The organism is Kitasatospora sp. NPDC001540, assembly GCF_042894345.1.
Classification (GTDB): Bacteria; Actinomycetota; Actinomycetes; order Streptomycetales; family Streptomycetaceae; genus Kitasatospora; species Kitasatospora phosalacinea_C.
Genome location: NZ_JBIAVO010000003.1, coordinates 112,539 through 168,353, shown reverse-complemented (window position 1 = coordinate 168,353; position 55,815 = coordinate 112,539). Strand labels below are relative to the sequence as shown.

The window sequence follows — 55,815 nt, the reverse complement described above, 5'->3', positions numbered from 1 at the left end:
AAGGCGGTGGTGTTCTCGCCGTCGGGGAAGGCGGCGGTGGCCTACCGGGTGGTCGGCGGCGTCACGCTGGCCTCGGGCGACCCGATCGGCGACCCGGAGGCCTGGCCGGGGGCGATCGACGCCTGGCTGGCGGAGGCCCGCGAGCACGCCTGGGTGCCGGCCGTGATGGGCGCCTCCGAGGAGGCCGGGGTGATCTACGCCCGGCACGGGCTGGACGCGCTGGAGCTGGGCGACGAGGCGATCGTCGAGCTGGACGAGTTCTCGCTGGACGGCCGGGCGATGCGGGTGGTGCGGCAGGCGTACAACCGGGTCAAGCGGGCCGGGTACACGGTGCGGATCCGCCGCCACGGCGACATCCCCGAGTGCGAGATGGCCGAGCTGGTGGCCAAGGCCGACCACTGGCGGGACGGCGCGACCGAGCGCGGCTTCTCGATGGCGCTGGGCCGGCTCGGGGACGCGGGCGACGGGCGCTGCGTGATGCTGGAGTGCTTCGACGGGGAGGGCGAGCTGCGGGCGCTGCTGAGCTTCGTCCCGTGGGGCGAGCACGGCCTGTCGCTGGACCTGATGCGGCGCGACCGGGACAGCGAGAACGGCCTGATGGAGTTCATGGTGATCGAACTCCTGCAGCGCGCGGAGGAGGTCGAGCTGGAACGGGTCTCGTTGAATTTCGCGATGTTCCGGTCGGTTTTCGAGCGCGGTTCGAAGTTGGGCGCCGGGCCGGTGCTGCGGCTGTGGCGTTCGGTGCTGGGTTTCTTCTCCCGCTGGTGGCAGATCGAGTCGCTCTACCGGGCGAACGCGAAATACCGGCCGATCTGGGAACCGCGTTACCTGCTCTTCGAGAAGAGCAGCGAGATTCCCCGGATCGGCATCGCCTCGGCCCGCGCCGAGGGTTTCATCACGGCGCCGAGCATGCCGGCGCTGTTCCGCCGCCGCCACGGGTGAGGAGCGCTTCCCGGCCGCGCGCGGCACGGGACGGGGCCGGTCCCTCCGCCGGGGGGCGGAGCGGGCCCGGCAGCACCCTCCGAAAGGATGAGGCGAATGGTCATCGAAGCTGATGCCGCCGGTTAACCCGGTGCGTAGCCTCGGGTACGAGGCGGATAAGAAGCGGTGGCTCGGACGGGTACCGCGTCGGACGGGAGAAACGGGCTCGTGAAGCTGATCACCCACGCGGGGGGCGTGCGACCGGAGTGGCGGGCGGTATTCCGCCGCGCCGCGGTCGCGGAGTGGGGGGAGCTCTTCGCTTCCGTGAAGGAAAGGGTGGTGCGGCGGAAATTCGCCGCGGTGCCGCTGGCGACCGCGGCGACCGCGCTGGTGCTGCTGTTCTCGGTGGTGCAGCACCTGCCGGGCGGGGACAGGTTCGTGGCCGACATCGGCGTGGTGAAGGCGGCCCTGCCGCTGGACGTGTCGCTGCTGCGGACGCCGCTGTCGCTGTACGTCCCGGCGCTGGACCTGCCGGTGTGGGGGGCGCTGGCGCAGGTGTTCCTGGTGTTCGGCGTGGCGGAGATCGTGCTGGGCCGTCGGCTGACCCTGGTGGTGGCGTACGTCTGCACCGTGGCGGGCACGCTGTTCGCCCGGGTCGGGGTGGCGCTGGGCCCGCAGCACGCGCTGGGCTTCCCGCGCTGGGTGGCGCACGTGCGGGACACCGGGCCCTCGGCGGCGGTGGTGGCGCTGGCCGTGGTGGTGGCGTTCCGCTGCCGGGCGTGGTGGACGGGCGGGGCGGTGGTGCTGGCGATGACGCTGGAGGCGCTGGTGCTGCCGAACCTGGCGGGCCTGGAGCACCTGGTGGCGATCAGCGCGGCGATGCTGATCGCGGTGTGGGTCGAGGTGTTCGGCGACTACTGGCCGCGGGTGCTGACCGGGGTCGGGGCGGCCGCGGCGGTGGCCGCGCAGCGCCGGACCAGGGCGGTCATCACCCCCTGATCCGGCGGCCGGGCGGACGGGCGGTCAGGTGCTGCGCGGCAGCGGCATCTCGAAGTAGACGACCTTGCCGACGGCCTTGCGGGAGGTGCCCCACTTCTCGGCCAGCTTGCTGACCAGGTTGAGGCCGCGGCCGTGCTCGGACATCGACTCGGCGGGCTCCAGCGAGGGCAGGTTGTGGTTGTCGTCGCTGACCTCGACCAGCAGCTTGTCGACCCGGATCAGCTGCAGTTGCACCTCGGCCCGGGCCACCCGCACCGCGTTGGTGACCAGTTCGGAGACCAGCAGTTCGACGGTCTCGGCGAGCGGGTTCAACTGCCAGGCGGTGAGCTGGTCGCGCACCAGGCGGCGGGCCCGGCCGACCTCCAGTTCGGTGACGCCGAGCTGCCAGGTGGCGACCTCGGTCGGCGGGACGCCGTCGAAGCGGGCCACCAGCAGGGCGATGTCGTCCTGCCGGTCGTCGGAGTGCAGGGTGTTCAGGACGGTGTCGCAGGCCTCGTCGGGGGTCTGCTTGGGGTCGATCAGGTTGCCGCAGAGCGCCGCCAGGCCCTCCCCTATGTCGCCGCCCCGGACCTCGACCAGGCCGTCGGTGCACAGCACCAGCATCGAGCCGTCCGAGACGTCGATCTTCTTGGTCTGGAACGGGACGCCGCCGACGCCGATCGGCGCGCCGGAGGGCAGTTCCAGCAGTTGGCCGCGGCCGTCGGGGTGCACCAGGACCGGCGGGACGTGGCCGGCGGAGGCGAGTTCGCAGGTGCGGTTGATCGGGTCGTAGACGGCGTACAGGCAGGTCGCCAGGTGGTCGTCGCCGAGCTTGTGGGCCAGGTTGTCGAGGTGGCGCAGTAGCTGGCCGGGCGGCAGGTCGAGGGCGGCCAGGGTCTGCATGGCGGTGCGGAAGCGGCCCATCGCGGCGGCCGAGTGCAGGCCGTGGCCCATCACGTCGCCGACCACCAGGGCGACCCGGCTGCCGGGCAGTTGGATGGCGTCGAACCAGTCGCCGCCGACCTCGGCCTTGCGGTCGCCCGGCATGTAGCGGTGGGCGATCTGCACGCCGGGGATCTTCGGCGGGCGGGTCGGGATCATCGAGCGCTGCAGGGTGGTGGCGACCTTGGACTCGGCCCGGTGCAGCCGGGCGTTGTCCAGCGAGAGCGCGGCGCGGGCGGCGATCTCCTTCAGGGTGTCGGCGTCGGAGCGGCCGAACGGGGCCCGGTCGGAGAGCCGCAGCAGCTTGAGGATGCCCAGCACGGCGCCGCGGGCGGACAGCGGCAGCACCAGCATCGAGCGGCCCACCACGGTCGGCTCCAGCTCGGGGCCGCCGAGCGAGGCGGCGTAGTCGACCGCGACGTCCGGCGAGATCAGCGGCACCAGGACCGGCTGGTTCTCCTGCAGGGCCAGGCCGGGCGGGGTGGAGCGCGGCATGGTCAGCAGCGCGCCCTCGTCCAGGACGTGGCTCCAGCGCTGCGAGGACGGGTTGAAGGTGCGGGCCACCCGGCGCAGCACGGCCGTGTCGTCGGGGGAGGCGGCGGGCAGTTCGCCGTCCGAGATCAGGCCGTCGAGCAGGTCGACGCAGGCGAAGTCGGCGACCCGGGGGACCAGCACCTCGCACAGTTCGCGGGCGGTGGTGTCCAGGTCGAGGGTGGTGCCGACCTGGCTGCCGACCGAGGCCAGCAGCGCGAGGTCGCCGTCGTCGGGCAGCCCGCGGACCACCTCCACGCCGGTGCCGGGGACGGCCGTCCGGCTGGGCGGGACGGCGGCGGTGGGGGCGGCGGTCGGTTCGGGGGCGGCGGCTGCGGGGTCGATGGCGGGGCCTCCCGGGTTCGGGCGGTGGGCGGCGGCTTCGCGCTGTCCGGGGACGGCGCGGGCGGGCCGCGGCGCGCCCGGCGGGGCGGCGGCGGACCCGGCAGGCGCTATCCGTACCCCGGCGCCGCCCTGGGCACCCGTCCCCGGCGCGGCGGCGTCCGTGCGGCGGGCGGCGCGCTGCTGCGGGGTCGGGTAGCGGCGGCCGATCCCGGCGGCGACCCGGGCCGTGCCGGTGCCCTCGGGGGAGGACTGGTAGGGCACCACCGGCAGCCGGGTCGCGGCGTCCACCTGCAGGGCGGGCGGTCCGGCCTGGGCGAGGGCGTCCAGCAGGCGGCGGCGGCGTTCCTCGGAGGTCGCCGGGAGGAGCGCGGCGAGCGCCTCGGCGGCGGCCGGGCCGGGCGGGGCGAACGCGGCGGCGACCTGCTGCGGGCGGGCCGCGGCGGGCGCGGCGGCGTACGGGACGAGGCGCTCGCCGAGGGCGATCCGCGGCCCGGCGGTGCGCAGCGGGCGGGCGTCGGCGGCCAGCGCGAGCAGCGAGCGGCCGGACGGTTCGACCAGCGGGTAGGCCCACCACAGCACGTCGCGCAGCCGTTCCTCGCGGTCGTGCACGGTCATCGGTCCGGCCCACGGGCCGTCCAGCACGAGGTCGTCCAGGGTGTCGAGGGCGTCGTGGCGCTGGGCGGGGACGGCGCCGTCCGGGCGGGGCTCGACGGCGGGCAGCAGACCGTGCGCGGTGCGGCCGAGGGCGACTTCGGCGCGGTGGCCGAACAGCTCCTCCGCGGTGCGGTTCCACAGGGCGATCCGGCCGTCCGGGTCGACCAGCACGGCGGCGACCCGGAGCAGGGCGACCACTCCGGAGGGGGGTGGGGAGTCGGGCTGGTCCACCATGGGTATCGGTCTGCCCCTTTTTGTTGTGCTTGCTGCTCCTCCTGGCCGGTGCGTGCGTCCTTGCGCGCGCCCTCCAATGAAGCACGGAGACGCCGGGGGGAGGTAGTTAATCGGGCAGATTCGTCAGTATCAGTTGCGTGTCGCCCGGCGCACTCCCGGACTGCTGCTATGTCACCCGATCGGGTGTGCGGCGGTCCCCGGTAGGGTGGCCAGGGTGAGCGTACCGAGCGTCGAGGTGTGGGCGGATCCGGAGCGGCAGGAGCTGGAGGAGCGGGTCGCGGCGGCCGAGCTGGCCTGGCTGACCCTGGACGTCGACGTGGCCACCCTGCGGGTGGGGATCGACAACTTCGCGCTGGCGCACCACCAGCTGCTGGGCCCGCTGTACGCCGAGCTGGACGAGCTGGACGCGCTGATCGCCGAGTCGGTGGCGGCGCTCAGCGGCGACCCGGAGGACCTGCGGCGGGCCCGGGAGGCCCGGGAGCGGGTCGAGCCGCCGCAGGAGCGCGGCCCGCGCGAGGGCGAGCCGGAGGCCCGCCGGGTGCGCCCGGACAAGGACGCCCAGCGGGTCTACCGCGAGCTGGTCCGCCGCGCGCACCCCGACCTGACCACGGACCCGGCCGAGCAGGAGCGCCGCTCGGCGTTCATCGCCCGGGTCAACGAGGCGTACGCGCTGGCCGACACCGACGGGCTGGAGCGGTTGGCCGAGGAGTGGTCCACCTCCCCGGACTCGGCGCCCGCCGTCGACTCCCCCGACCGGCTGGCCTGGCTGCGCCAGCGCCTGGAGTGGCTGACCGGCCGGATCACCGCGCTGGCGGTGGAGCGCGTCCGGCTGGAGCGCACCCCGATGGGCGAGCTGCTGCTGCTGCGTCCCGACGAGCCGGAGCGGCTGCTGGAGGAGCTGGCCGAGCAGTTGCTGGCCACCGCCGCCGACCGGCAGGCGAGGTTGGCCGCGCTGCTGCCCGACAATGGCGGGAACACACCGTCCGACACCCCTCAGGAGACCCCCACGATGTTCGCTCAGCTGCCCACCGCCGACGCCGCCTCGGTGCCCGCCGACGCCGTCCTGCTCGACGTCCGCGAGCAGGACGAGTGGGACGCCGGGCACGTGGAGGGCGCGCTGCACATCCCGATCGGCGAGGTGGTGGCCCGCCTCGACGAGCTGCCCGAGGGGCGGCTGTACGTGGTGTGCCGGGTCGGCGGGCGCTCCGCGCAGGTCGTGCAGTACCTGGTGGCGGGCGGCCGGGACGCGGTCAACGTGCACGGCGGGATGTTCGCCTGGGAGGCCGCGGGCCGCCCGATGGTGAGCGGCACCGGGCAGGAGCCGTTCGTCCTGTAGCGGCCGCGAGGGCTCCGGCCCCTGTTCGAACGCGTGGGCGGTGCGGCAGGATGTCGGCCGTGCGCGTCTGGTCCAAGCCCGCCCGGGTGGTGCTGGTGGTCGCCGGGGTGGGCCTGGGGGCCTGCGTCCTGGCGTTCCTTGGCGCGCTCTTCCTGCACGTGGCGCCCGCGAACTCGGTGTCGAAGGAGTACCGGTCCCAGGTCGACTGGGTGGTGTACCCGGAGTTCGAGCAGAACTGGAAGCTGTTCGCGCCGGACCCGCTGCAGCGCAACGTCGCGGTGGACGCCCGGGTGCAGAGCGTCGGCGCGGACGGGACGGTCGTCACCGGCGAGTGGCACGGCCTGAGCGCCGAGGACTGGGCGGCGATCCGGCACGACCCGGCGCCCAGCCACCGGGACCAGAACCTGCTGCGCCGGGCCTGGGACTTCTACGAGTCGACCCACGGCGAGGGCGACGCGCGGGCGGTGCCGGGCTCGCGCGGGCAGTTGGCCGAGCGGTACCTGGAGCGGATCGCCCTGCAGCGGATCGGCTCCGCCGGGGGCCGGGTGATCCAGGTCCAACTGCGGGCCACCGTCACCGCCGTCGCCCCGCCCGCCTGGAGCCGGGAGCAGGTCGACACCGCCCCGCAGGTGCGCGAGCTGCCCTGGTGGCCGGTCCAGCCCGAGGACGGGAAGGGCCTGTCGTGACCGCCCCCGCCCCGGCTCCCGCCCCCGCTCCGGCTCCCGCCGCCGCCGTCCGGGCCGCGCTGCCGCGCCTGCTGACCACCCTCGCCCCGTACCAGGCCGCCGTGGTGCGGATCGGCACCGCGGGGACGTGGGGCGCCTACCTGCTGCGCGAGTGGGGCGACCGGCGGGTGCTGTACGGGGACCGCTCGCCCTGGTCGGCGGAGCTGAACGACCGGCTGCTGGCCGACACCCACGCGTTCACCGCGCTGTCCTGGAGCGACGGCCGCTGGTGGTTCGAGGCGGTGTACCTGCTGGCGCTGCTCTCGGCCGGGGCGGTGGCGGTGGGCTGGCGCACCCGGGCCTCCACGGTGCTGTTCGCGCTGACCGTGCTGTCGCTGCAGAACCGGAACGTGTTCCTCGGCGACGGCGGCGACAACCTGGTCCACCTGATGGCGATCTACCTGGTCTTCACCCGCTGCGGCGCGGTCTGGTCGCTGGACGCCCGCCGCCGGGCCCGCCGGCCGGGCAAGGACCCGGCCGAGTGGGGCGAGCCGCGGGCGCTGGCCGACGCGCTGGCCGCGATGCTGCACAACTGCGCGATGCTGGTGATCGCCGTCCAGGTGGTGCTGGTGTACGCCACGGCCGGCTGGTACAAGGTGCAGGGCGGCCGCTGGCAGGACGGCACCGCGGTCTTCTACCCGCTGCAACTGGACTACTTCAGGCCCTGGCCGGAGCTGTCCGGGCTGCTCGGCGGCAGTCTGCTGGTCACCTTCGCGCTGACCTACGGCACCGTGGTGATGCAGGTCGGCTTCCCGTTCTCGCTGGCCGCCCGGCGGCTGAAGAACGTGCTGCTGGCGGTGATGGTGGTCGAGCACCTGGCGATCGCGCTGCTGCTGGGGCTGCCGTTCTTCTCGCTGGCGATGGTCTCGGCGGACGCGGTGTTCCTGCCGACGTCCTTCCTGTTGGCGGTGCGGGGGCGGGCGGCGGGGTGGTGGTCGGCCCGGCGGGCGGCCCGGCGGGCGGGCGGTGCGGCGGAAGGGCCGGTCGGGGCGGCCGAGGCCGAGCCGGTGGGCGGGGCCGACGGCTGACCGGTCGGGCGACCGACGGGCCGGTGGGCGAAAAGTCGTTAAGCTCGCGGTATGTCCTGGTTCACGGCCCTGCGCGACACCGCGAAGGCCGGGCTGACCGTGGACCGTTCGCTGACCAATCCCAGGCGGGCGCTGCGCGGGGCGCTGGCCGCCGCGCTGGTGGTCTTCCCGACCCTGCTGCTGTTCGGGCCCGCGCAGGCCACCTCGGCCGCGATGGGCGCGTTCATCGCGGGCACCGCGACCTTCCAGCGCTCGTTCCGCCCGCGCGCCTCGCTGGCGCTGGTGGCGGCGGCCGGGCTGGGCCTGTCGACCTTCCTGGGCTACGTCGCGGTCGGCATCCCGGGGGCGTACCCGGTGCTGCTGGCGCTGTGGGCGTTCGGGGCCGGGCTGGCCTGGGCGATCGGGCCGACCGCGGGCGTGGTGGCCGCGAACACGCTGGCCGTGATGATGGTGGTGGTGCAGCTACCGGTGTCGGTGCCCACCGCGGTCGAGCACGGGCTGCTCTGCTCGGTCGGCGGCGCCGTCCAGGCCCTGGTGGTCACGCTCTGGCCGATCGACAGCTGGCGGGCCCAGCGCGACGCGCTCGCCGACATCTACGCCGGGCTCGGCGACTACGCCCGCCGCCTGCGGCACGACCCGGTGGCGCAGGTCGACCCGGAGCCGTTCATCGTCGGCCGGCAGGCCGCCAGGCTGACCGCCCGCCAGGCCAGGCGCCGCCCGCCCGAGCTGCGCGGCCTGCGCACCATCGCCGAGCGGATCCGCCCCGCGCTGGCCGCGCTCGCCGACCCGCGGGTCGGGGCCGCCGAGGAGGGCCCGGAGCGGGACCGGGCCCGCGAGGTGCTGGCCGCCGCCGCCGAGGTGCTGGACGCGCTGACCCGGGCGATCCGCAGCGGCGACCCGCTCCGGCTGCCCAAGGACACCCCCGGCCTGGCGCTGGCCCGCCCGGGCAGCGGCAGCGGCGAGGACCTGCTGCGCGGCGCCGCCCGCCGCTCGGCCCGCCGGCTGTCCGGCCTGCTGGGCCGGGCCGCCGACCGGCTCGACCGGCAGGACCGCGGCACCGTCCCGGCCCGCACCGAGCCCACCACCGGCCTGCGCCGCCCGCCGCTGGTCGAGGTCGCGCCCGCCGCGCTGGCCACCGTCGGGCGGCAGTTGCACCGGCACTCGGCGATCTTCCACCACGCGGCGCGGATGGCGGTCGTGGTGACCGCCGCCTACCTGGCGGCCCGGCTGCTGCGGATCGAGCACGGCTACTGGGCGCCGATGACCACGGCGATGGTGATGCGCCCGGACTTCGCGCAGACCTTCAGCCGCGGCGTCGCCCGGGTGGCCGGGACGGCCGCCGGGGTGCTGCTGTCCACCACCGTGGTGCAGCTGTTCGACCCGGGGGACTGGGTGCTGGCGGTGCTGGCGGTGTGCTGCATGGGGCTGGCGTACCTGACCATGCGCACCGGGTACGCGGTGACCACGGTGGCGATCTCCTCGTACGTGGTGTTCCTGCTCGGCCTGCAGCCGGGCGACCCGGTGCGGCTGGCGGTGGACCGGGTGTCGATGACGCTGCTGGGCGGGTTCGTCGCGCTCGCCGCGTACGCGCTGTTCCCGACCTGGCAGACCGCCCGGCTGCCGGAGCGCCTGGCCGAGTGGCTGGCCTCGGCGGGGCGGTACGCGGCGGCGGTGTTCACCGCGTACGGGGACCCGGCGGGCGGGCACGCGGAGAAGGACGTGCGGCCCGCGCTGCTGGACGTGCGGGAGGCGCGCAGCGAGATGCTGGCGGCGCTGGACCGGGCCGAGGTGGAGCCGGTGCGGCACGACGAGCAGGTGCTGCGGGAGCTGACCCGCAAGCAGTTCGACAAGGCCCGCTCGGCGGTCGGCATGCTGGACCGCTCGACCGTCCTGCTGGAGGCCCACCTGCCGGGCGAGGACGCCCCGCCGGTGCCGGGCGCCGCCGCGTTCGGCGAGGAGCTGCGGGACGCCACCGCGCTGGCCGCCGCCGCCGTCCTGCTCGGGCAGGACGTCGACTTCACCGAGCTGCGCGACGCCCACCGCACCTGGGACCACCAGCTGGCCGCCCTGCCCCGGGACGACCGGATCGACGTCACCCGGGCCGGGGCCCGGCTGGTCATGCAGGCCCTCACCGAGCTGGAGCGCTCGGTGCGGACGCGGCAGCGGCCGGCCAGGCCCGAGCCCGTACCGTTGGGGGCGTGAGCGACACCTCGGTGCCCCAGCTGGGCGAGCAGTACGACGACCTTGGCGACGACCGGGAGATCGGCGTCGGCCCGCACCCCGAGCCGTGGCCGGACGACCCCCGGCTGGACCCGGAGCTGCTGGCCGCCGGGGACCGCCGCAACGTGGTCGACGGCTACCGCTACTGGCGGCACGAGGCGATCGTCGCGGACCTGGACACCCGGCGGCACGGCTTCCACGTCGCGGTCGAGAACTGGCAGCACGACTTCAACATCGGCTCGGTGGTGCGCACCGCCAACGCCTTCCTGGCGCGGGAGGTGCACATCGTCGGGCGGCGGCGCTGGAACCGGCGCGGCGCCATGGTCACCGACCGCTACCAGCACGTGCGCCACCACGGCTCGGTGGCCTCGCTGGCGGCCTACGCGGCGGAGCGCGGGCTGCCGGTGATCGGGATCGACAACCTGCCGGGTGCGGTGCCGTTGGAGACCTTCCGGCTGCCGGAGCGCTGCGTGCTGCTGTTCGGGCAGGAGGGGCCGGGGCTGACCGCCGAGGCGTGGGAGCACGCGGCGGCGGTCTGCTCGATCGCCCAGTTCGGCTCCACCCGCTCGATCAACGCGGGCGCGGCCGCCGCGATCGCCATGCACGCCTGGGTGCGGGAGCACGCCGCGCCGTCCTGAGCGCGCTCCCGCCGGCCGGGCTCAGGAGAACAGCAGCCGCCAGGTGTGCGGGCCGGGGTAGCCGTCGGCCTCGGCGCCGCTCCAGCCCTGGGCGCGCTGGAAGGCCGCGACGTTGAGGCGGTCGGCCTCGCCCCAGTCCCGGCTGGGGCCCTCCCGGTAGGCGGCGCCGAAGCCCTTGGCGACCAGTTGCCGTCCGAGCAGCAGCACGTCGTCGTTGACCCGGCCGGGGCCGAAGCGGTCGGCGCCGGGGAAGGCCGGGGCCTGCGCGGGCGGCGGGGGCTGCGGGGTGCCGGGGGCCGGGGTGGTCGGGGCGGGGGCGGTCGCGGGCGGGATGTCCTTGCCCTTGTGGTGCACCAGGTAGTCCCAGGTGTCCCTGCCCGGGTAGCCGTCGGCCTCGGCGCCGCGCCAGCCCTGCGCCAGTTGGAACGCCTCGGTGGCCTTCCGGTCCGCCTCGCCCCAGTCCGGGCTGGGCCCTTCCTCGTAGAACCGCCCGCCGCCCCGCTCGACCAGCATCTTCCCCAGCCTGGTCACGTACGCGTTGACCTTCCCCGGCCCGAACTTGTCCGCCCCGGGGAAGGCGTCCGGGTCGTCCGGCGCGGGCATCGGCTGGCTCAGGCCCTTGTAGCGGTACGGGAGGTAGCCGCTCGCGTTGCTCCAGTACGCGTACGGGGTGCTGCGCTTGGTGGTGCCCGGGCGGGTCTGCTCCAGTGCGGTGTACCTGGTGCGCGCCGCGTCGACCCAGCCGCCGAACAGGACGGTGTGCGAGCCGCCCTCGGGGTCCTTGGGGTTGTTGTAGATCAGCGCGTCGCCGGGCTGGAGGTCGTCCTTGGTGATCCGGTCGGCGAAGTCCGGCAGCGTCCAGGTGGTCTGGCTGCTGCCCAGGCCCCAGGCCATCGAGACGAAGCCCGAGCAGTCCTGGCGGTAGCCGTCGGACCAGTACCTGGCCATGCTGTACGGCACCTTCTGGTCGACCCAGCTCTGCGCCCGGCGCAGGATCTCCGCCCGGGTGGTGGCGGGCCGGGCGGCTATCGAGGCGCGGTCCCGGGCGTCCGCGCCGTACGGGCCCGCGACCTCGCCCTGCGGGGAGTCGGGTATCAGCGGGCTGCTGTCGGTGCGCGGCGCGGCCGCGGCGAGGGAGGCGGCGGGGCCGCCCAGGACGCCGCCGACGGCGGCGAGCAGGACGGCCGCCTGGCGGGCCCGCAGGGGGCGGTGGCGGGGGGAGCGGACGGCGCGCGGCCGGGTCCGGTGGCGGTCGGTGCAGCCGCCGCAGGTGCAGGAGTCGTCCGGCTCGACATCGCTGAACTCCATCAGCACGGGGGTCCCGCCTTTCCTCGGTGAGCTCGCTGAGTGGGACTCACGTTCCTCGCGAGCGGTGGCGCGGACCACCTGATGGGGCGCCGGGCAGGGCGGTTCGGGTGAACGGGCGCACCGCGGGGTCGGGCGTGGCGAGGGGCGAAACGGGGCCAATGGGGTGAAACGGGCGAAAGTGCATGAAACGGAAGGAAAGGTGATAAAGGGGAGCGAATGGGAGGGAAAGGGAAGGATAGGGAAGATTCGGGAGGGAAGTGGAGGGGCGGGCGGCTGCGGCGGGGCTCACTCCCACTGCCAGCGGATGCCGACCTGGCCGGGCTGCTGGTCGGCGGTGAGCACGTGGGCGCTGGCGGAGGCGCCGATCCACAGCGGCTCGCGGTGCCGGTCGACCTCGGTGCCGGGGGTGCGGTCGAACCGCTCGCACTGCACCGGCACGGCGGCCGGGTCGAAGTGCACCTGCAGCACGTACTCGCGCACCGGGGCGGGGAAGAAGCGCCCGTAGTCGGTGGTGGGGCCGGAGTCGGGGATCTGCACCTCGTACTCGAGGACGGTGGAGTCGCCCAGGGCCAGCGGCCGGTCGAGCAGCAGCTCGGCGACCAGCAGTCCGCTGAGCGGGCGGCGGCGGACCCGGCCGAGGCGGGCGTGCCGGACGGAGGTGATCTCCGGGCAGCTCTCCACGCCCTCGTCGGCCTGGTGGACGACCACGTGCCGGGTGACCCCGTCCACGGTGGCGCGCACCACCTGGCGCATCCGCAGCAGGTGGCCGCGGCGGGAGGCGTCGACGTAGTAGGCGTCGTGGATGGACTGGCGTTCCAGTTGGCCGGCCGGCGGGGCGTCCAGTTCGGCGAACACCTCGACCAGTTCGGCCTGGCCGGGCCAGACCTGCTCCAGCCGCAGGCCGTCGGGGGTCGGGCCCTGGGTGACCCAGCGGCCGCGCGGGCGGGGCGGGCCGAGCAGGGCGGACAGCGCGGAGTGGCGCAGGCCGAGGAGCTCCTCCAGCAGGTGGACGGCGCGCAGCGAGGTGGCGCGCTCGGGCTGGCTGCGGCCGCGGCGCCAGTAACTGAGGGTGGTGACGCTGATCCTGACGCCCTGTTTGGCCAGCGCGGCGCGGATCCGGTCCAGGCTCAGGCCGCTGCTCTCGATGGCGGCGTTGAGCGCCTCGGCGAAGCCGCCCGGCGGGGCCGGGGGGCCGGTCGGCGGCGGCGGTGGCGGCTGCTCGCCGCTGTGGTCGCGCTGGCCGACCAGTCGGAGCCGGCCGGCGTGCTGCGGTTGTTGCGAGCCCATGCGACACCTTCCCCACCCGGCGGGTTCGGCGGGATCACCCCCGGCTCCACGGTGCTCGGGCGGTGCGTCGGTGGTGCGCCGCCGAGCGTGTGGGAACCCTATGAGGGTTGAGAGGCTACGTCATTAATCAGGACATATGACAGTGGTCACGACAAGCATTTCGCAAGCGGACCGAACCGGCAACACTGCCGACACACAGGTGCCGGGGGACCCGCGGAGGGGTCCCCCGGCACCCGGGCCGATGCGGGGTCAGGACACGTTGAGCGCGGTGTCGTCGACCACGAACGAGGTCTGCAGCGAGGCGTCCTCGACGCCGTTGAACTTCACCGTGACGCTCTGCCCGGCGTAGGAGCTCAGGTCGACCGTCTTCTGCGCGTAGCCGGTGTTCTTGTCCAGGTTGGAGTACGTCGCGACGGTGGTGCCGTTCACCGAGACGGTGAGCTTGTCGTACGCGGTGGTGGTGCTGGTCTCCGCGGTGTCCACGTGCAGCCAGAAGCTCAGCTTGGCGGTGCACCCGGCCGGGACGGACACCGTCTGGGCGAGGCTGTCGGTGTGGGCGGAGCCGTAGCCGTTCATCCAGGCCTTCCAGGAGCCGCTGTGCGCGGCCTCGGAGGAGGAGTTGTCGACCACGCCGGAGGAGGCGGTCCAGGGGGAGGCGGTGCCGGTCTCGAAGCCCGGGTTGCCGAGCAGTTGGGCGGCGGTGCAGGAGCCGGTGGGCGGCGGGGTGGTGCCGCCGCCCAGCAGGGCGGTGGCCAGGCCGTCGGCGATCGGGCTGCCCCAGCCGGTGACCTGGTCGTAGCCGGTCTTGGTGGTGAAGTCCTGGTTGGCGCCGCTGGTGACGTCGTGGAAGGCGCTGCCGTAGGTGGCGGAGTTGGTGACCGCGTAGATCTTCGGGTTGGCCTCGCCCAGCACCGGCTTGGCGGCGGCCTTGGCCTTCTGGTTGTACAGCGCCGCGAAGCCGGACCACAGCGGGGCCGCCGCCGAGGTGCCGCCGTAGACCTGCCAGCCGGGGGCGGAGGAGCCCTGGGTGTAGATCGCGAAGCCGCTGTTCGGGTCGGCGTTGGAGGAGACGTCCGGGACGGTGCGCATGGTGCCGGTGACGTTGGTGCCGGTCTGCCAGCTCGGCTTGGCGAACTGGGTGGAGACCCCGCCGCCCGCCGTCGACCAGGCGCTCTCCGAGCTGTAGGTGGTGCCGGAGACCTTCAGGTTGGTGCCGCCGACGCCGGTGTTGTACGGGCTGGAGGCGGGGAAGTCCACGGCCTTCACGGTCGAGCCGGAGGTCGAGCGGGTGCAGTCCCGGGAGCCGTCGTCACCGGAGGCCGAGAAGATCGAGATGCCCTGGGCGGCGGCCTGCTTGAAGGAGTTGTTCACCGCGGTCATCGAGGAGGCGGTGGTGTCCGGCTCGCAGGAGCCCCAGGAGATGGAGATCACCGAGACCCGGTTGTCCGCGACGATCTTGGCGGCCATGTCGATCTCGCCCTGGTCGCTGTTGGGCGCCTCGTACACCAGCTGGGTGGCCTTCGGGGCGACGCCGCGGACGATCTCGGAGTCCAGCTCCACCTCGCCCTGCCCCCCGCCGGGCTTGGAGTCGTAGTTGGCGCCGTCCACCGAGACGGTGGTCACCGCCGGGCCGGACAGGCCGAACTGGCTGTCGTAGGTGGTCAGGTTCGAGGACTTGTAGCCGTCGAACTCCCAGAGCGCCACGGTCGAGCCGGTGCCGTCCGCGCCCAGTTGGTTCAGCCGGTAGGCGCCGTCGTACGTCGCCGGGCCGTAGCCGGACGGGGTGGCCTGCGGGATGGCGGCCGAGGGCTTGGCGATCCGGGTGGTGCGCACGGTGTGGTCGTTCAGGCCGCTGACGCCCTCGACCACGCCCGCCAGGGCGGCGGGCACCGAGGCGGCCGCGTCGTTGGCGAAGAAGGTCCGGCCGTTCTGCTGCGGGTCGGTGTACGTCGACTCGTGGGTGCCGAAGGCGGCGGCCAACTGCGCGCTGGTGCCGGTGGCGTCCACCACCTGGCGGTTGGCGCTGACCGCGTCGACGGTCAGGCCCTGGGAGGTGAGGAACGCCCGGACCTGCTCGACGTCGGCCGCGGTCGGGCCGAAGCGCTCGGTGAACTGGGCGGGCGTCAGGTAGTGCCCGTACTCGGCGGTGCCGGGGGTGGCGACCGCGGTCAGGAAACGGTCCAGTGCGGCGGTGTCGCGCAGTTTCAGCGAGACCGCGACGGATATCCGGCGGTCGGCGGGGACGTCGCCCTGCTTGTGGGAGCGGGCGACCGCGGGGGTGACGGTCTGCGGCAGGGCCACCCGGGCCGCGGCGTTGGGGGACGGCGCGGCCTGGGCGGTGGCGGTGCCCAGGGAGAGGGCGGTGAGGGGAAGGACCGCGAGGGCGGCGGCAAGGGCGAGCGAGCGGGGTCGCACGGGCTCCTCCGGAAATCTGGCGGCGTTCCGGGTTTCGAAAACGCTCGCCAGAATCTCTCAGAGAACTCGCAGGAAAAGGCCCATGCCCGAGCAATTGCTTACTAAAAAACAGTCAACTGTGAAACGGAAAGGCAATTCAGTGAATTGATTCAATTCCGGGGCGGTGGAAACTGAATGTCAGGGGCGGCCCAGCCACCGGCTCAGCGCCGCCCGCAGCTCGCCCCGGGTCGGGTCCGCGCAGGCCCAGGCCGCGTACCCGTCCGGACGGACCAGCAGCACGGTGTCGCGCAGCTTGCCGTGCGGGTCCGCCGGGGCGGCGGTGACCACCCGCTCGGCCCAGGAGTCCGCCACCGACAGCTCGTCGTTGCTGACCAGCACGGCCTTCCCCGAGCGCAGCGCCTCGTGCAGCCGGGTCGGGCCGCCCGGCGCGTCCACCGCCAGGCGCAGGTCGGGGACGCGGCGGCCGACCAGCGGGTGGGCGCCCTTCTCCGCCGGGTAGGCGTACCCGATGCCGGAGACCTGCTTGGCGCCCAGTTCGGCCAGCGGGCTCAGGTGCCCGGCGGCCGCGCCGAGCGCCGAGCGCAGCGCCCGGGTCGGGGCGTGCCGCCCCTGGGCCAGGCGGACCAGGGCGCCGGAGGAGCGCAGCACCGCCCGGCCGACCGGGTGGCGCTCGGTCTGGTAGGTGTCCAGCAGGGCGTCGGGGGACCAGCCGCGGAGCACCGAGACCAGCTTCCAGCTCAGGTTCGCGGCGTCCTGCAGGCCGGTGTTCATGCCCTGGCCGCCCGCCGGGGAGTGGCAGTGCGCGGCGTCGCCCGCGAGCAGCACCCGGCCGGAGCGGTAGCTCGGGGCCTGCCGCTCGTCGCTGTGGAAGCGCGACGTCCAGCGGGCCTCGCCCATTCCGTGGTCACGGCCGGTCACCTCGCGCACCAGGTCGGCGAGTTGGTTCAGGTCGACCGGTGCGGAGTCCGGCTCCTGGTGCTCGCGGCTCCAGCCGATCACCCGGTACCAGCCGTCGCCGAACCCGGCGAGGAAGGCGAACCCGGCGTCGCCCGCCCCGGCCGTCAGCGGCTCCTCCGGCGCGTGCTCCAGCCGGACGTCGGCGAGCATCACCGAGCGCACCACCGACTCGCCGGGGAACGGGACGCCCAGCAGGTCGCGCACCGCGGAGCGGACGCCGTCCGCGCCGACCGCGTAGCGGGCCCGGAAGCCCTGCTCGGTGCCGTCGGTGGTGCGGGCGGTCAGCGTGACGCCCTCGGCGTCCTGCCGCAGGCCCGTCACCTCGGTGCCGCGGCGCAGGTCGGCCCCGGCCTTGACGGCCCGCTCGCGCAGCACCCGCTCGGTGTTGTACTGCGGGGTGACCAGCACGAACGGGAAGCGGGTGGGCAGGTGGGCCAGGTCGACCCGGATCCGGCCGAACAGGTGCAGCGAGGACATCGCCGCCCCGGTGGCGATCAGCTCGTCGGCCAGGCCGCGGGCGTCCAGCAGCTCCAGGGTGCGGGCGTGCACGGCGAACGCCCTGGTCAGGCCGGACTCCTCGGTCCGCTTCTCCAGCACCGTCACCCGCAGCCCGGCCGCCGCCAGGTCGCCGGCCAGCAGCAGGCCGGTCGGGCCCGCGCCGACCACCAGCACGTCGGCGGTGAACTCCGTCTCGGACATCCGTCTCTCCCGTCCTCTTGCAGCAAGGCCGGCGGTCACCGGCCGGAGTCACGGCGCCCGGGTTCTCAGCGCGCTCTCAGACTCACATCATCGCGGGCCCACGGGGGGCTGTGAACCTCCTTCCCATGACACATCCAGCGATGCGCCAGAACCCGTGCCCCGCCCCGGCGGTGGACGGCCGGGACCGGGCCGACACCGTGGTGGGGACCAGGCTCGTGGAGGTCGTCGTACCCGTGTACAACGAGCAGCACTCGTTGGAGCGCTGCGTCCGCGAACTGCACGCCTACCTGGCGGAGACCTTCCCGTACGACTACCTGATCACGGTGGCGGACAACGCCTCGGTCGACGGCACCTGGGAGGTCGCCACCGCGCTCGCCGCGGAACTCGCGCCGGTGCGGGCCGTGCGCCTGGACCTCAAGGGCCGGGGCCGGGCGCTGCGCGAGGTGTGGGGCGCCAGCGGGGCCGACGTGGTGGCCTACATGGACGTCGACCTGTCCACCGGCCTGGAGGCCTTCCTGCCGCTGGTCGCACCGCTGCTGTCCGGCCACAGCGACCTGGCCATCGGCAGCCGGCTGCACCGCGGCTCGGCGGTGGTGCGCGGCCCCAAGCGGGAGTTCATCTCGCGCACCTACAACCTGCTGCTGCGCACCACCATGGCGGCCGGGTTCTCCGACGCGCAGTGCGGGTTCAAGGCGGGCCGCACCGAGGTGGTCAAGCGGCTGCTGGACGAGGTCGAGGACAACGCCTGGTTCTTCGACACCGAACTGCTGCTGCTGGCCGAGGCCTCCGGGCTGCGGATCCACGAGGTGCCGGTGGACTGGGTGGACGACCCGGACAGCCGGGTCGACATCGTCCGCACGGTGGTCGACGACCTCAGGGGCATGGCCCGGGTCGCCCGGCGCACCCTGGCCGGGAAGGGGAGCGTCGACCTGCCCGAGCGGGTGCGCGGCGCGCGGGTGCCGCCCGGGCTGGGGTGGCAGACCGCCAGCTTCGCGGTGATCGGCGGCCTGTGCACGCTGGCCTACCTGCTGCTGTTCCTCGGGCTGCGGCAGGTGGTGCCCGCGCTGGCGGCCAACGCGCTGGCGCTGGCCGTCACCGCGGTGTTCAACACCGCCGCGAACCGGCGCTTCACCTTCGGCGTGACGGGGCGCCGGGACGCCCTCCGGCACCAACTGGAGGGCGGGCTGGCCCTCCTGGTCGGCCTGGTGCTGACCAGCGGCGCCGTCGCCGGACTGCACGCGGCCGCGCCGCACGCCGGGCACGGGGTGGAGCTGGCGGTGCTGGTGGCGGCGAACGCGGTGGCGACGCTGGTGCGCTTCGTGCTGCTGCGGGCGTGGGTGTTCCACCCGCGGCGCGCGTAGGGGACCTGCCGGGACTCCCCGTCCCTCTCCCCCCTCCGGGACGGGGCCCGGGCCCGGACGCCGTTGTGGGACGGCGTCCGGGCCCGCTTCCGTTCCCGCTCGCGCTACTTGCGGATCTCGACGGTGCGGAAGCGGTTGGCCACGAACGCGGCGTCGCAGTACGCCGAGTTGGCGGCCGGGTTGGCGCCGGTGCCGTGCAGGTCGGAGAAGGCCGCGGTCTGGTTGACGTAGACGCCGCCGGTCAGGTTGAGCGAGAGCGAGACCCCGGCGTCCAGGCAGGCCTCGACCAGGGCGTCCGCCACCGCCGGGTCGGTGGTGTAGGCGCCCGCGGTCATCGCGCCGTGCTCGACGGTGGTGCGGCGCAGCAGCTCGACGGCGGCGGCGGTGGACTCCACGGCGACCGCGAAGGCCACCGGGCCGAAGCACTCGGCCAGGAAGCGGGAGCGGTCGTCCGGCTTGTCGGCGTCGGCCTTCACCAGGGCGGGGGTGCGGATGGTCGCGCCGGGGAACTCGGGGGAGGCCACCACCCGCGGGGCCAGGGCGAGTTCGCCGTACTCGCCGCCCGCGGCGGCGGCGCTGCGGGCCAGCACGCCCGGGTTGACCACGGCGCCCAGGATCGCGGCGGCCCGGGCGTCGTCGCCGAGCAGGCCCTCGACCGCGGCGGCCAGGTCGGCGACGACCTGCTCGTAGCTGCGCTCGCCGTCCTCGGTGCGGATGCCGGTGCGCGGGATCAGCAGGTTCTGCGGGGTGGTGCACATCTGGCCGCTGTACAGGCTGAGCGCGAACGCCAGGTTGTCCAGCATGCCGCGGTAGTCGTCGGTGGAGTCGATGACGACGGTGTTGACGCCCGCCTTCTCGGTGTAGACCTGCGCCTGCCGGGCGTTGTCCTCCAGCCAGTCGCCGAAGCCGGTGGAGCCGGTGTAGTCGATCAGCTTCACCTCGGGCCGCAGCGCCAGCACCTTGGCGATCGCCGAACCCTCGTGCTCGGCGGCCAGGCAGACCAGGTTCGGGTCGAACCCGGCCTCGGCCAGCACCTCGCGGGCGATCCGCACCGTCAGCGCCAGCGGCAGCACCGCCCGCGGGTGCGGCTTGACCAGCACGCCGTTGCCGGTGGCCAGCGAGGCGAACAGGCCCGGGTAGCCGTTCCAGGTCGGGAAGGTGTTGCAGCCGACCAGCAGCGCGGTGCCGCGCGGCACCGCGGTGAACTCCTTGGTCAGCACCAGGGGTTCGCGCTTGCCCTGCGGCTTCGTCCAGCTCGCCGAACGGGGCAGCCGGGTCTGCTCGGCGTAGGCGTACGCCACCGCCTCCAGGCCGCGGTCCTGCGCGTGCGGGCCGCCCGCCTGGAAGGCCATGCCGTAGGCCTGGCCGGTGGTGTGCATCACCGCCTGCGCGAACTCGTGCGAGCGGGCGTTGATCCGGGCCAGCACCTCCAGGCAGACCGCGGCCCGCTCGGCGGGCGAGGCCTTCGCCCAGGCGGGCCGGGCCGCCTCCAGCGCGGCCAGCAGCGCGTCCGGCTCGGCGTGCGGGTAGCCGACGCCCAGCTCGACGCCGTACGGGGAGGCCTCGCCGGTCACCGGCTCACCGCCGCCGGGGTGGCCGGGCAGCTCGAACTCCCGCCCCAGCAGCGCCTCGAAGGCGGCCTTGCCGTCGGCGGCGGCCCCCTCCCCGTACGCCTTGGGGAACTCCGGGTACGGGGACCAGTAGTCGCGGGCGGCGATCGCGGCCAGCGCGCGGTCCAGGGTCTCCTGGTGGCGGGCGAGCAGTTCGGCGACCGGCAGGGCGGGGGTCGCAGCGGCCATGGTGCGCTCCTCACGGGGGCTGGGCGGGACGCTCCTCAGCGTAACCGAACGATCGGTCGGTGCAAGGGGCCCGCGGCGCTTTCCGGGAGGAGCGCCCGGTTCAGGGGGTGACGACCCGGTCGGCGGCGGGGGCGGGCCCTACGGGATGCCCAGTTCGAACAGGACGTAGCCGGCGTACCAGCCGGAGAGCGCGGCGACGGCGCCCAGGGTGACGGCCAGCGAGGTGCGGGAGAGCCGCTTGAGGGCCTCGGCGATCGGGAGGAAGAGCGGGAAGCAGGGGAGCAGGTAGCGGGAGGTGTTGCCGAAGATCTGCTGGCTGCCGAGGACCAGCACGATGGTGACGCAGGTGTAGACGACCAGGAAGACCGGCGGGCGCATCCGGATCAGCAGGTAGAGCAGGACCGGCAGGCTGAACACCAGGAACAGGGCGATCAGGTCCTCGGTGGGGTAGCCGAAGATGTAGTCGTGCTGCCCGAACAGGATGTTCCGGATCACGTTCTCGGTGTGCTTGCCCCAGTCGAAGTAGTGCAGCCAGGCACCGCGCTGGAGGTCGAAGTAGGCGGTCCAACTGCCCATCCGCCAGTTCGCCCAGGCGATGTAGCCGACGAAGCCGAGCGGGGCGATCACGATGGCGGACAGCGGGCCGAGCACGCCGTCCTTCCGCCGGAACAGGGCGATCAGGGCAGCCACGCCGACCGCCGCGGCCAGGGCGGCCGACGTCGGGCGGTTCAGCCCGGCGACGAAGGAGGTGACGCCGGCGGCCAGCCAGTTGCGGGTCATCACGAAGTAGCAGGCCCAGGCGGCGAGGGCGACGAACAGCGAGTCCGAGTAGACCGCCCACTCGACGCCGGAGCCCGGGAACAGGCCCCAGACGCCCGCCGCGATCACCGCCGCCCGGTGCCCCGAGACCAGCTTGGCCACCGCGTAGATGCCGGCCGCCGCGACGAACGAGGTCAGCACCGAGACCAGGATGCCCGCGCCCAGCGAGTTCAGGCCGGTCACGGTGGAGACCACCTTGATCAGACCGGGGTAGAGCGGGAAGAACGCCACCGAGTTCTGTTCCAGCGTCCACGGGCCGGAGGCGGAAGGCAGCAGCTTCGGGTCGTAGCCGTTCTGCGCGACCTGCTGGTACCACCAGCCGTCCCAGCCGCCGAGCACGTCCCAGACGTTCTTGCCGCCGCCGAACCGCGGGTTCTTCGTCAGGTACTCGCCGGACCAGGACAGCAGCCACATGAAGACGGTGAAGGCGATCAGCCGGACCGCCGCGAAGACCGCCAGGGCCGGCCCGTACTCCTCGACGGTGCGTCGCAGCCAGGCGCGGGCGCCCGTCTCCGGCGTGTCGGCGTCCGCGGGCGGGTCGGGTCGTTCGACCAGTTCGGTGTCGGGGCTCACTGCCATCGCCATCAGGTCCTGTCTGGATTCTCGGGCCGCGCCGGGCCGCCAGGATGCTCGGGCGAGCCTACGGCACGCACACCTGGTCTGTACCTGGTCGAACGGCGTGCGGTGGCGCTCCCCGCCGGGGGCCACCCCCCGGGGCGGGGCGGCGGCGCCCCGGGGATACTCGTCGCATGGCCGACCACTCCACGCGCGCCGCCTACACCGTCGAGTCGCTCCTCGCGGTCACCGTGCGGGTCTTCAACGAACGCGGGTACGACGGGACCTCGATGGAGGACCTGTCCAGGGCGGCCGGGATCTCCAAGTCCTCGATCTACCACCACGTGCGCGGCAAGGAGGAGTTGCTGCGGCTCGCGGTCGGCCGGGCGCTGGACGCGCTGTTCGCGATCCTGGACGAGCCGGACGCCGTCGCGGGCCGCCCGGTGGACCGGCTGGAGCACGTGGTGCGCCGCACCGCCGAGGTGCTGCTCGCCGAGCTGCCGTACGTGACGCTGCTGCTGCGGGTGCGCGGCAACACCGCCACCGAGCAGTGGGCGCTGGAGCGCCGCCGCGACTTCGACCACCGGGTCGCCGAACTCGTCCAGGCCGCCGTCGCCGCCGGTGAGCTGCGCGCCGACGTCGAGCCCCGGCTGGCCACCCGGCTGCTGTTCGGCACCGTCAACTCGCTGGTGGAGTGGTACCGGCCGGGCCAGCGCGGCGCCGAGCACCTGCCCGACGCGGTGGCCCGCTTCGCCTTCGACGGCCTGCGCGCCCGGTGAACCCGCGCCTGCCGGGCGAGCTGGCGGCGCTGCGCGAGCTGCTGGCCGAGACGATCGTCGAGCTGCTCGGCCCGGACGCCCGGTGGCGGGCCAACGGCTACGCCGCGCACCCCGCGCCCGCGGGCCGCAACCGCGGCTGGAGCCCGGTCACCCCGTTCATCTTCGACGCCGCGCTGGTCGGCATCGGGGGCGGCTGGACGGTGGTGGCCGTCGCCACCGGCGAGGACTGAGCGGGAGCGGTCACAGCCCGTCCGCCGGGATCTGGTCGGTCTCCTCGAACACCAGCATGGTGCGGGTGCTCAGCACCTCCGGGATCGACTGGATGCTGCCCAGCACCAGCTCGCGCAGCGCCCGGTTGTCAGCCGTGTGGACCAGCATCAGCACGTCGTAGTCGCCGCCGACCAGCGCGATGTGCGCCACCCCCGGCAGCCGCAGAAGCTGCTCGCGCACCGTCCGCCAGGAGTTCTGCACGATCCGCAGGGTGACGTACGCGGACGCGGTCTGCCCGGCCTTCTCGTGGTCGACCCGGGCGGTGAAGCCGCGGATCACCCCGTCCTCGACCATCCTGGAGATCCGGGCGTACGCGTTCGCCCGGGACACGTGCACCCGCTCGGCCACCGAGCGGATCGAGGCGCGACCGTCCTGCCGCAGCAGCCGCAGGATCGACCGGTCGACACGGTCGAGTCTGGACACCTGTTCAGCCGACATGGCCCCCCACCCCTCGCGATTGGACGTGCTGGCCCCAGCAGACCGCCCTTTCGGCCGACTGTCCACCGTCTTGACGGGGATATGGTCAAGATGAACAGACGACCGAACAATCGGTAGGGAGCCCCCACCACCCCGGAGGTGCCCGAGATGACCGTCCTGGACCACAGGAACGACCCGGTAGCGGCCGTGCCCGGCTGGCGGCCAGGCGCCACCGCGCCCCGCACCGACCCCGCCCCGCTGCTGCCCGACCCCGTACCGCACCGCGCGCTGGGCACCGGCGCCGCCGACGCGGCCGACCCCGAACTGCTGCGCGAGCTGTACCGACGGCTGGTCGCCGGACGCCGCTACAACCAGCAGGCCACCACCCTGACCAAGCAGGGCCGCCTCGCCGTCTACCCGGCCTCCACCGGCCAGGAGGCCTGCCAGGTGGCCGCCGCGCTCGCGCTGCGCCCCCAGGACTGGCTGTTCCCCTCCTACCGGGACACCCTCGCCGTGGTCGCCCGCGGCGTCGACCCGCTGCAGGCGCTCACCCTGCTGCGCGGCGACGCGCACACCGGCTACGACCCGCGCGCCACCCGCACCGCCCCGCTGTGCACCCCGCTGGCCACCCAGGTCCCGCACGCCGTCGGCCTGGCGCACGCCGCCCGGCTGGCCGGGGACGACACCGTCGCGCTCGCCCTGCTCGGCGACGGCGGCACCAGCGAGGGCGACTTCCACGAGGGCCTGAACTTCGCGGCCGTGCTGCACGCGCCCGTGGTGTTCCTGGTGCAGAACAACGGCTACGCGATCTCCGTCCCGCTGACCCGGCAGTCCGCCGCGCCGACCCTCGCCCACAAGGCGGTCGGCTACGGCATGCCCGGACGGCTGGTCGACGGCAACGACGCGCTCGCCGTGCACCAGGTGCTCACCGAGGCCGTCGAGCGGGCCCGCACCGGCGGCGGCCCCACCCTGGTCGAGGCGCTCACCTACCGCCTCGAGGCGCACACCAACGCCGACGACGCCACCCGCTACCGGCAGGCCGAGGAGGTCGACGCCTGGCGGGCGCACGACCCCGTCCGGCTGCTGGAGGACGCGCTGCGCGGCCGCGGCCTGCTCGACGAGCAGCTGGTCGCCGACGCCGCCGAGCGGGCCGAGCAGTTGGCCGCCCGGATGCGCGCCGAGTTCCACGCCGACCCCGAGCTCGACCCGATGTCGCTGTTCGCGCACGTCTACGCCGAACCCACTCAGCAACTGCGCGAGCAGGCCGAGCAGTTGGCCGCCGAACTCGCCGCCGAGGCCGAGGCCGGGAACGGGGGACACGGCCGATGAGCACCGCCGTCCGCGACCAGTCCGGCCTGCGCACCGGCACCATGGCGCAGGCCCTCAACCTCGCGCTGCGCGACGCGATGCGCGCCGACAAGGCCGTCCACGTGCTCGGCGAGGACGTCGGCGCCCTCGGCGGCGTCTTCCGGATCACCGACGGCCTGACCGCCGAGTTCGGCCCCGACCGCTGCCTGGACACCCCGCTGGCCGAGGCCGGCATCCTCGGCACCGCCGTCGGCATGGCCATGTACGGGCTGCGCCCCGTGGTCGAGATGCAGTTCGACGCCTTCGCCTACCCGGCGCTGGAGCAGCTGTTCTCGCACGTCGCCAAGATGCGCAACCGCACCGCCGGGAAGCTCCCGCTGCCGATCACCGTCCGCATCCCGTACGGCGGCGGCATCGGCGGCGTCGAGCACCACAGCGACGCCTCCGAGGCGTACTACGCGCACACCCCCGGCCTGCACGTGGTCACCCCCGCGACCGTCGCCGACGCGTACGGGCTGCTGCGGGAGTCGATCGCCTCCGACGACCCGGTGGTGTTCCTGGAGCCCAAGCGGCTCTACTGGGGCAAGGCGGAGTGGGACCCGGCGGCGGCCGTCGAACCGGTCGGGAGGGCCGTGCTGCGCCGCCCCGGCCGCTCCGCGGTGCTGGTGACCTACGGGCCCTCGCTGCCGGTCTGCCTGGAGGCCGCCGAGGCCGCGAAGGCCGAGGGGTGGGACCTGGCGGTGCTCGACCTGCGCACCCTGGTGCCGTTCGACGAGGCCACCGCCTGCGAGGTGGTCCGCTCGCTCGGCCGGGCCGTGGTGGTGCACGAGTCGGCCGGCTTCGGCGGGGTCGGGGCGGAGATCGCCGCCCGGCTCACCGAGAAGTGCTTCCACCACCTGGCCGCGCCGGTGCTGCGGGTCACCGGCTTCGACGTCCCGTACCCGCCGCCGATGCTGGAGCACCACCACCTGCCCGGGGTGGACCGGATCCTGGACGCCGTCGCCCGGCTCCAATGGGAGGAGTGATGGCGATGCCGGTGGTCCGCGAGTTCACGCTGCCCGACCTCGGTGAGGGACTCACCGGGGCGGAGGTGGTGCGCTGGATGGTCGAGGTCGGCGAGGTGATCGCCGTCGACCAGCCGGTGGTGGAGGTGGAGACCGCCAAGGCGGTGGTCGAGGTGCCCTGCCCGTACGGCGGGGTGGTGACCGCGCGGTACGGCGAGGTCGGGCAGGAGGTGCCGGTGGGCGCCCCGCTGGTGACCGTCGCGGTCGCGCCCGCGCCGGGGGGTGCGGGGGGTGCGGACGAACCCGCGGTGGAGCGGCCGCTGGTCGGGTACGGGGTCGCCGAGACCCGGCGGGCCGGGCGGCGGCGGGTGCGGCCTGCGGCTGCGGCGACGGCTGCGGCTGCGGTCGTGGAGGCGGCTCCGGCGGTTGCGCCCGCGGCGGTGGCTCCGGCGGTGGTGGCGGTGATCTCGCCGCTGGTGCGCCGGATCGCCCGGGAGCACGGCCTCGACCTGGCCGCGGTGCCCGGCAGCGGGCCGGACGGGCTGGTCACCCGGCGGGACGTGGAGCGGGCGATCGCGGCAACCTCCGCGCCCGCGCCCGCGGTTGTTCCACGTGGAACCGACTCGGAGGGCGAGCCGGAGGACGAGCTGGTGCCGCTGCGCGGGCTGCGCCGGGCGGTCGCCGAGAAGCTGACCCGCAGCCACCGGGAGATCCCCGCCGCGACCTGCTGGGTGGACGCCGACGCCACCGCGCTGATGGCGCTGCGCGCGGAGTCGAACCGGGCACCGGGGCCGAAGCTGAGCGTGCTCGCGCTGCTGGCCCGGATCTGCCTGGCCGGGCTGGAGCGCTTCCCCGAGCTGAACGCGAGCGTCGAGGGCGAGGCGGTGCGACGCCACCGCTCCGTGCACCTGGGCTTCGCCGCGCAGGGCCCGCGCGGGCTGCTGGTGCCGGTGGTCCGGGACGCCGGGCGGCTGGGCACCGAGCGGCTGGCGCAGGAGATGGCCCGGCTCACCGAGGGCGCCCGGGCGGGCACGCTGGCCCCGGCGGAGCTGACCGGAGGGACGTTCACCCTGAACAACTACGGGGTGTTCGGGGTGGACGGCTCGACGCCGATCCTGAACCACCCGGAGGCGGCGATGCTCGGCGTGGGGCGGATCGCGCCCAAGCCGTGGGTGCACGAAGGCGAGTTGGCGGTCCGTCAGGTCACCCAGCTGTCCTTCACCTTCGACCACCGGGTGTGCGACGGGGGGACGGCGGGTGGGTTCCTGCGGTTCGTGGCGGACTGCGTGGAGCGGCCGGGGGTGTTGTTGCGGGCGTTGTAGGGGTGGTTCCGGGGCGCTGCGCGGGGTGGGGCGGGGGCTGCGCGGCGCCGCGGGGCGGGTGGGGGGAGCGGGTGTGTGCGACGGGGGGACGTCGGGTGGGTTCCTGCGGTTCGTGGCGGACTGCGTGGAGCGGCCGGGGGTGTTGTCGCGGGCGTTGTAGGGGCCTGCGGGGTGTTGCGCGGGGAGGGTAGCGGGTGGACGGCCCGGGTGTCCGGGGTTCGCCGGATTCTTCTGATGAGCTGTGCGGTCGGTGTCAGTGTGCTGGGGCGTCAGCACACTGGTCGATCGGAAGCGAAACGATTCTCTTGAGCACTCGTCAGCTCGTGATGGAGGACAGGCCGTCGAAGGCAGGGGTCGGCCGGGGCACCGCGGCCGGCTCCGTGCTGCCCGGTGCCGAAGCCGCTCCCGCCACCCCGTCCGCCCCGGCCGAGCCCGCGGACGAACCTCCGACCGCCCTGGAGCGGCGGGAGCCGTCCGGCCCGGCCGAGCGGCCCTCCGCCGGGCCGGAACCGGCGGTGGCTCCGGCTCCGGCGGCGGTGGTCGGGTCCTCGTCGGTCTCCGCGGTGCCGCCGTCGGCGCTCGGGCCGGTGCGGCCGGTGGGGTTGACCCCGGTGCCGACCGCTCCGACCGTTCCGGCGAAGCCGACCTGGGCGCCCGCGGTGCCCGTACCCGCCGTGTCCGTCGTGCCCGCCGTGCCCGCCGTGCCCGCCGTGTCCGTCGTGCCCGCCGTACCCGCCGTGTCCGTCGTGCCCGCTGTGCCCGCCGTGCCTGCCGCGGTGCCGTTCGAGCCGCTGTTCCGGCAGGCCCCGGCGCTGAACTGGGTGGGCCCGGACGACCGGTGGACCAGGGCCTGGGGCGTGCGGACGGCGGTGGAGGCGCCCGCCGCGCTGGAGCCGGTGGGGGCGGCGGAGGCGGCCGTCGAGCCGCCGGGGGCCGAGGACCTGGTGCTGGTGCGGGCCTGCCTGGCCGCGGTGGCGCCGGACGCGGACCGGGCGATGGCGCACTTCCACGCGCTGGTGTTCCTGCGCCACCCGGAGCTGCGGGCGATGTTCCCGGCCGCGATGGACGAGCAGCGCACCCGGCTGTTCCAGGCGCTGCGGCTCTGCGCGTCCCGGGCGGGCGACCCGGAGGCGCTGCGCGCGTACCTGGGCCCGCTGGGGCGTCGGCACCGCAAGTACGGGGCGCTGACCCGGCACTACGCCTCGGCGGCGGACTGCCTGGTGGCGGCGCTGGCCCGGTACGGCGGCAGCGGCTGGGACGGGCGGACCGAGGCGGCCTGGCGGCGGCTGCTGGCGCTGGTGTCCCGGCTGATGGTGGAGGGCGCGGAGGAGGAGGCCCGCTCGGCCCCGCCGTGGTGGCAGGCGGAGGTGGTGGAGCACCGGCAGGCCACCCCGGACGTGGCGGTGCTGACGCTCCGTCCCGACCAGGCGTACCCGTTCCGGGCCGGGCAGTGGGCGGCGGTGGAGACGCCGTGGTGGCCGCGGGTGTGGCGGCCGTACTCGTTCGGTTCGGCGCCGCGGCCGGACGGGCTGCTGACGCTGCACGTGAAGGCGGTGCAGGCGGGTTGGGTGAGCAACGCGCTGGTGCACCGGGCGCGGCCGGGCGACGTGTTGCGGCTGGGGGCGGCGGAGGGGTCGATGACGGTGGACCACGCGGCGGGGGAGGACCTGCTGTGCGTGGGCGGCGGCACCGGGATCGGGCCGGTGACGGCGCTGGTCGAGGAGGTCGCGCAGCGGGGCGCGGCCGGGCGCCGGGTGGAGGTGTTCTACGGGGCGCTGCGGGCCGCGGAGCTGTACCGGCTGGAGGAGCTGCGCGAACTGGCCGCCAGGCACTCCTGGTTGACGGTCCGTCCGGTGGTGTCGGAGACGGCGGGCGCCCCGGCCGGGGCGCTGCTCGGCGACCTGCCGGACGCGGTGGCCCGCTACGCGCCCTGGCACGGCTTCGCGGCGTACCTGAGCGGCCCGGCGGCCATGGTGCGGTCCGGGGCGGCGGTGCTGCGGCGCTGCGGGGTGCCGGAGGGGAGCGTCCGGCACGACCTGGCGGCACGGGAGGACGGGCGGGACTGACGGGGCGCCGGTGGGCGGCGGCCGGTCAGCCCAGGTCCGGGGCGAGCAGGGCGCGGACGCCCTCGATGTTGGCGGCGAGGTAGGCGCGGAGGCTGGGAGGGACCACGTTGACCGAGGTGACGCCCTCGCGGGTGAACGGGACGCGGACGATCGCGTACTCGCCGTTCGGCTGCTCCACCTCGGGGCCGTGCCGACGGGACTCGTCCATCCCGGCGAGGCGGCAGACGAAGAAGTGCTGCACCTTGACGCCGTGCGGGTGCGCCGGGGTGCCGTCCTCGTGGTGGGAGTGCGCCACGGTGTCGACGAAGGCGGGCACCACGTCGGTGACCTTGCCGCCCAACTCCTCGTCCACCTCCCGGTGCAGGGCGGCGACCACCGTCGGGTCGGTCGGCTCGACGCCGCCGCCGGGAGTGATCCAGTACGGGCGCGGGGAGCCGGGGCGGACCCGGCGGATCAGCACCAGCGAGGCGGGCGCGTGCGGGTCGTCCGGGTCGACCTCCAGCAGGATCGCGCGGGCGGTGCGTTTGACGACAGGACGGACCGGGCCCGACATGGCTGCCACCTCCGGGGCGCGAGCGTTGTGCGGGAGTCTGCCGCGCGGCGGGGGGCACGAAACTCGCACACGGGGACGAATCGGCGGCACCTGTTGCGCCGTACGGGTGGACCGGCATGCCCGGGGGTGTCAAGCCGTGGCGATGGACACATCCGCTATGGATCTTCGATTCGCCCTGCCCCGCGAGCTGACGCCTAGTAATCTATTGGCCCACTTGGGGTGCATCCTTCGCATTGAAGGTGAATTGCCCGATGTGTACATCATTGTCATTGCGGGGATGCCCGCCCTGTGCTCAAATGTCCGCCTGCCGGGCGGATTCGGAGCAGCCTCCTCCGAATGCCAGTCGACGTCCGGGGGATGGGGATGAGCATGCACCGGATCGGGGAACCCGCACGCCGGGGAACGGCTTCGACGACCGACGGCGCCATACGGGCGCCGCGGGCGCCCACCCTGATCACCTCGGTGCAGCGCGCCCTGCGCCTGCTGGAGGCGGTCGGCTCGCACGTCCACGGCGCCACCGCCAAGCAGCTGGCCCGCTCCGCCGGGCTCCCCCTCGGCACCACGTACCACCTGCTGCGCACCCTCACCCACGAGGGATACCTGCGGCGCGAGGGCGGCCGGTTCTACTACGGCGCCTCGGTCGACGGGATCAGCCGCGCCGACACCCGGCAGTCCGAGCACGTCGACCTGCGCGTCCGGATGGAGGAGCTGCGCGACGAGCTCGGGGCCGCCGTCTACTACGCGGTCTACCAGGACGGCGAGGTGCGGGTGGTGGACGTGGTCTCCGGCGCCGCGCAGCCGCAGGTCGAGGAGTGGGCCGACTTCCGGTCCACCGCGCACGCGCACGCCATCGGGCTCTGCCTGCTCTCCCAGCTCGGCACCGAGGAGCAGCTCGACCACCTCTCCCGCCACCGCCCCGCCGCCCTCACCCCGTCCACCTCGGGGGACGTCCGGGCGGTGCTGCGCCGACTGGAGCGGGTCCGTCCGACCATGCCGGTGCTGGAGCGCCAGGAGTACGCGCTCGGCACGGTCTGCGCGGCCGTCCCGATCACCGTCGGCTCGGTGGTCGCCACCATGGCCATCTCGCTCCCGATGGAGCAGGCCGAGCGGCTCGGCCCCGCCGCGGCCCGGCTGCGCTCGCTGGTCGGCGCGATGTTCCCGGCGTTCGTGCGGTGAGGGGTCCCGCGCGGCGGAGGAGGTGGTGGTGGAGTGCTCCTGTGCGGTGATTCCGTGTCGTGTTCGTTCACCATTTGAAAAAGCGGACCTTGTCCGCATCGTCGGCAAACGTGGACGATGAGGTTCGAACGGGGAATCAGGGGACAAAGACCCACAACCGCAGCCACCCGTCCGCAGGTACCCGCACGACCTGACGGGCCGGCCCCACCGGGGTGCCGTTCCAGCACAGCGAACGAGATCGAACCGATATGCCCGCCCACCGCTCGACCCTCGGCGCACCGGGCGGGCAGAACGAGAGGTACTGGCGCATGCACAGCACGGTCCAAGCCCAGACGGCGATGCACCTCGTGGTGTCGAGCGAGCTCTCCTTCCGCATCGCGGTCGACCTGGACTACGACGGTGACGACCCGTTCGCCGTCCGCTTCACCTTCCACCTGCCCGGCGACGAGCCGGTGGCCTGGGTGTTCGCCCGCGAGCTCCTGGTCGACGGGATGAGCCGCCCCACCGGCGAGGGCGACGTGCACATCCACCCGGTCGGCGACGACCTGGCCGAGGTCTGCCTGGTGCTGCGCTCCCCCGAGGGCGACGCCCTGATGCGCGCCGCCGCGCCGCCGCTCCTGGCCTTCCTGGCCCGCACCGACCGGCTGGTGCCGATGGGCCAGGAGCTGGCCGGCGGGGAGCTGGACGAGGAACTCGCCTCGATCCTCTCCACCACCGGGCACGAGAACGCGGGCTGACCCCGGGTGCGTTCCAGGGCCGGCCCGCCCGGCCGGCCGGCCCTCCGACGGCGTGCCCGTCGGGGGGCCGGTCGGTCAGCCGCCCCGGTCGTCCAGCCGTCCCGGTCGTCCCAGCCGTTTCGGTCGTCTCAGTCGTCGCCGAAGGCGAGGTTGAGGCCCCAGGACACCAGGCTGATGATCAGTGCGCCGAGCAGCGCCGACCAGAAGCCGTCCACGTGGAAGTCCAGGTTCAGCTTGTCGGAGACCCAGGAGGTCAACCACAGCATCAGGGCGTTGATCACGAAGGTGATCACCCCCAGGGTGAGGACGAACAGCGGTAGCGAGAACAGCTTCACCAGTGGCTTGATCAGGATGTTGATCACGCCGAAGACCAGGGCGACCCCGATCACGGTGAGCGCCTTGTGCTGCCAGTCGTCGTTGTCCCCCGTGAGCGTGATCCCGGTGACGATCCAGGCGGCGACCCAGATCGCCGCCGCGTTGATGAGCGTTTTGATCACGAAATTCTTCATGCTGCGGATGGTGACAGGCCCGGACGGGTGCACGGAAGCTCTCCGGGGCGGTGTTGTTGAATGGGGCCCGACCCGGGAGAGGAGCCGAGCCCCGATGAAGCTGTTCCGGCTGGACGAACTCGACGCCGAGCGCGCCGCGGGCGGCGGCGCGTACCTGCGCTTCCTGAAGCAGCCGACGATGTCCGCCGGGCTGTACGCGCTCTCCCCCGGGGACACCGACCCGCAGACCCCGCACGCCCAGGACGAGATCTACCTGGTGGTCAGCGGCCGGGCCGAGCTGACCGTCGGCCGGGAGACCGCCACGGTCGGGCGCGGCAGCGTGGTGTTCGTCCCCGCCGGGACGGAGCACCGCTTCCACCACATCACCGAGGAACTGCGGGTGCTCGTGGTCTTCTCCCCGCCGGAGGACTGACCGTGCCGAGGCCGCGCCCGCGCAGGAGGACGAACCCGTGAAGCTCACCGACGAACTGTGGGCGGCCGCCGAGCCGACCTACCGCCGGATCCTCGACCACCCCTTCCTGCTCGGCCTCGCCGACGGCACCCTCCCGCGCGCCGCGTTCCGGCACTTCGTCGTCCAGGACTCCCACTACCTGCGCGACTACGCCCGGGCGCTGGCCGTCTGCGCCGCCAAGGCCCCCGGCGAGGACGAGGTGCTGGCCTTCTGCAACGACGCGGTCGGCGCGATCGCCGCCGAGCAGGAGATGCACGGCGAGTTCACGGCCGCGCTCGGCGGCGCCGCCGACGGCGACGAGGTGGTGCTGCCCACCACCCGCGCCTACACCTCCTACCTGCTGGCCACCGCGTACGGCGGCTCCTTCGCCGAGGCGCTCGGCGCCGTCCTGCCCTGCTACTGGATCTACGCCCGGGTCGGCGAGGAGCTGGCCCGCCGCTCCTCCCCCGAGCCGCTCTACGCCAAGTGGATCGCCGCCTACGGGGACGAGGGCTTCCAGACCGTGGTGCGCCGCGTCCTGGAGCTCACCGACCGGGTCGGCGAGGAGCTGTCCGCGGCCGAACGGCGGCGCGTGGTCGAGCACTTCACCACCACCTCGCGCTACGAGTGGATGTTCTGGGACGCCGCCTGGCGCGGCGAGACCTGGCCGGTCTGAGGGTTCTCCCCGAGGCCGGACCGGGCCCCGGCTCAGGGAAGGATCTCCGGGTTCTCTCCGGGCCGTTCCCCCTCGATTTCGGCTCCCGGCCCCGCCTACGATCGAGGTGTCGAGATCGAGGGAGCGGGAACGCAGCCGGAACCACCGGCACCGACCCCGAGAGGAGAAGGCACGGACATGGCCGAGCTCTGGAAGTCGCTGCCCTCGTGGGTGCGCAACATCGTGGTGCCGATCCTGCTGCTGGTGATCGCCTGGAAGATCTTCTGGACCGTCGTCGGCGTGATCGCGGGCATCGTCGGGCTCGCGATCAACGTGCTGGTGCTGGTCGGCATCGCCGCGGTCGTGGTGATCCTGCTCAAGAAGGCCGCCAAGAGCTAGCGTCCGCCGCGGGCCGGGTCGGTGAGGCCCGCCAGGTAGTCGTCGAGGTCCCGGCCCGGGGTGAAGCCCCGGGACCGGGACTTCCGCGTGTCCAGCACCACCCGGTGCGCCAACTGGTCCAGCGCGTACGCGGTGAGGTGCGGCCGGCGGCCCACCGCGAGCGCCGCCAGCCGGGGCGGCACGTGCAGCAGCCGGGCCCGCCTGCGGTGCGCGGCCAGGATGGCGCGCAGCGCGGCGTCCCGGGCGTACGGGGCGCGGTCGGCGAGGTTGTACGCCCCCGGCGGCCAGTCCCGCGCCCGCAGGCAGGCCTCGGCGAGGTTCTCCACCGCCGTCAGACTGAGCGCCACGTCCCCGCCCGGCAGCGGCAGCACCCCGTACCGGACGGACGCCAGCAGCCGCGGCACCAGGTGCGGGTCCCCGGGCCCGTACACCGCGCGCGGGCGCAGCACCACGGCGCCCGCGGCCAGGGCGAGGGCGTCCGCGAGCGACTTCGTCCGGCCGTAGGCGTTCAGGTGGCCGCCGGTGGTGGGGTGCTCCTCCGTCACCGAGGAGCGGTCCGGGCGCGGGTCGTAGACGCTCGCGCTGCTCACGAACACGAAGGGCCGGCCGACGGCGGCCGCCAGCAGGCGTTCGGTCGCCACCACGTTCACCAGGTGCTGGGTCCGCTCCGCGGGCGAACCGGGCGGGTGGTCGCCGACGGCGGCGGCGCAGTGCACCACGAGGTCCGCCGCGCGGACCTCCGGCGGGACGGCGGTGGCGTCGGTGGCGGTGGCGACGGCGTCCCAGGGGACGTGCGTGCCGTGGCGGGGCGGGCGGCGGCCGAGCGCGAGGACGCGGTGGCCGCGGGCGGTGGCGAGGGCGGCGAGGTGGGAGCCGCAGAAGCCGGTGGCGCCGGTCAGCGCGAGGGTGAGGGGCACGGCGGGATCCTTCCGGGGCCTCTGCCGGGGGCTCAGGAGGCCCGGACGAGGCAGGTGCGGTAGGAGGGGAGGGCGCTGGCGGAGTGGGGGACGGTGCGCAGGGCGCGGGGGCGGTGGGGGGCCAGGGTGCTGAGCAGCAGGGCGAGTTGGGCGCGGGCGAGGGCCGCGCCGGGGCAGCTGTGCGGGCCCAGGCCGAAGGGGGCGCGGGTGGCGTGGGAGTGGGTGGGGGCGTCGTGCTGGGCCTGGGCGGCGTGCCGGGCGACCAGCAGGAGGCGGTCGCCGCGGCGGATGCGGTGGCCGAGGACGGTCGCGTCGGCGGCCGCGGCGCGCGGGAGGACGGGGGAGGCGGCGGTGCGGCGCAGCAGTTCCGCGGCGAGGGCCGGGGCGTCGCGGCGGGCCTGCTCCCAGAGGCGGTCGCGGGCGCACCAGGCGGCGGCGCGGGGCAGTGCGGCGAGGGTGGTGTTCACCGCGGCGACGGCGAGCATCGCGTCCCGCGGGTCGGGCAGCAGCTCCTGCAGCCGCAGCACGGCCCGGCGGGCGCGGCGGCCGCTGCCCGGGCGGGGCAGCAGGGCGGGCAGGTGGGTGCGGGCGGTGGCGGTGGCGGCCCGTTCCGCGGCCAGGGCGAGCCGGACGGGGTCGGCGTCGCTGCCGGTGAGCACGGCGGCGGTCGCACCGGCCAGTTCGCGGACGGCCGGGACGAGGTCGACGGGCGCGGTGAGGTCGCCCAGGTGCCGGTCGAGGATCCGCTGCCAGAGCGGTTGCAGCGCGGCCACCCCCGCCGGGCCCAGCAGGTGCGCCAACTCGCGCCGGGCGGTGCGGTGTTCGGCCCCCTGCTGGTCGAAGAGCAGGCTGCCGCCGGTGAGGCGGGCGGCGGTGCCGCCGGTGGTGTGCGCGGCCGTCCGGTCGAGCGGGACGCGGGTGAGGACCTCGCGGTAGGCGTCCGGGTGGTGGACCAGCACGGTGCGGCCGAGTCGGAGCAGCGGCCGCCGCCTGGTCGCGGCGAGCAGGACGAACAGCAGCGGGTGGCTGCGCAGGTAGACGGTGCGGTCGGAGCGGCTGCCTCGGGTCAACGGTGGCTCCGGGTAGGGGAGTTGTCGAGCTGTGGGGTGTGGCGGATCAACGGGCGTTCCGGGAGGGCGAGTCGGCGAGCCGGGCGGCGCAGTAGCGGGCGGCGGCGGGACGGTCGGGTTTGCGGGAGCGGCCGGTCAGGGGGACGGGGCCCAGCAGGAGGGCGTCGGGGCGGGCGGTGCCCATCCGGGCGAGCGGGGTGCGGAGGGCGGCGCGCAGGCGGTGCGGGTCGGCGCCCGGGCGGGGCTGCACCAGGGCGACCAGCCGCTCGTCGCCGTCCGGGGCGGGGACGCCCACCAGGACGGCCAGTTCGACGTCCGGCAGGTGCAGGGAAGGCTCGTACAGGCCCGGGTAGATGTTCTCGGCGCGGCGCAGCACCATGTCCTTGAGGCGTCCGGCCAGCACGATCCGCCCGGCCGGGTCGAGGCGGGCCAGGTCGCCGGTGCGCACCCACCGGTCCGGGGCCTCGCCGAGGTAGCGGTCGCGGGCGGACGGGGCGGTGAGCAGCAGTTCGCCGTCCGCACCGAGCCGGGTGCGGACGCCCGGCAGCGGGTGGCCCAGCAGGTCGCCCGGGCCGTCGTGGGCGCTCTTGTCGCGCTCCTCGACGGCCGCGGCCGGGAACAGCTCGGTCAGCGCGTACACCCCCCACGCCTCGCTCGCGCCCGCCTGCTTCGCCCGGCGCAGCAGGGCGGCGTCGGCGGGGGCGGAACCCGTCCAGACCCGGCCGGTGAGCCTGGTCAGCGGACGGAGCTGCGGCGGCGTCAGGTAGGTCTCGTCCGGGGCGAGCCGGTCGATCTGGCGCTGCAGCACGGCGGGGCGACGGGCCGGCAGGGCGGCGGTCGCCCCCGCGGCCAGCGCCGGGACCAGCACGAACGTCGTCCCGCCCAGCACCGTGCGCCCCGGCCGGGGCCGCACCAGCGCGTCGACCGCCCGCATCCCCGCGGCCAGCGAGGCCCGCGAGTGCACCACCGCGCGCGGCGCGGACGTCGTGCCGGAGGTGAACACCACCACCGCGTCGCCGTCGCCCTCGTACGGGGCCGGGGCGGGCGCGGCGTGTTCGGCCAGCGGGCGGGCGCACCCCGGGTGGCGGGGGCCGACGGTGGCCACCGGACCGAGGGCCCGCAGCGGCGGCAGCTCCAACCGCGCGCGGCGGGCCAGCGGACGGGCCCACCCCGCGACGGCCTGCGCGGCCGCGTCGGCCAGGATCAGCGCCGGCGGGGCCAGCGCCAGCCGCGCCCGCAGCACCTCCGACCCGGCGCCCGGGTCGAGCACGGCGCTGCGCAGGCCCAGCCGGTGCGCCGCCAGCAGCACCGCGAGGGCCCGCGGGCCCGGACGCACCGCCACCCCCAGGGTGTCGCCCGGGCGCAGGCCGTGGGCGTGGTGCAGGGCGGCGGCGTAGCGCTCGGCGAGGGCGGCGAGGTCGCCGCAGCGGGCGAGGACGCGGGGGGCGCCGCGGCGGGTGGTGCCGAGGAGGGCGGGGCGGGAGGCGCCCTCGTGCAGGGTGCGGGCGAGCTGGTCGAGCACGGGGATCACCTTTCGGCAGACGGGGGGTGAAATCAGGGGCCCGGGGAACGGCGGGCTCGGGGCTGCTGGCGGTTCACTGCCGGTGCGTGCGGTGGCTTCGGGTTCTGTTCAGGCGGCCCGAAGCAGCTCGGACCTCCGGTGGGCTCCGGCCGTCAGCAGCTCGGACTCGCCGTTCCCCGAGCCCCTGGCGGGGCTTCCTGACGGTTCTTCCTCAGCGGATGTCGACGTCGCGGTGGCCCGGGCCGCGTTCGAGGTACCAGCGGGCGGTGCCGCGCAGGCCGTAGGCGCGGATGCGGCGGGTGGAGTTCTGCACGACCATGTCGGGGCGGTGGACGATGGCGGTGGTGTGGCGGCGGACGCGGTTGATGAAGGCGCGGTCGGTGGGGGAGGGGCGGCGGGGCATGCCCTCGGTGGCGAGGTAGAGGGCGGCGGTGACGGCCATGTTGTTGCCCGCGTGCATGCGGTAGGGGGTGAGGTAGCCGTGGCGGCGGTGGTGGGCGGGGCGGATGCGGCCGAAGAGGGCGCCGAGGGCGACCAGGGCGCGGAAGACGGCGCGGCCGACGGGGCCGTGCTCGTCGCGGCGGGCGGTGACGCGTCCGCAGACCAGGCCGCCGCAGGCCAGCATGGCGGCGCGGGCGGCGCCGGTCCAGCCGGGTTCGGGGAGGCAGTCGGCGTCGGTGCGGGCGAGCAGGGTCGCGCCGTGGGCGACGGCGTGGCGGAAGCCGGTGTCGACGGCGCAGCCGACGCCCTTCTCGGATTCGGTGATCAGGTGGACGGGGAAGGGCGCGGTGCGGGCGAAGGCGAGGACCTGGTCGGCGGTGGTGTCGGTGGAGCCGTTGTCGACGACCAGCAGGGTGAAGTCGCGGTCGTGCTGGGCGGCGAGGGCGTGCAGGGTGCCGTCGATGCGGGCGGCCTCCTGGTAGGCGGGGACGACCACCCACAGGTCGGTGGTCCGGGGCCGGTCCGTGCGGGGTTCGGTCACGACTTCTCCCAGACCATGGTGATCAGGCTGACGCCGCCGCCGAGGCCGACCATCAGGACGCGGTCGCCGGTGTCCAACTCGTCTATGACGCGGTCGAGTTGGACACCGATGGTGGCGGAGGCCAGGTTGCCGAGTTCGGGAACGGTGACGACCAGCTTGTCGGCGGGGACGCCGGTGAGCTCCACGAAGCGCTCCAGGTAGGGCAGGGTGACCTGGTGGACCAGGACGCGGGCGTAGGCGTCCCAGCCGAGACCGGTGCGGGCGGCGACGCGGGTGAGGATGTCGGCGCCGATCTGCTCGAAGACGCCGCGCAACTCCTTGCCGCCGCCGCGGAAGTAGCTCCACTCGTCACCGCGCGGGTGGCGGGAGCCGCCGCCGGGGATGCCGCCGACCTCCCAGTGCTCGGAGGCGGTCTGGGTCTCGACGTCGAGGATGCCGCCGCGCTCGACGCGTTCCACCAGGACGGCGGCGGCGCCGTCGCCGAAGGTGTACCCGGCGAAGCCCGCGCGGAACTCGGCCAGGCCGGAGGGGTCGCGGCGCATGGCGCGGCTGGGGGTCTCGCCGGTGACGACGAGGGCGCGGGCGGCGCGCCCGGCCAGGATCATCGCGCGGGCGGTGTCGATGCCGTTGAGGAAGCTGTTGCAGGCGTTGGAGACGTCCAACGCATGGGCGCGGGAGCCGAGTTCGGCCTGGACGAGGTGGGCGGTGGCGGGTTCGCAGACGTCCCGGGAGGCGGAGGCGAACAGCAGCAGGTCGAGGTCGGCGGGGTCCAGTCCGCGGCGGGCGAGGGCCGTGCGGGCGGCGCCGAGGGCGAGGGTGGAGGGGTGCTCGTCCGGTCCGGCGAAGCGGCGGGTGCGGATGCCGGTGGCCTTCTCGAACATGCCGTCGGGCAGCGGGAGACGGGCACCGGAGGCCACCTCGTCCTGCAACTGCCGTGAGGTGACGGTCCGTTGCGGGAGGTGGGAGCCGACGGCGGTGATTCCGACGCGGGGCAGCAGGTCCATGTCCCCGATGGTCGTCCGGCGGCGGCGGGCGGGGCGTGAGTACGGGTACTCAGCCGGGGCCGGGGATGCGGAGACGGCGTACGGGACCGCGGGGACGGCGCGGCCCGTACGGCGGTGGTGCTGCCGTACGGGCCGTGGTGCGGCGGGGCGTCAGTGGCCGGTGTCGGCCTGGACCGGGATGACCTGGGTGGCCGGGGCCGGGGCCGGGGCCGGGGTCTCGGCCGGGGCCGGGGCGTTCATCGAGTTGAGCAGTTGGCGGGCCAGGCCGAGGCCGGTGCCGCCCATGGTGAGCGCCTTGGCGAACATCTCGGACATGCCCTCGGCGCCGTTCAGCAGCACCATGTGCTCGACGTTGCCGAAGGCGTCCGCGCCGGCCCGGACGATGGCGGGCCAGTTCTCGGCCAACTGCTGTGCGACGACCGCCTCCTGGTTCTCGGCCAGGGCCGCGGCGCGGGCCTTGATGCCCTCCGCCTCGGCCAGGCCCTGGGCGCGGGTGGCCTCCGCCTCGGCGAGGCCCTTGGCGCGGGCCGCCTCGGCCTCGGCCAGGCCCTTCGCGGCCTCGGCGGCGGCCTGGGCCTCACCGGTGGCGCGGGTGGCCTCGGCGGCGGCCAGGCCGCGGGCCCGGGTGGCCTCGGCCTCGGCGGCCGCGGCGACCTTGACCCGGTTGGCCTCGGCGGCGGTCTTCAGCTCGGTCTCCCGGGAGAGCGCCTCGGCGGCGGAGATCCGGGCGTCGCGGTCGGCCTCGGCCTTGGTGCGGGTCTCGTACGCCCGGGCGTCGGCGGGCTTGCGGACGTCGGCCTGGAGCTGCTGCTCCTTGCGGTGCGCCTCCAGCTCGGCGACCTTGGTCTCCTGGACCACGACCTCCTGCCGGGCGGCGGCCTGGGCCAGCGGTCCGGCCTGCAGCGCGCGGGCCGCGGCGGTGTCCATCTCGGCCTGGTAACCGGCCTGCTGGATACCGGAGTTGCGCGTCGCCTCGGCCTTGCGGGCGAACGCCTCCTGCTCGGCCTCGGTGGCCCGGCGGTCGGCCTCGGCGGCCGCGATCCGGGCGTCGCGCTGGACGGCGGCGGCGTGCGGCGCGGCCAGGTTGGTGATGTAGCCGGTCGGGTCCAGGATCTCCTGGATCTGCAGCGAGTCGATGATCAGGCCGAGCTTCTCCATCTCGATGCCCGAGGCGGAGCGGGTCTCACCGGTGAGCCGCTCCCGGTCGCGGATCATGTCCTCGACGGTCAGCCCGCCGACGATCGAGCGCAGGTGGCCCGCGAACACGTTGTGCACCCGCTGGCCCATCATCTTCTGCTGGTCCAGGAAGCGGCGGGCGGCGTTGGCGATCGACGCCGGGTCGTCGCCGACCTTGAAGATGACGACCCCCTTGACGTGCACCGGAATGCCCTGCGAGGTCACGCACTCGACGTCCAGCGCGGCCTCGTTGAGGTCCAGCGACAGCCGCCGGACTACCTGGACGCCGGGCACCACGAAGGTGCCCCGTCCGGTGACCACGCGGAAGCCGAGGCCCTCGCCGTGCTTGGAACCCGAGATGACCAGGGCCTCGTTGGGCTCGGCGACGCGCCACATCAATTTGAACAGCAGGACGAGCAGGACGAATCCTGCGGCGACTGCTCCGACGATGCCGATCAGCATCGCGATCTCCCCCTTCGTGGCACACCGGTCCGTGGCTGCGCTGGGTGGTGCAGTTGTGGGCGCGGAACCCGGTGGCAGCCGCATTCTGCGCCTGTCGTGATCGCGGGGGAAGGGGGTGCGGCGGTGGTGACCCGCACTGTCCCGAAACTGTTGCAGGGGGTTTGCCCGCGGTTGGTGGGAAGGGGTCAGAAGGGTTCGACGTACACGGTGCGCGGTGGCTGGTAATCGACCACGACCACCATGGTGCCGGGCTGCAGCGGCTCGCCCGGCACGGCCCGGTACGCCAGGAACGCCTCGGTGCCCAGCCGTTCGGGGACGTGCACCATCACCTCGCCGACCAGGCCCGCGCCGATCCGTCCCGTCACCCGCCCCACCAGTCCGATCACATCGGGATTCTCCCCCTCGGGGCGCCGGTGTGAACAGCGGAGGCCCGCCCGGGAACGCTCCCCCCGGGCGGGCCGCCGGTGCCGGACGTCAGCTGTGGTCACCGCTCCGGCGGCGCAGCGCGAACAGGATCCCGGCGCCGACCGCGATCACCGCACCGCCGCCCAGCGCCAGCGGCAGCGCGCTGCCGCCGCCCCCGGTCTCGGCCAGCTCCGGCACCGGGGCGGCCTGCACGGTGGTGCGGGTGGCCGTCGCGGTGGCCGTCGCCGTCGCGGTGACGGTCGGGGTGGCGGTGGTCGTCGCGGTGGCCGTCACGGTGACGGTCGGGGTGGGCGTCGGGGAGGGCTCGACCGGGGTCGGGGTCGGGGAGGGCGCGGTCGAGTACACCGCGACGTGGCCGAGGCCGCCGACGCCGAACTGGGTGCACGTCCCCTCCGGGTGCTGCGGGTCGCCGCTCTTCCAGGGGCTCGGCCGGTCGACCCAGGTGTCGTTGTCGTTGTCCAGGACCTGCTGGGGGCCGGCGCCCCACCAGAAGTGGTACTCGCCGATGTCCGCCACGGCGTTGCCCGGGGCGGAGATCCGCAGGCCGAGCTTGACGGTGCTCCTGCCGGGCACCGTGAACGCGTCCGGGACGGCGAAGCTCATCACGCCGTTGCCGTCGTCCTTCCACGCGGGCACGGCCTTCCACGTGCCGGTGCCCGGAAGCTCGTACTCGACGCCGAGCGGCACCTCGACGTTGAACTCCAGCGACTCCACCCGGAAGTTCACCAGGACGCCCGGCACGTCCCGGGAGTCCCGGTTGGTGAACTCCAGCGCGCTCTCCGCGCCCGGCGTGCCGATGACGACCGGCAGACCCGCCCCGTCCTGGTACTCGGGCCAGCTGACGGTGAGCCCGCCGCTGATCACGCCGTTGGCGCAGGGCGCGGGGACGGCCGCCGGAGCGACCGCGGTGGCGGCGCCCGTGCCCAGGGCGAGGGGTGCCAGGAAACCTGCGGTGAGGACGGCCGAAGCGGCCAGGACTCGGTAGCTGCGCACGGTGCGGGAACCCCCTGGTGAGTGGAGTCCGGTCCCGGGGGCTGAAGTTGACGTCGCGTCAAGGTGCCGCCCGGCCGGTCGGTCGAGGTCGAACGCGTGTTCCGCGCGGCAGCCTACTCAACACCGTGCGCGTCCGTACCGGTTTCGGCGCCCTGGACCGGTGCCCGTCCGGTGCCCTACCGTGGTCGGCGAACGCAGGCGGCGCACGCCCCTGCGCGGAACGGGAGCTCGGAGCACCGGGCTGAGAGGGCGCTGACGGTACGCGGGCCCGCGTACCACCTGCTGCGCCGACCGCAGGAACCTGACCGGGTAATGCCGGCGTAGGGAGTTGAAGGTCGCATGACCGCATTCACCGAGCACACGTCTGCCCACCAGCCGTCGGCCGACCGGCCGTCCGCCCACCAGCCGTCCGCCACCGGGTACCCGACCCCGGCCTGGCGCAAGGCGTACCGCCAGGGCAGCCGCCCCGACCTGCGGGTGCCCTACCGCGAGGTCCACCTCACCGACGGGCGCACCGTCCCGCTGTACGACACCTCGGGGCCGTACACCGACCCGTCGCAGCCCACCGACGTCCGCCGGGGCCTGGCCGCGCTGCGCGACCCCTGGATCCGCCAGCGCGGCGACGTCGAGGAGTACGAGGGCCGCGCGGCCCGGCCCGAGGACGACGGCATCCGGCACACCGCCCCGCGCGGCGGCGACCTGCGCAACCTGGACGCCGTCTTCCCCGGTCGCCCGCGCCGCCCACTGCGCGCCCGCGACGGTGTCGCCGTCACCCAACTCGCGTACGCCAAGCGAGGGTTGATCACCCCCGAGATGGAGTTCGTGGCCCTGCGGGAGGGCCTGGAGCCGGAGTTCGTGCGCGAGCAGGTGGCCCGCGGGCGGGCCGTCATCCCGGTCAACGTGAACCACCCCGAGGTCGAACCCGCGATCATCGGCACCGACTTCCTGGTGAAGATCAACGCCAACATCGGCAACTCCGCGGTCACCTCCTCCATCGAGGAGGAGGTCGAGAAGATGACCTGGGCCACCCGCTGGGGCGCCGACACCGTCATGGACCTCTCCACCGGCCGCAACATCCACACCACCCGCGAGTGGATCCTGCGCAACTCCCCCGTCCCGATCGGCACCGTCCCGCTCTACCAGGCGCTGGAGAAGGTCGACGGCCGGGCCGAGGAACTCAGCTGGGAGGTCTACCGGGACACCGTCGTCGAGCAGTGCGAGCAGGGCGTCGACTACATGACCGTGCACGCGGGCGTCCTGCTGCGGTACGTCCCGCTGACCGCCCGCCGCAAGACCGGCATCGTCTCGCGCGGCGGCTCCATCATGGCCGCCTGGTGCCTGGCGCACCACCAGGAGAACTTCCTCTACACCCACTTCGAGGAGCTCTGCGACCTGCTGCGCGCCTACGACGTCACCTTCTCGCTCGGCGACGGCCTGCGCCCCGGCTCGATCGCCGACGCCAACGACGAGGCCCAGTTCGCCGAACTCACCACCCTCGGCGAACTCGGCCGGATCGCCCGCGCCAAGGACGTCCAGGTGATGATCGAGGGCCCCGGGCACGTCCCGATGCACAAGATCCGCGAGAACATGGACCTGCAGAAGGAGATCTGCGACGAGGCCCCGTTCTACACCCTCGGCCCGCTGACCACCGACGTCGCGCCCGGCTACGACCACATCACCTCCGGGATCGGCGCCGCGATGATCGCCTGGTGGGGCACCGCGATGCTCTGCTACGTCACCCCCAAGGAGCACCTGGGCCTGCCCGACCGCGACGACGTCAAGACCGGCGTCATCACCTACAAGATCGCCGCCCACGCAGCCGACCTCGCCAAGGGCCACCCCGGCGCCCAGGCCTGGGACGACGCCCTCTCCGACGCCCGCTTCGAGTTCCGCTGGGAGGACCAGTTCAACCTGGCCCTCGACCCGGAGACCGCCCGCGCCTTCCACGACGAGACCCTCCCCGCCGAACCCGCCAAGACCGCGCACTTCTGCTCCATGTGCGGGCCGAAGTTCTGCTCGATGAAGATCAGTAAAAGCATCACAGAGCTGTACGGCGACAAGGCCGTGAACACCGAGTACGACGCTGAGGCCGTGGCTGGCATGCAGGCCAAGTCAGAGGAGTTCGCGGCTCAGGGCAACCGGGTCTACCTCCCGCTCGCCGACTGATCCGCCGTCTCCGATACCGCGCTGCCCTGGGAGGAAGAGGGGGCTTCCCAGGGCAGCGCTTCGACGTGCGTCAGGCGTCCCAGGCGCTCACGATCGGTTCCGGCCACTCGTCGGCGGTCGCCACGAGATCGGCTGGCAAGAGCGCGACCAACAAGGACCGGCTGTCAGCGACGGCCTTCAACGCGGCCTCCTGGGCCTCGTCCCTGGTGTCGAACATGCCCTCGCCCACGGTCTCGTTGTGGGGCGGCTCGCCGACCTCGCCGACCCATTGCGACGCACCCGGCCACACCCGGACGTGTGTCAACCGGGAAGGCTCGGGCAGTCCCGTGACTCCACGGGCAGCGGCTTCCTTGATCACGTCTTCGATGGTCATGATTGGGCTCTCCTCATCTCTGCCAATGCGGCATCCAGCCGTGCGGAGCGGACCACGGTGGAAAGGTCGGTAGCGGTGCGCGCGTAGTGCTCGGCCTCGTCCCGAGCGCCCTGGCGGTAGAGCACCGTGGCCAGTTGGGCGGTGTCGATCGCCTTCGAGCGGGCCCGGTTGGACGTCTGGGAGTCAACGGCCCGGCGGAGCCGGGACACAAGGTCGGAGACCGGCTTCCCCTTGATGGTGGCGAGCAGGTAGAGCGCGTGTCCGGTCTTGCCGTGCAGCTTGTGCGGGGTGAAGTACCACATCCAGCGGGGTTCGCTGCTGAGGTCGGTGACACGGCTGTAGATCGACTCCGCAAGGCTGATCTGGCGCATCACCTCGGCTTCGTCGCCCTGTAGGGCGTACGCCTGCGCCTTCACCGCTGCGATCATCGCAAGCGCTGACAGCGGAACATTGCCCATGGCCATGTCCGCCAGCGCAACGGCGTCCTTCGACTTGCGCTCGGCGATCTCCTGGCGGGCGAGACCGGTTGCGACGTGGCATAGCAGCCTATCGTCGCCGGCCTCCTGGGCGGCCTTGATGCCGAGTCCGAACGTACTGCGTGCGGGTGCGCTCTGGCCCGCGTCGAACGCCGACCACGCCGCGAGGTCGGCGAGATTGGCGATCTGGCCGCACAGCCGGTCGCGGACGCGCGGTCCCATCGAGGACTTGGTGAGATCGACAGCGCTTCGTAGCTCGCCGAAGGCGAGATGGCGTGTAGCGAACCCTCCGCTTCGCCGGTCCCACTCCTCTAGAGCGAAGGTGCGTTCGGCGATGTCGTCAACATCCTTCATCCCTAAGACAGTTGGTGACGGCATCACGTCCGGCAGGATGCCCGCCAGGGAGACGGCCAGGAAATCGCGGCGCTTCGACTCACTCACCTCCTCGCGGTCGCGCCGGGTCCTCTTCGGGAACAGTCCCAGCTCTGTGTTCGTGGCCACGCCGAAGACTCCGCGCAAGGCGTCGCGGACCTCTTGCTCCGGCCACGTGATCACGCCACGTTCTAATCGGCTGATCACGTTGGCGTCAATCGCCCTGTCGCGTCCTGTCGCGGCCTTGATCCGGGCGTTCACACGGGTAGCGACTTCGCCTTGGGTCCACTCTCGCCCGAGACGAAGCCGTCGTAGCGCGTCGTTGGTCATCTGAGGCCCGTCTCTGCGGTACCGCTGATGGGAGCCAGACAGCCTAGTGAAGTGCCTGGCGTCTGCCTACAGGATCGCCCTGTCTCTACCCGAACCGGCAGAAGGCATCGGTGTGGGTGGGTGTCCGGGACTCCTCCGGCGTGCTGCCGTGCCGCACGGCCCCGACGTGGGAGGCGGAGTCCGGTTACGGCCTGGGGCTGGTGGACGCCCTCTCGGCTCGCTGGGGCGTGGCCTGGGCGCCGTTCGGCAAGTGGGTCTGGTTCGAGCTGAGGACGGCGAAGTCATGACCATCGAGCGGAATTCGGCCGGCAGCCGTCACCGCGGCGAACACCGCGATCCTGTCGGCGCGGTGCTGACTGGTTTCTGGGCGCTCGGCCACGTTGTCACCGTTCTTCTCCTCGGCACTTCGACGGCCCACCAGTTGGACCCTGACCACCTCGGCCCGATGCGGACGCCCCAGTCGGCTCCGGACCGCGAACCGCCTACCTGAGGGACGCACCTCAAGACTCCCGCTCCGGCCTGCAATCCCCCCCCGCAGGCCGGGACGGGTTCCGCAACTCCGTACGACCCGGAAACCGACCGAGGAATGGAGTTCAGATGGACGTGGCCCGCGGGTCCTTCGTCACCCTCGACGGCCTCAGCGCGAGCGGGAAGACCACCGTCGCCCCGCTGCTCGCGGCCCTGCTCAACGGCATCCACCTCACGGACGGCACCTTGCCGACGTTCCCCCGCACGAGGGCGGAAGTGGACGCCACCGGCAACCTGCCGGCGCGGTACCACTGGTGGATGATGGCGAACCACCTCAAGTCCGAGACGGCCCGTCAGATCATCGAGAGAGGCAGGACGGTGGTGGTCGAGTCCTACTTCCCGCGCACCGTCGCCACGCACAGCGCCATGGGGCACGACTGCGCCCCGGAGTACCCGAGCGGGGTTCTCGTGCCGGATGTGGCGGTCCTCCTGGAGGTGGACGAGCGTGCGCGGCGGGAGCGCCTTCGCCGACGGGCCGATCAGGGGACGCTGAGCTACTGGCACCAGCGTGAGGAGCCGAACGTCGCCGAGAGCTGCCGCGTCTACCGGGCATTCGGCCTCGTCCCCGTGGACAGCACCGGCCGCACGCCGGAGCAGGTGGTCGACGCGATAGCCGATATCGTGCGCTCGCGCGTACCGAACCCCCGTCAAGAAAGGTCAACTTCCCATGACCGCAACTGAGTTCGAAGCGAAGATCCTGGCCGTCGAGCCGGAGAAGATGCGCGCGCGCCTGGCAGAGGCCGGGGCGGAGCACCTGGGTGACCGGTTCCAGCGCCGCTACGTCTACGACATTCCCGGTCGGCCGGGCACGTGGGTCCGCCTGCGCGACACCGGCACCGACGTGACGCTGTGCGTCAAGGAGATCCACTCCGACGCGATCGACGGCGTGTCCGAGACGGAGACGACCGTCGGGGACTTCGACACCACGAACACGCTCCTCGGCAAGCTCGGTTACCAGCCGAAGGCGTACCAGGAGAACCGCCGCTCCTCCTGGACGCTGGGCGGCGCGGCCATCGAGATCGACGAGTGGCCGTTGATCCCCCCGTACCTGGAGATCGAGGGGGACAGCGCCGACCACGTCCACGCGACGGCCACGGCGCTAGGGCTTCCCCTGGCCGAGCTGACGAGCGAGAACACCACCAAGGTCTACCGCCGGTACGGGATCGACATCGAGGCGATCCCCCGGCTCACATTCGAGTGACAGGAGACAAGCCTTGTCAGTGACCCAACGCCCGGCAGTCCGGGTCGTCCGGGACAAGACCATCCGCGTCAAGGTGATCGACGACTGCGGGTTGGCCTGCACGTTCTGCCACAACGAAGGGACGCCGGTCACCGGCGACAACAAGGGCCGTACTCTGCTGCCCTTCGTGTCGGGGCCCGGTAAGACCGGGCGCGTGTCGATCTACAGCGAGACGAACGGCGTCAGCTTCCTCTCCGCCAAGATGGCCCCGGGCATGGCCTTCCGGCGGGCGGTGCGGACCGTGACGAAGGCGTTCGACGCCAGCGAGGTTCACCTCACCGGAGGGGAACCCACCCTCCACACGGAGGTGCCCTCACTGGTCTCGGCGCTCACCGGAATGGGACTGAGCGTCGGGATGACCAGCAACGGGGAGCGCGGGCGGCAGGTGATGCCGGAGTGCTCGGCGGCCGGCCTCAACCGGGTCAACGTCTCGGTCTTCGGCACCACCGCCGAAGAGCTCCAGGCCGTGCAGTCCGAGCGCTTCAAGTCGGCGGGCCTCGCTGACGCGAAGATCCGGTCGGCGGAGCAGACCATCCGCGCCGCGGTGGCCAACGGCGTGAAGGTCTCCGTGAACATCGTCGTGCCCGGCCTGGCCCACGTGGATCGGGTCGTCAACCTGGTCGAGTCGTACGGCCAGTTCGCGGACGTGCGGATGCTCACCAGCATCCAGGACGGTGAGGAGTCGATCGCGGCGATCTCCGAAGTGCTGGCCCGGGTCGGCGCGGAGCCGGTCCTTCGTACCTTCACCGCCGGCACGTCCGACGAGCGCACCCTCTACCGGGCGCTCGGCGGCCGGGCCGTCTACGTCAAGCGGCTGCTGCCGGTGCGACTGCCGGACACCTGCGCGTCGTGCAGCTTCAACAACGACACGGACTGCCAGGAGGGTTACTACGGCGTCCGGCTGTACCTTACCGAGCAGGGGGAGTACATGGTCGGCGTCTGCATCCAGCGGATGGACCTCTGTGTGCCCGTGGCCGAGCTGGCGAAGAGCGGCATCGTGGAAGAGGTGCAGGCGTTCAAGGATGCCGAAGTCCGGCGGCTGACGAGCCAGTACGGCGCTGCCGCTTGAGCCTGAGTAGTCCTGACGAGCCCGCCCGGGTCGGTCCTGGGTGGGGCTCGACCGCCGCCCCGTTCCTTGCGCCGCCAGCGGGGCCGCCCTTGACCCAGTAATGAAACTTTGAACACCGCCTCCCCCCTGCCCTCTTCCTCTGCCTGGATCTGGGCGCCTTCTGTCGGCCGTGCACCTTCCCCGTCCCCACCCTCGTCGTCGGCCACTGGCGCTACCTCGCCACCGGCTACACCCCCGGCGAAGAACTCCTCACCCAAACCGTCCGCCACAACCGCCGAGCCCACCAACGCCTCAAGCGAGAAGGGGACATGAAGTGACTGCGATGACTGACCGCCGTTCGGCGTCCCGCCTCTGCGATGACGAGGCGGTGGAACGCTGGATCGAGAAGCGCTTGACCGCTGCCCCGCGCTTCTCGGACGACCAACTCCGGGAGATGGGCATCATCCTGGGAGTGCAACTGACCCGCCGGACTGCTTCCACGCGGGGATGACCTGGTCCACGTCGAACGGCTTGTTGCCCATGCCGCTCGGCAGCGCGATGACAGCGTGCGGGGCCTTCTTGATCAGCTCCCGCTTCTGCGCCAGTGTCTTCGACTTCCATTCCTTCTCGACGTCGGCCGTCGCCTCCTGGGCGGCGGCCTTCGCCGCTGTGTCCTTCGCCTGGTCCGCGTGCAGTTCCTTGATCTTCTTTCCGAGCCCGGGCAGGTTCCGGAAGAACTGCTCGTCGTCGATCTCGCCGTTGTGCCAGCGTTGCCCGACGTCCCAATGCGGCCTCCGACTCTTCCTCCCGCCCCCAGTCGGGAACCTCCTCGGCGGCTGCTGCGGCGTCGGCCTTGAGCTTCCGCAGAACGAGCTTCGTGATGTGCTTGTCCGTCTCGTCCCCGCGCTTCCAGGTGCCGTTGCAGCCCCCGTCAACGGTCTTCTTGCAGAAGTGCCCGTGTTCGTACGTGACCCACTGGTTGGCCTTCTCACCCTTCATCTTCGCGTTGATGAAGATCAGCCGCCAGATCCGCGAGGAGCACGGCGGTGAGGCCGAACAGGCCGAGCGGGCCGCCCTGGCCGGCATGGCGGAGAAGTCCGCCGAGTTCGCCGCCCACGGCAACCGGGTCTACCTCCCGCTCGCCGACTGACGGCACCGCCCGCGGGGTGCCGCACCGGGAGGTGGGGGAGCTTCCCGGCGCGGCCCTCCAACGGGTGCCGGTGTCGGCCGGGCCGCAGGACGAGGGCGTGCGACCGCTCGCCGAGGAGCTGATTCGGCGCGCCGGAGGCCGGACCCGTCGTACCCGGATCAACGGGCCGGGGGCCCTGCAGTACGCGGACAATAGTCCCGGCGGTCCTATCGCCAGTAGTATGATCCCTCATTCATTGGCGGTGCGCCGTGGCCTGCCGACCGGGAGAGGAATCATTTCGAAATGAAATGCGCAGTACCGCCCTTTGTTCCTTTTATCGTCGTGCGAACCGCCCCGTGATCAAAAGATTCGCCGACCTTGAAAAGAGAACGATCGCCATCGCCGTCATCACGGCGGTCGCGGCGGTCCTCAGGCTGTGGCGCTTCCCCGACCTGCCCGGCGGACTCAACCAGGACGAAGCCAGCGCCGGATACGAATCGTTTTCGCTGCTGACCAACGGCACGGACCGCTGGGGAAACCCCTGGCCGGCCTACTTCCCCAGCTGGGGTTCCGGACAGAACGTCCTGCTCTCCTACCTGAGCGTTCCGTTCATCGGCCTGTTCGGCCTGAGCGAATTCTCCATACGCCTGGTCCCGGTGCTGCTGGGAATCGGCGCCGTCCCGCTGCTGTACGCCGCCCTGCGGCGTTTCGTCGACACCCCCGCCGCGCTGGTCGGGGCGGGTCTCCTCGCCGTCACCCCCTGGCACATCACCGCGTCGCGGTGGGCGCTGGAGTCGAACATCCTGCCGTTCTTCCTGCTCGCCGGGGTGACCACCCTGGGGTACGCGTACACCTCGCCGCGCGCCCGGATGCTGATCCCCTTCTCGCTGGTCTTCCTGGCGCTCGCGCTGTACGCCTACGGCGTGGCGATCATGGTGGTGCCGGCGATCGGGGGGCTCTACCTCGCGGCCCGGTACCGCACGGTCCTGCGGAACCCGCTCCCGGTCGGGTTGAGCGTGCTGGGATTCCTGATCGTCGCCGGACCGATCCTGCTGCTCGTCCTGGTCAACAACGTCCTGCACCACAGCCCGCATTTCGTCTCCTCCCTGCCGTTCACCGTGCCGAAATTCGCCGCGTCGCGACTGGACCAGATCAGCAACGGGCAGAACCTGGCCGAGCTCAACGCCCATTTCGTGACCGGTGGATTCGGCGACGGCTACCTGTGGACCATCCCCAACGACTTCCTGGTCCTGGGCGTGGTCGGGTTCCCGCTGGCCGCGCTTGGCGTCTACTTCGCGGCGCGCACCCGCGACCCCGAGGCCAACCTGTTCACGTTCTGGCTGGTCGGCGCCGTCATCCTGCTGTGCGTGGTGCCGGCCAACGGCAACCGGGCCAACGCGCTCTTCATCCCGCTCGTCGCCCTCACCGCGATCGGCGTGAGCGGGCTGTACCGCTCGATGACCGACCGGAAGACCGGGCGGGCGGTCGTCGCGGTCATCATGGCCACCGCGCTCGGCTACGGCGCGTTCTTCTTCTACGACTACAACACCCGCTACCCGGAGCAGATCGCCCAGCCCTTCGGGAGGGGGTTCAAGGCCGCGCTGGAATCCGCCGACGCGGCGCGGAACGGGAACGAACCGATCTACATCTCCGACCGGTTCCCGCTCAACTACATGGAGACCCTGTTCTACCTGAAGGCCGATCCGAAGGATTTCCAGAAGAATTCCGAGGTGAGCACCGTCGGTGGGATCTACCAGGTGCGGAACTACCGGAACTACTACTTCTCCAGCGGCGAGAAGTTGCTGGATTCCGCTCCCAGCTACGTGGCGGTGCTGCGCGGCGACGAGCAGCGCGAGTGCGCCCGGGTGGAGAAGATCGCCGGGCATGAACAATGGACCGTCATCCGGTGCGTGACCCACTAGCGCCCCGACCGTAGCGGCGGCCTTCCGGGTGGACCGGCGCGGGCGGCCGGAAAAACCGGGAAAGGCCGCCGGGCGGCGGGGACGAAGCCGTTCAGGCGGCTTTTCCCGTCCGCCCGGCGGCGCTTTCCCGGTAGGGCGGGAACAGCGGACGGTATCCGCGCGCCCGCGTCGAGGGCGGCGGTTGCGGGGCGGTCTCGCGGACCGGCGCCGCGCTGCGGATCGATACCGCTCGCAGGGCCGGTCCGGACACCGCGATATCGGCTGTCCTGCCGCCGCGGCGCGGTGCCGGGCGTCCGGAAGCCCTGGTCGGAACCGTCGAACGGTGCGCCCGCGGTGTGAGATCCCTCACTTCGGCGGGCCGGGCGCCTGTCGTCCGCGCCGCGGCCGGGCCCGGTGGGGAGGGCGGTCTGGCCGAGCGGGGGCTTCCAGCGGCGTCGGAGGGGTGGGGGCTGCCGCGGGCCGGGGCCGGGGCCGGGGCCTCGGTTCCGGGCGCGGCCGAAGCCGTCGCGGCCGGATCAGCGGGCGTGTCCGGCGGCCACCGCGGCGGCGGTGCGGACGAAGGAGGCCAGGGCCGGGGAGCGGGAGCGGGAGGGCCAGGCGAGGACCAGGGTGGTCGGGTCGGCGTCGGGGACGGGGACGCAGCACAGGTCGTGGCGGAGTTGGGTGCGGACCGAGGCGGGGGCCAGGGCCACGGCGCGGCCGAGGGCGACGAGGTGCATCAGCTGGGCGAGGTCGCGGACCTCGGGGCCGGTGCCCGCCCGGCCCTGCCAGCGGGCGGTGGGTTCGTCGGCCAGGTCGGCCGGGCGCAGGTGGGGGCGGTCGGCGAGGCGGTGCGAGCGGGGGAGGACGGCCACGGTGCCTTCGGTGAGCAGCGGTTCGGTGTCGAGCCCGGTGAAGTCCTCGTACGGGGCGTGCAGGAACGCGACGTCGGCGGTGCCGTCCCGGAGCAGGCGGGCCCGGTCGGGGACGTCGCACAGCAGGACCTCGACCGGGACGGCCTCCGGTGCGGCGGGGAAGGCGGCGAGGAGGGCGGGCAGCAGGTCGCCGTCCCCGCCGGGCTTCAGGGCGACCACCAGGCGGGGGCCCGGTCGTCCGGCCCGCCGGGTGCGGCGGACCGCCGCGCTCGCCGCGGCCAGGACCGCGGCGGCCTCCTCGGCGAGCACCCGGCCCGCTTCGGTCAGCGTCAGCCGGTGGTGCTCGCGCAGCAGCAGCGGGACGCCGATGCGCCGCTCCAGTTGGCGGATCGCGCGGGACAGCGGGGGCTGGGCCATGCCGAGGCGCCGGGCGGCCCGGCCGAAGTGCAGTTCCTCGGCGACGGCCAGGAAGTACGCCAGTTCGCGGGTCTCCGGTCGGTCCATGCCGCCACGGTATCGTTCGCGACCCAACCGGTCCTGTTCACCGGGGGGTTGGGGGTGGTGGGCTGGGGACATGACCGAGGACAGCAGCACCTTCGCCCTGGTGACCGGGGCCAACCGGGGCATCGGCTTCGCCGTCGCCCGACAGCTCGCCGAACGCGGCCTGACCGTCCTGGTGGCCGCCCGGAGCCCGGAGCGGGCCGCGGCCGCCGCCGAGCGGCTGCGCGCCGCCGGGGCCGCGGCCAGGCCGCTGACCCTGGACGTCACCGACCCGTCCGGCGTCCGGGAGGCCGCCCGGCGGGTCGACGCCTGGTGCGGCCGGCTCGACGTCCTGGTCAACAACGCCGGGATCTCCGGTGCGGTGGACCGCCGACCCCCCAGTGCCGCGGCGCCGGAGGAGGTGGGCGCGGTCCTCGGGACGAACGTCCTGGGGGTGCTGGCCGTGACGAACGCGATGCTGCCCCTGCTCCGGCGCTCCGCCCGGGCCCGGATCGTCAACGTGTCCAGCGGGCTCGGCTCCCTCGACCGGCAGACCGACCCGGGCCACTACGTGTCCGCTCTGCCGCCGATGGCGGCCTACCCCGTGAGCAAGGCCGCGCTCAACATGCTGACCGTGCAGTACGCGAGGGAGCTCCGACCGGAGGGCATCCTGGTCAACGCCGCCGCCCCGGGCGCCTGCGCCACCGACTTCACCAGCGGCCTCCCCTTCGCCCGCGACGTCACCCGCACCGCGGACGAGGGCGCGGCGGTCGTCGTCCGGCTGGCCACCCTCGGACCGGACGGGCCGACCGGCGGCTTCTTCGAGGACGACGGCCCGGTCCGCTGGTGACCGGCGCCCGGGTCGGCGGGGCGGTCGGGTTCAAACGGGCGTCGTCCTCCCCCCTGGAAGGGGCCTGTTCGGGGCGGCCGATTGCCAGTAGCATCCGGTCCCGCCGCTGACCTGCGGTGTTCTCGGCGGTGATGCGCAACGAAGAGGTAATTCCGTGCACGACGTACAGGCCCCGCCCGCCGGGCGGCCGTTCTCCGACGACGTGGCCGCCCTGGCTGCCGCGGAGGGGTTGGGCGGGCTCCGCGCCTCGTTCGCCCCGAAGCGCCGCAGTGCCTGGAGCATCCTGGGCCTGGCGGTGTTCGGCCTGTTCGGCCTGTTCGTCTTCGTGCTGCCGGGCCTGTTCTTCCTGTGGCAGCTCTGGCAGACGCCCAACGTCAACCGGAAGCAGGCGGCCCGCCGGATCCACTGCTTCGAGCACGGGCTGGTGCTGGACGAGCCGGGCGGCCCGCTCGCGTTCCGCTGGGACGCGCTCTCGGTGCTGCAGCGGATCACCCGGCGGTACGTGAACGGGATCTACGTCGGGACGTCCTACGAGTACCGGCTGTTCCGGCCGGACGGGGTGAAGGCCCGGCTGACCGGCTTCTACGCCGACCCGGAGGTGTGGGGAGCGGCCGTGCAGCACGAGATCACCCGGGCCCAGCTGCCGGGCGTGCTGGGCCTGCTGGGCGGCGGCGGGACGGTCCACTTCGGCGACATGGTGGTGAACGCCGCCGGGGTGGCGACGGCCAACCGCAGCGGCGTGCCGTGGGGCGAGGTCGAGCAGGTCGAGGTCAGGCGCGGCACGGTGGCGGTGCGCCGGGCGGGGAAGTGGCTGCCCTGGTCGAACACCCCGGTCCACAAGATCCCGAACTTCTTCCTGTTCCTCTGCGTGGTCGACGAACTCCGGGCCCGGAACGGCGGATTGTAGGTACTCGGGACGGGATCGGCGGAAGGCCGGGGAATCCCTTTGGGAATTCTTTGTATTTCTTTTGGGTCACGCCCGCTGGATATCGCGGCGAATGCCGGGAACGCCCGATTCGGGCCTGGATAGGGTGCGCGCACCGTCGTCGCAGGGCGACCCAGACCAGAGGAACCCATGTCCACTCCGCAGACCCCCCAGCCCGAGTACCCGACCACTCCTGCGGCGCCCGCCGCCCCCTTCGAGTACGCCGCCGCGCAGGCTGCCGCCGACGCCCCGAAGAAGGGCGGCAAGGGCAAGAAGGTGCTCGGCATCATCGGGGTGATCGTCATCGGCGTGGCGGTCAAGGTCGGCGTCGGCTCGCTGTTCAGCGACGACCCGGTCCGCGCCAAGGTCGGCGACTGCGCCGTGGTCGCGGGCACCGACAAGAACCCGGACTTCAAGGTCGTGGGCTGTGACGACGCCAAGGCCAACACCAAGGTCTCGAAGGTCATCGACAACAGCTTCGACGTGAACGCCTGCGGCGACGACTTCGTGGCCATCGCGCAGCAGAAGGGCACCGAGAAGTTCGTGCTGTGCCTGACGCCGACCGAGAAGTGACGCCGACCGAGAAGTGACGCGGCGCGTGCGGTGACGCGGCGCGAGCGGTGACGGCGCGGCCCCGGCGGGAAGTTCCGCCGGGGCCGCGTCGCGTCGCGGGGTCGGGCCCGTCAGCGGGAGAGCGCGGGTCCGACCGGGGCCCGGTCGGGGTCGTGGGCGGGGGCGGCCGGGGCGGGCTCGGCGGGGCCGCGGCGGTACTCCTGGACGGCGGCGGCCAGGACGGCGAGGGCGGCCAGGACCATCAGGCCGGAGATCAGCCGCCACTCGTTCGCCGACCAGTGGTACTTCCGGTAGTGGTCCGGCAGTTCGTAGTACAGGAACGGCAGGTAGCTGGCCAGCGAGGACGCCTGCACCAGGATCGGCACGTACCAGAGCCGGCGCGGCATGTGGAAGGCCACCACCAGGCTGAGCACGTCCGTGATGTAGAAGTACCGGTCGTGCATCGAGGGCAGCAGCATCGGCACGGTGACCGCCGAGGCCAGCGCGGTCAGCAGGACCTGGTTCGGGGTGAGCGAGGCCCCGGTGGAGGCGCGGCGCACCGTGCGGCGGCCGGTCCGGGAGAACACGGCCAGCGCGGTCAGGGCGATCACCACGACGGCCGCGAACGCCACGCCGACGGT

Annotated in this window: 53 protein-coding genes and 1 riboswitch (2 of these 54 running past the window's edge); of the genes, 30 read left to right on the top strand and 23 right to left on the bottom strand. The window is 73.7% G+C overall.

Features of this window, described 5'->3' with window-relative positions; genetic code table 11:
• Window positions 1-942: the 3' portion of a phosphatidylglycerol lysyltransferase domain-containing protein gene (locus ACFY00_RS05950; protein WP_388027677.1), read on the top strand. It extends 801 nt beyond the left edge of the window; only the last 942 of its 1,743 coding nucleotides appear in the window; its start codon lies beyond the left edge, outside the window; its stop codon occupies window positions 940-942.
• Between the two features lie 318 nt (window positions 943-1,260).
• Window positions 1,261-1,920 (top strand): hypothetical protein, encoded by a 660-nt coding sequence (locus tag ACFY00_RS05945; protein WP_388027676.1) that lies wholly within the window; start codon window positions 1,261-1,263, stop codon window positions 1,918-1,920.
• 24 nt (window positions 1,921-1,944) lie between these two features.
• On the opposite strand, the gene ACFY00_RS05940 is transcribed toward ACFY00_RS05945, so the two are convergent.
• Window positions 1,945-4,605 (bottom strand): SpoIIE family protein phosphatase, encoded by a 2,661-nt coding sequence (locus ACFY00_RS05940; RefSeq protein WP_388027675.1) that lies wholly within the window; start codon window positions 4,603-4,605, stop codon window positions 1,945-1,947.
• Window positions 4,606-4,819: 214 nt separating this feature from the next.
• Here ACFY00_RS05940 and ACFY00_RS05935 point away from each other — a divergent pair, with 214 nt between their 5' ends.
• The 5 genes from ACFY00_RS05935 to ACFY00_RS05915 are packed head-to-tail and all read left to right on the top strand — an operon-like array spanning window position 4,820 to window position 10,552.
• Window positions 4,820-5,941: a rhodanese-like domain-containing protein gene (locus ACFY00_RS05935; protein ID WP_388027673.1), complete on the top strand. Its 1,122-nt coding sequence runs from the start codon at window positions 4,820-4,822 to the stop codon at window positions 5,939-5,941.
• A gap of 59 nt (window positions 5,942-6,000) precedes the next feature.
• Window positions 6,001-6,627, top strand: coding sequence for a DUF5819 family protein (locus ACFY00_RS05930; RefSeq protein ID WP_388027671.1), 627 nt, complete (start codon window positions 6,001-6,003; stop codon window positions 6,625-6,627).
• Window positions 6,624-7,694: an HTTM domain-containing protein gene (locus ACFY00_RS05925; protein WP_388027670.1), complete on the top strand. Its 1,071-nt coding sequence runs from the start codon at window positions 6,624-6,626 to the stop codon at window positions 7,692-7,694. Before ACFY00_RS05930 ends, ACFY00_RS05925 begins: the two co-directional genes overlap by 4 nt.
• Before the next feature lie 51 nt (window positions 7,695-7,745).
• On the top strand, window positions 7,746-9,896 hold the full coding sequence (locus ACFY00_RS05920; protein ID WP_388027667.1) for an FUSC family protein: 2,151 nt from the start codon (window positions 7,746-7,748) through the stop codon (window positions 9,894-9,896).
• Window positions 9,893-10,552, top strand: coding sequence for a TrmH family RNA methyltransferase (locus ACFY00_RS05915; RefSeq protein ID WP_388027665.1), 660 nt, complete (start codon window positions 9,893-9,895; stop codon window positions 10,550-10,552). Before ACFY00_RS05920 ends, ACFY00_RS05915 begins: the two co-directional genes overlap by 4 nt.
• Before the next feature lie 21 nt (window positions 10,553-10,573).
• On the opposite strand, the gene ACFY00_RS05910 is transcribed toward ACFY00_RS05915, so the two are convergent.
• From ACFY00_RS05910 to ACFY00_RS05895, 4 genes are all read right to left on the bottom strand, one after another.
• Entirely contained in the window at window positions 10,574-11,860 is a 1,287-nt protein-coding gene (locus tag ACFY00_RS05910) for a peptidoglycan-binding protein (protein ID WP_388027664.1), read from the bottom strand.
• Between the two features lie 285 nt (window positions 11,861-12,145).
• Window positions 12,146-13,147: a hypothetical protein gene (locus tag ACFY00_RS05905; protein WP_388027662.1), complete on the bottom strand. Its 1,002-nt coding sequence runs from the start codon at window positions 13,145-13,147 to the stop codon at window positions 12,146-12,148.
• A 249-nt stretch (window positions 13,148-13,396) separates the two neighbouring features.
• Entirely contained in the window at window positions 13,397-15,562 is a 2,166-nt protein-coding gene (locus ACFY00_RS05900) for a protease pro-enzyme activation domain-containing protein (protein ID WP_388027661.1), read from the bottom strand.
• Window positions 15,563-15,739: 177 nt separating this feature from the next.
• On the bottom strand, window positions 15,740-17,218 hold the full coding sequence (locus ACFY00_RS05895) for an FAD-dependent monooxygenase (RefSeq protein WP_388027660.1): 1,479 nt from the start codon (window positions 17,216-17,218) through the stop codon (window positions 15,740-15,742).
• Window positions 17,219-17,358: 140 nt separating this feature from the next.
• On the opposite strand from ACFY00_RS05895, the gene ACFY00_RS05890 reads away from it, so the two are divergent.
• Window positions 17,359-18,579: a dolichyl-phosphate beta-glucosyltransferase gene (locus ACFY00_RS05890; RefSeq protein ID WP_388028010.1), complete on the top strand. Its 1,221-nt coding sequence runs from the start codon at window positions 17,359-17,361 to the stop codon at window positions 18,577-18,579.
• Between the two features lie 104 nt (window positions 18,580-18,683).
• Here the strand turns inward: ACFY00_RS05890 and paaN are convergent, their stop codons facing one another.
• Together paaN and ACFY00_RS05880 are read right to left on the bottom strand one after the other, a co-directional pair.
• Window positions 18,684-20,378, bottom strand: a complete 1,695-nt coding sequence (gene paaN, locus ACFY00_RS05885) for a phenylacetic acid degradation protein PaaN (RefSeq protein ID WP_388027659.1) — start codon at window positions 20,376-20,378, stop codon at window positions 18,684-18,686.
• Window positions 20,379-20,516: 138 nt separating this feature from the next.
• Window positions 20,517-21,782, bottom strand: coding sequence for a hypothetical protein (locus ACFY00_RS05880; RefSeq protein WP_388027658.1), 1,266 nt, complete (start codon window positions 21,780-21,782; stop codon window positions 20,517-20,519).
• A 164-nt stretch (window positions 21,783-21,946) separates the two neighbouring features.
• Between ACFY00_RS05880 and ACFY00_RS05875 the strand changes: the two genes are divergently transcribed.
• Window positions 21,947-22,531, top strand: coding sequence for a TetR/AcrR family transcriptional regulator (locus ACFY00_RS05875; protein WP_388027656.1), 585 nt, complete (start codon window positions 21,947-21,949; stop codon window positions 22,529-22,531).
• On the top strand, window positions 22,528-22,761 hold the full coding sequence (locus tag ACFY00_RS05870) for a hypothetical protein (protein ID WP_388027655.1): 234 nt from the start codon (window positions 22,528-22,530) through the stop codon (window positions 22,759-22,761). The genes ACFY00_RS05875 and ACFY00_RS05870 overlap by 4 nt, the downstream gene beginning before the upstream one ends.
• Before the next feature lie 10 nt (window positions 22,762-22,771).
• Here the strand turns inward: ACFY00_RS05870 and ACFY00_RS05865 are convergent, their stop codons facing one another.
• A complete protein-coding gene (locus tag ACFY00_RS05865; protein WP_388027654.1) occupies window positions 22,772-23,239 on the bottom strand; it encodes an Lrp/AsnC family transcriptional regulator in 468 nt (155 codons plus the stop codon).
• Between the two features lie 147 nt (window positions 23,240-23,386).
• Here ACFY00_RS05865 and pdhA point away from each other — a divergent pair, with 147 nt between their 5' ends.
• The 4 genes from pdhA to ACFY00_RS05845 all read left to right on the top strand — a co-directional run bounded on the left by pdhA (window position 23,387) and on the right by ACFY00_RS05845 (window position 28,918).
• The gene (pdhA, locus tag ACFY00_RS05860; protein ID WP_388027651.1) at window positions 23,387-24,547 is read left to right on the top strand and encodes a pyruvate dehydrogenase (acetyl-transferring) E1 component subunit alpha; all 1,161 of its coding nucleotides are present in this window, start codon (window positions 23,387-23,389) and stop codon (window positions 24,545-24,547) included.
• On the top strand, window positions 24,544-25,551 hold the full coding sequence (locus tag ACFY00_RS05855; protein ID WP_388027650.1) for an alpha-ketoacid dehydrogenase subunit beta: 1,008 nt from the start codon (window positions 24,544-24,546) through the stop codon (window positions 25,549-25,551). The genes pdhA and ACFY00_RS05855 overlap by 4 nt, the downstream gene beginning before the upstream one ends.
• 5 nt (window positions 25,552-25,556) lie before the next feature.
• Window positions 25,557-26,852 carry a dihydrolipoamide acetyltransferase family protein gene (locus tag ACFY00_RS05850; protein WP_388028008.1) on the top strand — a complete coding sequence of 432 codons (1,296 nt, stop codon included), beginning with the start codon at window positions 25,557-25,559 and terminating at the stop codon, window positions 26,850-26,852.
• 305 nt (window positions 26,853-27,157) lie between these two features.
• Window positions 27,158-28,918 (top strand): globin domain-containing protein, encoded by a 1,761-nt coding sequence (locus ACFY00_RS05845; protein WP_388027647.1) that lies wholly within the window; start codon window positions 27,158-27,160, stop codon window positions 28,916-28,918.
• A gap of 25 nt (window positions 28,919-28,943) precedes the next feature.
• Here ACFY00_RS05845 and ACFY00_RS05840 read toward each other — a convergent pair whose 3' ends face one another.
• Complete coding sequence (locus ACFY00_RS05840) at window positions 28,944-29,471, bottom strand: NUDIX domain-containing protein (protein WP_285733797.1); 528 nt, start codon at window positions 29,469-29,471, stop codon at window positions 28,944-28,946.
• A 336-nt stretch (window positions 29,472-29,807) separates the two neighbouring features.
• Between ACFY00_RS05840 and ACFY00_RS05835 the strand changes: the two genes are divergently transcribed.
• Entirely contained in the window at window positions 29,808-30,647 is an 840-nt protein-coding gene (locus ACFY00_RS05835; protein WP_388027645.1) for an IclR family transcriptional regulator, read from the top strand.
• A gap of 308 nt (window positions 30,648-30,955) precedes the next feature.
• Complete coding sequence (locus tag ACFY00_RS05830; RefSeq protein ID WP_388027643.1) at window positions 30,956-31,384, top strand: SsgA family sporulation/cell division regulator; 429 nt, start codon at window positions 30,956-30,958, stop codon at window positions 31,382-31,384.
• Between the two features lie 128 nt (window positions 31,385-31,512).
• On the opposite strand, the gene ACFY00_RS05825 is transcribed toward ACFY00_RS05830, so the two are convergent.
• Window positions 31,513-31,893, bottom strand: coding sequence for a phage holin family protein (locus tag ACFY00_RS05825; RefSeq protein ID WP_388027641.1), 381 nt, complete (start codon window positions 31,891-31,893; stop codon window positions 31,513-31,515).
• 94 nt (window positions 31,894-31,987) lie between these two features.
• Between ACFY00_RS05825 and ACFY00_RS05820 the strand changes: the two genes are divergently transcribed.
• The 3 genes from ACFY00_RS05820 (at window position 31,988) to ACFY00_RS05810 (ending at window position 33,377) form a co-directional block, all read left to right on the top strand.
• On the top strand, window positions 31,988-32,305 hold the full coding sequence (locus tag ACFY00_RS05820; protein ID WP_388027640.1) for a cupin domain-containing protein: 318 nt from the start codon (window positions 31,988-31,990) through the stop codon (window positions 32,303-32,305).
• Between the two features lie 37 nt (window positions 32,306-32,342).
• Window positions 32,343-32,999 (top strand): thiaminase II, encoded by a 657-nt coding sequence (gene tenA, locus ACFY00_RS05815; RefSeq protein WP_388027638.1) that lies wholly within the window; start codon window positions 32,343-32,345, stop codon window positions 32,997-32,999.
• A 177-nt stretch (window positions 33,000-33,176) separates the two neighbouring features.
• Complete coding sequence (locus ACFY00_RS05810; protein WP_388027635.1) at window positions 33,177-33,377, top strand: hypothetical protein; 201 nt, start codon at window positions 33,177-33,179, stop codon at window positions 33,375-33,377.
• On the opposite strand, the gene ACFY00_RS05805 is transcribed toward ACFY00_RS05810, so the two are convergent.
• From ACFY00_RS05805 to ACFY00_RS05770, 8 genes are all read right to left on the bottom strand, one after another.
• On the bottom strand, window positions 33,374-34,294 hold the full coding sequence (locus ACFY00_RS05805) for an NAD-dependent epimerase/dehydratase family protein (RefSeq protein ID WP_388027634.1): 921 nt from the start codon (window positions 34,292-34,294) through the stop codon (window positions 33,374-33,376). The two genes, ACFY00_RS05810 and ACFY00_RS05805, sit on opposite strands and share 4 nt — an antisense overlap.
• A 32-nt stretch (window positions 34,295-34,326) precedes the next feature.
• On the bottom strand, window positions 34,327-35,364 hold the full coding sequence (locus tag ACFY00_RS05800; protein ID WP_388027633.1) for a cytochrome P450: 1,038 nt from the start codon (window positions 35,362-35,364) through the stop codon (window positions 34,327-34,329).
• A 46-nt stretch (window positions 35,365-35,410) separates the two neighbouring features.
• On the bottom strand, window positions 35,411-36,886 hold the full coding sequence (locus tag ACFY00_RS05795) for an AMP-binding protein (RefSeq protein WP_388027631.1): 1,476 nt from the start codon (window positions 36,884-36,886) through the stop codon (window positions 35,411-35,413).
• A 211-nt stretch (window positions 36,887-37,097) separates the two neighbouring features.
• Window positions 37,098-37,868, bottom strand: a complete 771-nt coding sequence (locus ACFY00_RS05790) for a glycosyltransferase family A protein (RefSeq protein WP_388027628.1) — start codon at window positions 37,866-37,868, stop codon at window positions 37,098-37,100.
• Complete coding sequence (locus ACFY00_RS05785; RefSeq protein ID WP_388027626.1) at window positions 37,865-38,872, bottom strand: 3-oxoacyl-ACP synthase III family protein; 1,008 nt, start codon at window positions 38,870-38,872, stop codon at window positions 37,865-37,867. The genes ACFY00_RS05790 and ACFY00_RS05785 overlap by 4 nt, the downstream gene beginning before the upstream one ends.
• A gap of 150 nt (window positions 38,873-39,022) precedes the next feature.
• Window positions 39,023-40,510: an SPFH domain-containing protein gene (locus ACFY00_RS05780; RefSeq protein ID WP_388027623.1), complete on the bottom strand. Its 1,488-nt coding sequence runs from the start codon at window positions 40,508-40,510 to the stop codon at window positions 39,023-39,025.
• A 185-nt stretch (window positions 40,511-40,695) separates the two neighbouring features.
• Window positions 40,696-40,896 carry a hypothetical protein gene (locus ACFY00_RS05775; protein WP_033253469.1) on the bottom strand — a complete coding sequence of 67 codons (201 nt, stop codon included), beginning with the start codon at window positions 40,894-40,896 and terminating at the stop codon, window positions 40,696-40,698.
• 88 nt (window positions 40,897-40,984) lie between these two features.
• A complete protein-coding gene (locus ACFY00_RS05770; protein ID WP_388027620.1) occupies window positions 40,985-41,929 on the bottom strand; it encodes a hypothetical protein in 945 nt (314 codons plus the stop codon).
• A gap of 210 nt (window positions 41,930-42,139) precedes the next feature.
• A riboswitch (TPP riboswitch) is annotated at window positions 42,140-42,273 on the top strand.
• Here ACFY00_RS05770 and thiC point away from each other — a divergent pair.
• A complete protein-coding gene (gene thiC / locus ACFY00_RS05765) occupies window positions 42,269-44,095 on the top strand; it encodes a phosphomethylpyrimidine synthase ThiC (RefSeq protein ID WP_388027618.1) in 1,827 nt (608 codons plus the stop codon). Its footprint overlaps the riboswitch before it by 5 nt.
• Before the next feature lie 70 nt (window positions 44,096-44,165).
• Here thiC and ACFY00_RS05760 read toward each other — a convergent pair whose 3' ends face one another.
• Both ACFY00_RS05760 and ACFY00_RS05755 read right to left on the bottom strand, forming a co-directional pair.
• A complete protein-coding gene (locus ACFY00_RS05760; RefSeq protein ID WP_388027615.1) occupies window positions 44,166-44,468 on the bottom strand; it encodes a hypothetical protein in 303 nt (100 codons plus the stop codon).
• Entirely contained in the window at window positions 44,465-45,646 is a 1,182-nt protein-coding gene (locus ACFY00_RS05755; RefSeq protein ID WP_388027613.1) for a hypothetical protein, read from the bottom strand. Before ACFY00_RS05755 ends, ACFY00_RS05760 begins: the two co-directional genes overlap by 4 nt.
• A 110-nt stretch (window positions 45,647-45,756) precedes the next feature.
• On the opposite strand from ACFY00_RS05755, the gene ACFY00_RS05750 reads away from it, so the two are divergent.
• The 5 genes from ACFY00_RS05750 to ACFY00_RS05730 all read left to right on the top strand — a co-directional run bounded on the left by ACFY00_RS05750 (window position 45,757) and on the right by ACFY00_RS05730 (window position 48,483).
• Entirely contained in the window at window positions 45,757-45,933 is a 177-nt protein-coding gene (locus ACFY00_RS05750) for a hypothetical protein (protein ID WP_388027611.1), read from the top strand.
• Entirely contained in the window at window positions 45,930-46,136 is a 207-nt protein-coding gene (locus tag ACFY00_RS05745; RefSeq protein WP_388027610.1) for a hypothetical protein, read from the top strand. Before ACFY00_RS05750 ends, ACFY00_RS05745 begins: the two co-directional genes overlap by 4 nt.
• A 107-nt stretch (window positions 46,137-46,243) precedes the next feature.
• Entirely contained in the window at window positions 46,244-46,855 is a 612-nt protein-coding gene (locus ACFY00_RS05740) for an AAA family ATPase (protein WP_388027607.1), read from the top strand.
• Window positions 46,842-47,375 carry a class IV adenylate cyclase gene (locus tag ACFY00_RS05735; protein ID WP_388027606.1) on the top strand — a complete coding sequence of 178 codons (534 nt, stop codon included), beginning with the start codon at window positions 46,842-46,844 and terminating at the stop codon, window positions 47,373-47,375. The genes ACFY00_RS05740 and ACFY00_RS05735 overlap by 14 nt, the downstream gene beginning before the upstream one ends.
• Window positions 47,376-47,394: 19 nt before the next feature.
• Window positions 47,395-48,483: a radical SAM protein gene (locus ACFY00_RS05730; RefSeq protein WP_388028005.1), complete on the top strand. Its 1,089-nt coding sequence runs from the start codon at window positions 47,395-47,397 to the stop codon at window positions 48,481-48,483.
• A gap of 440 nt (window positions 48,484-48,923) precedes the next feature.
• Here ACFY00_RS05730 and ACFY00_RS05725 read toward each other — a convergent pair whose 3' ends face one another.
• Window positions 48,924-49,397 (bottom strand): hypothetical protein, encoded by a 474-nt coding sequence (locus ACFY00_RS05725; RefSeq protein ID WP_388027605.1) that lies wholly within the window; start codon window positions 49,395-49,397, stop codon window positions 48,924-48,926.
• A gap of 74 nt (window positions 49,398-49,471) precedes the next feature.
• On the opposite strand from ACFY00_RS05725, the gene ACFY00_RS05720 reads away from it, so the two are divergent.
• Both ACFY00_RS05720 and ACFY00_RS05715 read left to right on the top strand, forming a co-directional pair.
• Window positions 49,472-49,612, top strand: a complete 141-nt coding sequence (locus tag ACFY00_RS05720) for a hypothetical protein (RefSeq protein ID WP_388028039.1) — start codon at window positions 49,472-49,474, stop codon at window positions 49,610-49,612.
• A 335-nt stretch (window positions 49,613-49,947) separates the two neighbouring features.
• A complete protein-coding gene (locus tag ACFY00_RS05715; RefSeq protein ID WP_388027603.1) occupies window positions 49,948-51,513 on the top strand; it encodes a glycosyltransferase family 39 protein in 1,566 nt (521 codons plus the stop codon).
• Window positions 51,514-52,028: 515 nt separating this feature from the next.
• On the opposite strand, the gene ACFY00_RS05710 is transcribed toward ACFY00_RS05715, so the two are convergent.
• Window positions 52,029-52,871 (bottom strand): LysR family transcriptional regulator, encoded by an 843-nt coding sequence (locus ACFY00_RS05710; RefSeq protein WP_388027601.1) that lies wholly within the window; start codon window positions 52,869-52,871, stop codon window positions 52,029-52,031.
• A gap of 70 nt (window positions 52,872-52,941) precedes the next feature.
• On the opposite strand from ACFY00_RS05710, the gene ACFY00_RS05705 reads away from it, so the two are divergent.
• From ACFY00_RS05705 to ACFY00_RS05695, 3 genes are all read left to right on the top strand, one after another.
• Window positions 52,942-53,697, top strand: coding sequence for an SDR family NAD(P)-dependent oxidoreductase (locus ACFY00_RS05705; RefSeq protein WP_388027598.1), 756 nt, complete (start codon window positions 52,942-52,944; stop codon window positions 53,695-53,697).
• Window positions 53,698-53,851: 154 nt separating this feature from the next.
• Complete coding sequence (locus tag ACFY00_RS05700; protein ID WP_388027596.1) at window positions 53,852-54,604, top strand: DUF6585 family protein; 753 nt, start codon at window positions 53,852-53,854, stop codon at window positions 54,602-54,604.
• A 168-nt stretch (window positions 54,605-54,772) separates the two neighbouring features.
• Window positions 54,773-55,195: a hypothetical protein gene (locus ACFY00_RS05695; RefSeq protein ID WP_388027594.1), complete on the top strand. Its 423-nt coding sequence runs from the start codon at window positions 54,773-54,775 to the stop codon at window positions 55,193-55,195.
• 110 nt (window positions 55,196-55,305) lie between these two features.
• Here the strand turns inward: ACFY00_RS05695 and ACFY00_RS05690 are convergent, their stop codons facing one another.
• Window positions 55,306-55,815, bottom strand: partial view of a hypothetical protein gene (locus ACFY00_RS05690; protein ID WP_388027593.1) — the 3' portion only. The gene runs 810 nt beyond the window's last position; only the last 510 of its 1,320 coding nucleotides appear in the window; its start codon lies beyond the right edge, outside the window; its stop codon occupies window positions 55,306-55,308.

Excerpts from the sequence above, each read along its gene's own strand:
- ACFY00_RS05940 (WP_388027675.1), bottom strand. The coding sequence starts at position 4,605 with ATGGTGGACCAGCCCGACTCCCCACCCCCCTCCGGAGTGGTCGCCCTG.
- ACFY00_RS05920 (WP_388027667.1), top strand. The coding sequence starts at position 7,746 with ATGTCCTGGTTCACGGCCCTGCGCGACACCGCGAAGGCCGGGCTGACC.
- ACFY00_RS05910 (WP_388027664.1), bottom strand. The coding sequence starts at position 11,860 with ATGGAGTTCAGCGATGTCGAGCCGGACGACTCCTGCACCTGCGGCGGC.
- ACFY00_RS05905 (WP_388027662.1), bottom strand. The coding sequence starts at position 13,147 with ATGGGCTCGCAACAACCGCAGCACGCCGGCCGGCTCCGACTGGTCGGC.
- ACFY00_RS05895 (WP_388027660.1), bottom strand. The coding sequence starts at position 17,218 with ATGTCCGAGACGGAGTTCACCGCCGACGTGCTGGTGGTCGGCGCGGGC.
- ACFY00_RS05890 (WP_388028010.1), top strand. The coding sequence starts at position 17,359 with ATGCGCCAGAACCCGTGCCCCGCCCCGGCGGTGGACGGCCGGGACCGG.
- paaN (WP_388027659.1), bottom strand. The coding sequence starts at position 20,378 with ATGGCCGCTGCGACCCCCGCCCTGCCGGTCGCCGAACTGCTCGCCCGC.
- ACFY00_RS05880 (WP_388027658.1), bottom strand. The coding sequence starts at position 21,782 with ATGGCGATGGCAGTGAGCCCCGACACCGAACTGGTCGAACGACCCGAC.
- ACFY00_RS05875 (WP_388027656.1), top strand. The coding sequence starts at position 21,947 with ATGGCCGACCACTCCACGCGCGCCGCCTACACCGTCGAGTCGCTCCTC.
- ACFY00_RS05865 (WP_388027654.1), bottom strand. The coding sequence starts at position 23,239 with ATGTCGGCTGAACAGGTGTCCAGACTCGACCGTGTCGACCGGTCGATC.
- pdhA (WP_388027651.1), top strand. The coding sequence starts at position 23,387 with ATGACCGTCCTGGACCACAGGAACGACCCGGTAGCGGCCGTGCCCGGC.
- ACFY00_RS05855 (WP_388027650.1), top strand. The coding sequence starts at position 24,544 with ATGAGCACCGCCGTCCGCGACCAGTCCGGCCTGCGCACCGGCACCATG.
- ACFY00_RS05850 (WP_388028008.1), top strand. The coding sequence starts at position 25,557 with ATGCCGGTGGTCCGCGAGTTCACGCTGCCCGACCTCGGTGAGGGACTC.
- ACFY00_RS05840 (WP_285733797.1), bottom strand. The coding sequence starts at position 29,471 with ATGTCGGGCCCGGTCCGTCCTGTCGTCAAACGCACCGCCCGCGCGATC.
- ACFY00_RS05835 (WP_388027645.1), top strand. The coding sequence starts at position 29,808 with ATGCCAGTCGACGTCCGGGGGATGGGGATGAGCATGCACCGGATCGGG.
- ACFY00_RS05830 (WP_388027643.1), top strand. The coding sequence starts at position 30,956 with ATGCACAGCACGGTCCAAGCCCAGACGGCGATGCACCTCGTGGTGTCG.
- ACFY00_RS05825 (WP_388027641.1), bottom strand. The coding sequence starts at position 31,893 with ATGAAGAATTTCGTGATCAAAACGCTCATCAACGCGGCGGCGATCTGG.
- ACFY00_RS05820 (WP_388027640.1), top strand. The coding sequence starts at position 31,988 with ATGAAGCTGTTCCGGCTGGACGAACTCGACGCCGAGCGCGCCGCGGGC.
- ACFY00_RS05810 (WP_388027635.1), top strand. The coding sequence starts at position 33,177 with ATGGCCGAGCTCTGGAAGTCGCTGCCCTCGTGGGTGCGCAACATCGTG.
- ACFY00_RS05785 (WP_388027626.1), bottom strand. The coding sequence starts at position 38,872 with ATGGACCTGCTGCCCCGCGTCGGAATCACCGCCGTCGGCTCCCACCTC.
- ACFY00_RS05780 (WP_388027623.1), bottom strand. The coding sequence starts at position 40,510 with ATGCTGATCGGCATCGTCGGAGCAGTCGCCGCAGGATTCGTCCTGCTC.
- thiC (WP_388027618.1), top strand. The coding sequence starts at position 42,269 with ATGACCGCATTCACCGAGCACACGTCTGCCCACCAGCCGTCGGCCGAC.
- ACFY00_RS05760 (WP_388027615.1), bottom strand. The coding sequence starts at position 44,468 with ATGACCATCGAAGACGTGATCAAGGAAGCCGCTGCCCGTGGAGTCACG.
- ACFY00_RS05755 (WP_388027613.1), bottom strand. The coding sequence starts at position 45,646 with ATGACCAACGACGCGCTACGACGGCTTCGTCTCGGGCGAGAGTGGACC.
- ACFY00_RS05745 (WP_388027610.1), top strand. The coding sequence starts at position 45,930 with ATGACCATCGAGCGGAATTCGGCCGGCAGCCGTCACCGCGGCGAACAC.
- ACFY00_RS05740 (WP_388027607.1), top strand. The coding sequence starts at position 46,244 with ATGGACGTGGCCCGCGGGTCCTTCGTCACCCTCGACGGCCTCAGCGCG.
- ACFY00_RS05735 (WP_388027606.1), top strand. The coding sequence starts at position 46,842 with ATGACCGCAACTGAGTTCGAAGCGAAGATCCTGGCCGTCGAGCCGGAG.
- ACFY00_RS05720 (WP_388028039.1), top strand. The coding sequence starts at position 49,472 with ATGAAGATCAGCCGCCAGATCCGCGAGGAGCACGGCGGTGAGGCCGAA.
- ACFY00_RS05710 (WP_388027601.1), bottom strand. The coding sequence starts at position 52,871 with ATGGACCGACCGGAGACCCGCGAACTGGCGTACTTCCTGGCCGTCGCC.
- ACFY00_RS05705 (WP_388027598.1), top strand. The coding sequence starts at position 52,942 with ATGACCGAGGACAGCAGCACCTTCGCCCTGGTGACCGGGGCCAACCGG.
- ACFY00_RS05695 (WP_388027594.1), top strand. The coding sequence starts at position 54,773 with ATGTCCACTCCGCAGACCCCCCAGCCCGAGTACCCGACCACTCCTGCG.